The organism is Caulobacter sp. 05L422 (genome assembly GCF_056397765.1).
This window is the reverse complement of record NZ_JBFTOB010000022.1, coordinates 57,672-113,233: the sequence shown is the minus strand read 5'-3', so window position 1 is coordinate 113,233 and position 55,562 is coordinate 57,672. Positions and strand designations below refer to the sequence as shown.

48 protein-coding genes and 2 tRNA genes (1 of these 50 only partly in view) are annotated in these 55,562 nt (G+C 69.1%); 21 read left to right on the top strand and 29 right to left on the bottom strand.

Going from position 1 to position 55,562, the window contains the following annotated elements:
- The 3 genes from AC1DMQ_RS20095 to AC1DMQ_RS20085 all read right to left on the bottom strand — a co-directional run.
- Positions 1–260: GTP-binding protein (locus AC1DMQ_RS20095; RefSeq protein WP_477035326.1), on the bottom strand; the 260-nt coding region annotated here is incomplete at its 3' end.
- Positions 261–313: 53 nt separating this feature from the next.
- Positions 314–387 (bottom strand) — tRNA-Gly (locus tag AC1DMQ_RS20090).
- A 76-nt stretch (positions 388–463) separates the two neighbouring features.
- Positions 464–549 (bottom strand) — tRNA-Tyr (locus AC1DMQ_RS20085).
- 171 nt (positions 550–720) lie between these two features.
- Between AC1DMQ_RS20085 and rlmB the strand changes: the two genes are divergently transcribed.
- The 4 genes from rlmB to AC1DMQ_RS20065 all read left to right on the top strand — a co-directional run bounded on the left by rlmB (position 721) and on the right by AC1DMQ_RS20065 (position 4,430).
- On the top strand, positions 721–1,557 hold the full coding sequence (gene rlmB, locus AC1DMQ_RS20080; protein WP_477035327.1) for a 23S rRNA (guanosine(2251)-2'-O)-methyltransferase RlmB: 837 nt from the start codon (positions 721–723) through the stop codon (positions 1,555–1,557).
- 87 nt (positions 1,558–1,644) lie between these two features.
- Positions 1,645–3,270: a stalk-specific protein StpX gene (stpX, locus tag AC1DMQ_RS20075; protein WP_477035325.1), complete on the top strand. Its 1,626-nt coding sequence runs from the start codon at positions 1,645–1,647 to the stop codon at positions 3,268–3,270.
- A gap of 42 nt (positions 3,271–3,312) precedes the next feature.
- The gene (locus tag AC1DMQ_RS20070; protein WP_477035324.1) at positions 3,313–4,053 is read left to right on the top strand and encodes a TerC family protein; all 741 of its coding nucleotides are present in this window, start codon (positions 3,313–3,315) and stop codon (positions 4,051–4,053) included.
- Positions 4,053–4,430, top strand: a complete 378-nt coding sequence (locus tag AC1DMQ_RS20065; RefSeq protein WP_477035323.1) for a DUF423 domain-containing protein — start codon at positions 4,053–4,055, stop codon at positions 4,428–4,430. The genes AC1DMQ_RS20070 and AC1DMQ_RS20065 overlap by 1 nt, the downstream gene beginning before the upstream one ends.
- A 12-nt stretch (positions 4,431–4,442) precedes the next feature.
- On the opposite strand, the gene AC1DMQ_RS20060 is transcribed toward AC1DMQ_RS20065, so the two are convergent.
- Positions 4,443–5,666 carry a multidrug effflux MFS transporter gene (locus tag AC1DMQ_RS20060; RefSeq protein WP_477035322.1) on the bottom strand — a complete coding sequence of 408 codons (1,224 nt, stop codon included), beginning with the start codon at positions 5,664–5,666 and terminating at the stop codon, positions 4,443–4,445.
- 118 nt (positions 5,667–5,784) lie between these two features.
- Here AC1DMQ_RS20060 and AC1DMQ_RS20055 point away from each other — a divergent pair, with 118 nt between their 5' ends.
- Positions 5,785–6,771, top strand: a complete 987-nt coding sequence (locus AC1DMQ_RS20055) for an alpha/beta fold hydrolase (RefSeq protein WP_477035321.1) — start codon at positions 5,785–5,787, stop codon at positions 6,769–6,771.
- 12 nt (positions 6,772–6,783) lie between these two features.
- Here AC1DMQ_RS20055 and AC1DMQ_RS20050 read toward each other — a convergent pair whose 3' ends face one another.
- Positions 6,784–7,038: a low temperature requirement protein A gene (locus tag AC1DMQ_RS20050; protein WP_477035320.1), complete on the bottom strand. Its 255-nt coding sequence runs from the start codon at positions 7,036–7,038 to the stop codon at positions 6,784–6,786.
- A gap of 44 nt (positions 7,039–7,082) precedes the next feature.
- Positions 7,083–8,156 carry an HPP family protein gene (locus AC1DMQ_RS20045; protein ID WP_477035319.1) on the bottom strand — a complete coding sequence of 358 codons (1,074 nt, stop codon included), beginning with the start codon at positions 8,154–8,156 and terminating at the stop codon, positions 7,083–7,085.
- A gap of 107 nt (positions 8,157–8,263) precedes the next feature.
- Between AC1DMQ_RS20045 and pip the strand changes: the two genes are divergently transcribed.
- Positions 8,264–9,253: a prolyl aminopeptidase gene (pip, locus tag AC1DMQ_RS20040; RefSeq protein WP_477035318.1), complete on the top strand. Its 990-nt coding sequence runs from the start codon at positions 8,264–8,266 to the stop codon at positions 9,251–9,253.
- Here the strand turns inward: pip and AC1DMQ_RS20035 are convergent.
- Positions 9,250–10,416, bottom strand: coding sequence for a low temperature requirement protein A (locus AC1DMQ_RS20035; RefSeq protein ID WP_477035317.1), 1,167 nt, complete (start codon positions 10,414–10,416; stop codon positions 9,250–9,252). The genes pip and AC1DMQ_RS20035 overlap by 4 nt on opposite strands.
- Before the next feature lie 142 nt (positions 10,417–10,558).
- Here AC1DMQ_RS20035 and AC1DMQ_RS20030 point away from each other — a divergent pair, with 142 nt between their 5' ends.
- The 6 genes from AC1DMQ_RS20030 to AC1DMQ_RS20005 all read left to right on the top strand — a co-directional run bounded on the left by AC1DMQ_RS20030 (position 10,559) and on the right by AC1DMQ_RS20005 (position 16,333).
- On the top strand, positions 10,559–11,047 hold the full coding sequence (locus AC1DMQ_RS20030; protein ID WP_477035316.1) for a hypothetical protein: 489 nt from the start codon (positions 10,559–10,561) through the stop codon (positions 11,045–11,047).
- A gap of 95 nt (positions 11,048–11,142) precedes the next feature.
- The gene (locus AC1DMQ_RS20025) at positions 11,143–12,549 is read left to right on the top strand and encodes an O-antigen ligase family protein (RefSeq protein ID WP_477035315.1); all 1,407 of its coding nucleotides are present in this window, start codon (positions 11,143–11,145) and stop codon (positions 12,547–12,549) included.
- A 17-nt stretch (positions 12,550–12,566) separates the two neighbouring features.
- A complete protein-coding gene (locus AC1DMQ_RS20020; protein ID WP_477035314.1) occupies positions 12,567–13,433 on the top strand; it encodes a 50S ribosomal protein L11 methyltransferase in 867 nt (288 codons plus the stop codon).
- A gap of 131 nt (positions 13,434–13,564) precedes the next feature.
- Entirely contained in the window at positions 13,565–13,906 is a 342-nt protein-coding gene (locus tag AC1DMQ_RS20015; RefSeq protein ID WP_477035313.1) for an endonuclease domain-containing protein, read from the top strand.
- A gap of 129 nt (positions 13,907–14,035) precedes the next feature.
- Positions 14,036–14,479, top strand: a complete 444-nt coding sequence (locus tag AC1DMQ_RS20010) for a hypothetical protein (RefSeq protein ID WP_477035312.1) — start codon at positions 14,036–14,038, stop codon at positions 14,477–14,479.
- A gap of 42 nt (positions 14,480–14,521) precedes the next feature.
- Positions 14,522–16,333: an aminopeptidase P family protein gene (locus AC1DMQ_RS20005; RefSeq protein ID WP_477035311.1), complete on the top strand. Its 1,812-nt coding sequence runs from the start codon at positions 14,522–14,524 to the stop codon at positions 16,331–16,333.
- A gap of 154 nt (positions 16,334–16,487) precedes the next feature.
- Here AC1DMQ_RS20005 and hrpB read toward each other — a convergent pair whose 3' ends face one another.
- Positions 16,488–18,929: an ATP-dependent helicase HrpB gene (hrpB, locus tag AC1DMQ_RS20000; protein WP_477035310.1), complete on the bottom strand. Its 2,442-nt coding sequence runs from the start codon at positions 18,927–18,929 to the stop codon at positions 16,488–16,490.
- 247 nt (positions 18,930–19,176) lie between these two features.
- Between hrpB and AC1DMQ_RS19995 the strand changes: the two genes are divergently transcribed.
- A complete protein-coding gene (locus tag AC1DMQ_RS19995) occupies positions 19,177–20,760 on the top strand; it encodes an amino acid permease (RefSeq protein ID WP_477035309.1) in 1,584 nt (527 codons plus the stop codon).
- Positions 20,761–20,845: 85 nt separating this feature from the next.
- Entirely contained in the window at positions 20,846–21,559 is a 714-nt protein-coding gene (locus AC1DMQ_RS19990; protein ID WP_477035308.1) for an MBL fold metallo-hydrolase, read from the top strand.
- A gap of 5 nt (positions 21,560–21,564) precedes the next feature.
- Here AC1DMQ_RS19990 and AC1DMQ_RS19985 read toward each other — a convergent pair whose 3' ends face one another.
- Entirely contained in the window at positions 21,565–21,996 is a 432-nt protein-coding gene (locus AC1DMQ_RS19985; protein WP_477035307.1) for an EF-hand domain-containing protein, read from the bottom strand.
- A gap of 104 nt (positions 21,997–22,100) precedes the next feature.
- On the opposite strand from AC1DMQ_RS19985, the gene AC1DMQ_RS19980 reads away from it, so the two are divergent.
- The 3 genes from AC1DMQ_RS19980 to AC1DMQ_RS19970 all read left to right on the top strand — a co-directional run bounded on the left by AC1DMQ_RS19980 (position 22,101) and on the right by AC1DMQ_RS19970 (position 25,300).
- A complete protein-coding gene (locus tag AC1DMQ_RS19980) occupies positions 22,101–22,898 on the top strand; it encodes a response regulator (protein ID WP_477035306.1) in 798 nt (265 codons plus the stop codon).
- Positions 22,895–24,394: an ATP-binding protein gene (locus AC1DMQ_RS19975; protein WP_477035305.1), complete on the top strand. Its 1,500-nt coding sequence runs from the start codon at positions 22,895–22,897 to the stop codon at positions 24,392–24,394. Before AC1DMQ_RS19980 ends, AC1DMQ_RS19975 begins: the two co-directional genes overlap by 4 nt.
- A 96-nt stretch (positions 24,395–24,490) precedes the next feature.
- Positions 24,491–25,300 (top strand): hypothetical protein, encoded by an 810-nt coding sequence (locus tag AC1DMQ_RS19970; protein ID WP_477035304.1) that lies wholly within the window; start codon positions 24,491–24,493, stop codon positions 25,298–25,300.
- Here the strand turns inward: AC1DMQ_RS19970 and AC1DMQ_RS19965 are convergent.
- Positions 25,278–25,877 carry a DUF1345 domain-containing protein gene (locus tag AC1DMQ_RS19965; protein WP_477035303.1) on the bottom strand — a complete coding sequence of 200 codons (600 nt, stop codon included), beginning with the start codon at positions 25,875–25,877 and terminating at the stop codon, positions 25,278–25,280. The two genes, AC1DMQ_RS19970 and AC1DMQ_RS19965, sit on opposite strands and share 23 nt — an antisense overlap.
- 187 nt (positions 25,878–26,064) lie before the next feature.
- Here AC1DMQ_RS19965 and AC1DMQ_RS19960 point away from each other — a divergent pair, with 187 nt between their 5' ends.
- Together AC1DMQ_RS19960 and AC1DMQ_RS19955 are read left to right on the top strand one after the other, a co-directional pair.
- A complete protein-coding gene (locus AC1DMQ_RS19960; protein ID WP_477035302.1) occupies positions 26,065–26,232 on the top strand; it encodes a hypothetical protein in 168 nt (55 codons plus the stop codon).
- 9 nt (positions 26,233–26,241) lie between these two features.
- Complete coding sequence (locus AC1DMQ_RS19955) at positions 26,242–26,451, top strand: KGG domain-containing protein (RefSeq protein ID WP_018062559.1); 210 nt, start codon at positions 26,242–26,244, stop codon at positions 26,449–26,451.
- A 76-nt stretch (positions 26,452–26,527) separates the two neighbouring features.
- Here the strand turns inward: AC1DMQ_RS19955 and egtB are convergent, their stop codons facing one another.
- The 12 genes from egtB to AC1DMQ_RS19895 form a co-directional block, all read right to left on the bottom strand.
- Positions 26,528–28,699, bottom strand: coding sequence for an ergothioneine biosynthesis protein EgtB (gene egtB / locus AC1DMQ_RS19950; protein ID WP_477035301.1), 2,172 nt, complete (start codon positions 28,697–28,699; stop codon positions 26,528–26,530).
- Positions 28,700–28,847: 148 nt separating this feature from the next.
- Positions 28,848–29,306 carry a response regulator transcription factor gene (locus AC1DMQ_RS19945; protein ID WP_477035300.1) on the bottom strand — a complete coding sequence of 153 codons (459 nt, stop codon included), beginning with the start codon at positions 29,304–29,306 and terminating at the stop codon, positions 28,848–28,850.
- Between the two features lies 1 nt (position 29,307).
- Entirely contained in the window at positions 29,308–33,663 is a 4,356-nt protein-coding gene (locus AC1DMQ_RS19940; protein ID WP_477035299.1) for a PAS domain S-box protein, read from the bottom strand.
- A gap of 121 nt (positions 33,664–33,784) precedes the next feature.
- Positions 33,785–34,489, bottom strand: coding sequence for a glutathione S-transferase N-terminal domain-containing protein (locus AC1DMQ_RS19935; protein WP_477035298.1), 705 nt, complete (start codon positions 34,487–34,489; stop codon positions 33,785–33,787).
- Between the two features lie 105 nt (positions 34,490–34,594).
- Entirely contained in the window at positions 34,595–36,634 is a 2,040-nt protein-coding gene (locus AC1DMQ_RS19930) for a response regulator (protein WP_477035297.1), read from the bottom strand.
- Positions 36,631–42,468, bottom strand: a complete 5,838-nt coding sequence (locus AC1DMQ_RS19925) for a hybrid sensor histidine kinase/response regulator (protein ID WP_477035296.1) — start codon at positions 42,466–42,468, stop codon at positions 36,631–36,633. Before AC1DMQ_RS19925 ends, AC1DMQ_RS19930 begins: the two co-directional genes overlap by 4 nt.
- Positions 42,469–42,664: 196 nt before the next feature.
- Positions 42,665–43,132: a hypothetical protein gene (locus AC1DMQ_RS19920; protein ID WP_477035295.1), complete on the bottom strand. Its 468-nt coding sequence runs from the start codon at positions 43,130–43,132 to the stop codon at positions 42,665–42,667.
- A 4-nt stretch (positions 43,133–43,136) separates the two neighbouring features.
- Complete coding sequence (locus AC1DMQ_RS19915) at positions 43,137–43,916, bottom strand: ABC transporter ATP-binding protein (RefSeq protein WP_477035294.1); 780 nt, start codon at positions 43,914–43,916, stop codon at positions 43,137–43,139.
- A complete protein-coding gene (locus AC1DMQ_RS19910) occupies positions 43,913–44,719 on the bottom strand; it encodes an MlaE family ABC transporter permease (RefSeq protein WP_477035293.1) in 807 nt (268 codons plus the stop codon). The genes AC1DMQ_RS19915 and AC1DMQ_RS19910 overlap by 4 nt, the downstream gene beginning before the upstream one ends.
- Position 44,720: 1 nt before the next feature.
- Positions 44,721–45,245 (bottom strand): outer membrane lipid asymmetry maintenance protein MlaD, encoded by a 525-nt coding sequence (mlaD, locus tag AC1DMQ_RS19905; protein ID WP_477035292.1) that lies wholly within the window; start codon positions 45,243–45,245, stop codon positions 44,721–44,723.
- Positions 45,246–45,260: 15 nt separating this feature from the next.
- On the bottom strand, positions 45,261–45,920 hold the full coding sequence (locus AC1DMQ_RS19900) for an MlaC/ttg2D family ABC transporter substrate-binding protein (protein WP_477035291.1): 660 nt from the start codon (positions 45,918–45,920) through the stop codon (positions 45,261–45,263).
- Positions 45,917–46,675 (bottom strand): MlaA family lipoprotein, encoded by a 759-nt coding sequence (locus tag AC1DMQ_RS19895; RefSeq protein ID WP_477035290.1) that lies wholly within the window; start codon positions 46,673–46,675, stop codon positions 45,917–45,919. The genes AC1DMQ_RS19900 and AC1DMQ_RS19895 overlap by 4 nt, the downstream gene beginning before the upstream one ends.
- Before the next feature lie 449 nt (positions 46,676–47,124).
- On the opposite strand from AC1DMQ_RS19895, the gene AC1DMQ_RS19890 reads away from it, so the two are divergent.
- Positions 47,125–47,811, top strand: coding sequence for a transglutaminase-like cysteine peptidase (locus tag AC1DMQ_RS19890; protein WP_477035289.1), 687 nt, complete (start codon positions 47,125–47,127; stop codon positions 47,809–47,811).
- 101 nt (positions 47,812–47,912) lie between these two features.
- Positions 47,913–48,605, top strand: a complete 693-nt coding sequence (locus AC1DMQ_RS19885; RefSeq protein WP_477035288.1) for a hypothetical protein — start codon at positions 47,913–47,915, stop codon at positions 48,603–48,605.
- 10 nt (positions 48,606–48,615) lie between these two features.
- Here AC1DMQ_RS19885 and AC1DMQ_RS19880 read toward each other — a convergent pair whose 3' ends face one another.
- The 7 genes from AC1DMQ_RS19880 to AC1DMQ_RS19850 all read right to left on the bottom strand — a co-directional run.
- On the bottom strand, positions 48,616–49,218 hold the full coding sequence (locus AC1DMQ_RS19880) for a hypothetical protein (RefSeq protein ID WP_477035287.1): 603 nt from the start codon (positions 49,216–49,218) through the stop codon (positions 48,616–48,618).
- A gap of 126 nt (positions 49,219–49,344) precedes the next feature.
- Positions 49,345–50,409 (bottom strand): PASTA domain-containing protein, encoded by a 1,065-nt coding sequence (locus tag AC1DMQ_RS19875; RefSeq protein WP_477035286.1) that lies wholly within the window; start codon positions 50,407–50,409, stop codon positions 49,345–49,347.
- Positions 50,410–50,469: 60 nt separating this feature from the next.
- Positions 50,470–51,849 (bottom strand): PASTA domain-containing protein, encoded by a 1,380-nt coding sequence (locus tag AC1DMQ_RS19870; protein WP_477035285.1) that lies wholly within the window; start codon positions 51,847–51,849, stop codon positions 50,470–50,472.
- Between the two features lie 24 nt (positions 51,850–51,873).
- The gene (locus AC1DMQ_RS19865; RefSeq protein WP_477035284.1) at positions 51,874–52,416 is read right to left on the bottom strand and encodes a hypothetical protein; all 543 of its coding nucleotides are present in this window, start codon (positions 52,414–52,416) and stop codon (positions 51,874–51,876) included.
- Positions 52,416–54,950: a baseplate J/gp47 family protein gene (locus AC1DMQ_RS19860; RefSeq protein ID WP_477035283.1), complete on the bottom strand. Its 2,535-nt coding sequence runs from the start codon at positions 54,948–54,950 to the stop codon at positions 52,416–52,418. Before AC1DMQ_RS19860 ends, AC1DMQ_RS19865 begins: the two co-directional genes overlap by 1 nt.
- The gene (locus AC1DMQ_RS19855; RefSeq protein WP_477035282.1) at positions 54,950–55,387 is read right to left on the bottom strand and encodes a GPW/gp25 family protein; all 438 of its coding nucleotides are present in this window, start codon (positions 55,385–55,387) and stop codon (positions 54,950–54,952) included. The genes AC1DMQ_RS19860 and AC1DMQ_RS19855 overlap by 1 nt, the downstream gene beginning before the upstream one ends.
- A 2-nt stretch (positions 55,388–55,389) precedes the next feature.
- Positions 55,390–55,562, bottom strand: the 3' portion of a protein-coding gene (locus AC1DMQ_RS19850; RefSeq protein ID WP_029916329.1) for a hypothetical protein. Its footprint extends 172 nt past the window's final position; 173 of the gene's 345 nt are visible here — the last part of the coding sequence; its start codon lies off the right edge, out of view; the stop codon is at positions 55,390–55,392.

Here is a 55,562-nt window from a genome sequence, read left to right as displayed (position 1 = left end):
TCGGCGTGGCCGGGGCAGTCGACGTGGGCGTAGTGACGGTTGGCCGTCTCATATTCCACGTGCGCGGTGTTGATCGTGATGCCGCGGGCCTTTTCTTCCGGCGCGGCGTCGATGTCGGCGTAGTTCTTCGCGGTCGCACCACCCGACTTGGCCAGGATGATGGTGATCGCGGCCGTCAACGTCGTCTTGCCATGGTCAACGTGACCAATCGTGCCGATGTTGCAGTGCGGCTTGTTACGTTCGAACTTTTCCTTGGCCATCGTCTCTACCTTCGCGCCGGCGGGCTTGTTTCTGGGAAATATGTGTTGGGAGCTGGAGCGGGTAGCGGGAATCGAACCCGCATCCTCAGCTTGGAAGGCTGCTGCACTACCATTGTGCTATACCCGCCAAGCTAGCGGGGTCGCGATCGGCTCCCGGTCTGGCTTCTTTGGGGTCCAGGCTTCTTGGGAGCTCTCGTCGCGCGTGGTGGGGGAAGCAGGACTCGAACCTGCGAAGGCGTACGCCAGGGGATTTACAGTCCCCCCCCTTTGCCACTCGGGACATTCCCCCAGCGCGCGACAGAGTTCCTTCAAAGCGGCCTTTCCATCCTCGTGACCGGCGGCGGACCGCCCGTCACGAAAAAGGAACAAAAGCTTCCTCGAGACCTGTGAGACGATGCTAAAGCAGCGCCGCCCTGGCTCTTGGAAACCCTCAGGGCCCCAAATCGGAGCGCGTCTTATAGTGTCCTCTCATTCCGAACGCAACGACCGGAAAAAGCCTTCTTCGCCCGGACGTGATTTTCGTTCCAAGCCTCGGGAAAACAACAAGTTTTCCAAGGGTCAGGGCGACGCCAAGGACTGGATCTGGGGGACTCACGCCGTCGAGGCCGCGCTTTCCAACCCCGCCAGACCCGTTCCGAAACGTCTTCTGGCCACCCCGGATCGCGCCAAACGACTCGCGCCGAATCTGAGCCGCGCCCCCTTCCTGCAGATCATGGAGGGCGCCGACATCGCCCGTCAGCTGCCGGCCGGCGCCGTGCACCAGGGCATCGCCCTGAAGATCGACGAGCCCGAGATGCTGACCGTCCACGACCTGGGGACGCCGGCCGAGGGCCTGCTGGTGATGCTGGACCAGATCACCGATCCGCAGAACATCGGCGCGATCTTCCGCTCGGCGGCCGCCTTCGGGGCCAAGGGGATGATCCTGCAGGACCGCCACGCCCCGGCCCTGACCGGCGTGCTGGCCAAGACCGCCGTCGGCGCCGTCGACAAGATCCCCCACGCGCGCGTGGTCAATCTGTCCCGCGCCCTGGAGGAGCTGGCCGATCTGGGCTGGCGGGCCGTCGGCCTCGCGGGCGAAGCCGAGGAGACCCTCGACCAGGTGCTGGACGGCCGCCCGACGGTGCTGGTGCTGGGATCGGAAGGCGAAGGCGTGCGCCGGCTGGTCGCCGAGCACTGTGACGTCTTGGGTAAAATTGCCATGCCTGGGGGCTTTGAGAGCCTGAATGTGTCCGCCGCGGCGGCGGTGGCGCTCTATGAAGCGTCGAAATTTCGCCCCAGGGATGAAATCGGTTCGTGAATCTCTCTTAACCGTTTTGATTTCGTCGCGATCACGTGGTTCTCTCAAGCGCGAGACCGCATAGCGCAGCTTGCGGAGAGTTCAGACATGGGATCGGGGGACCCGATGTTGCATAATAAAGTCCGTATGACGGCTCTGGCCGGTTGCGCGGTAAGCGTTCTGGTAATCGCCGGCTGTGGCGCGCGTGAGCCCGTCGAAGCGCCGCCCGCGTCGAACGCGGCCGGCTACGGCGCGGCTCAGACGCCCGACCTGATGGGCGCGCCGCCCGCCGCTGAGACCACGCCGGCCGACGGCCTGCTGGGCGGCCCGGCGACCGCCGCGACGCCCGCCGCCGCGCCGACGCCTGTCTACAGCTCCAATCCGAACCTTAAGACCTGGCGCCGCGCTGACGGCACCCTGGTCACCGCCATGGCGCCGATCGCCAATCCCAAGGCGACCCGCTATGCGCCGCGCGCGGTTTCCGCGCCGGCCCGTCGGATCCACGCCGCGCCCGCTCCGGTCGCCAAGCCGGCCGCGAAGCCGGTCGTCGCGTCCGCCCCGGCCCCGCTGAAGCCGGTCGTGGCCGCCAAGCCCGCCGTCGCTCCGGCCAAGGCCCCGGTCGTCGCGCCGGTCGCGGCCGCCGCCGCCAAGCCCGTTCCGGCCAAGCCGCTGACCAAGCTCGAGAAGCTGCAGGCCGCCGTCGCGCCGGAAGCGACCAAGGGCGCGACCCTGGCCACGGCCGAAAGCCTGACCCAGGGCAAGGAGGGCCAGGTCACCCTGTCCCTGCCCGCCACGCTCGGCGACCTGATCAAGAAGGAAGCCGCCAAGCTGGGCCTGACCAAGTCGGCCAAGAAGACCAGCGCCTATGCCGACCTGCAGGGCCAGGGCTACGAAATCACCCCGAACGGTCGCCAGACCGCCGAGGTCAAGGCCGGCGAGCCCGCCACCTTCGCCTGGCAGGTCAAGCCGACCCCCGCCGCCAAGGGTCCGTTGAAGACGGACTTCGGCGTCGAGCTGAACGGAACCAAGCCGGCCCAGGGCTTCACGCTGGGCTCGATCGCCAAGCAGGTCGCTCCGATCCAGGACGCGGTGAAGGAAAAGACCAAGGGCTTCAAGTTCGCCATGCCGAACCTGGGCCGCTACGAGACCGTCGACCTGCCGGGCGTCGGCAAGGTGGCCGGCAAGTCGCTGCTGGGCGGCGCCCTGGTGCTGCTGGCCCTGCTGATCCTGGTGGCGATCGCCCGCAACGCCTCGGCCTCCAAGGCCCGGGAAGAGCGTCGCCGCAAGTTCCGCACCCTGACCGACTACGGCCGCAACGAGATGGAGTTCGACGCGCCGAAGTCCGCCGAGGTCAACTACGTCAACCCGATGGTCGCGGCCGCCGGGGGCGCCCTGGCCGGCGCGGCGGTGGCCACCGCGGTCAATCATCATGACGACCATGGCCACACCGACCACGGCCATGGCCATGACGAGCACAGCCCGTTCGAGGCGCCGCCCCATGATCACGGCCACGACGATCACGGCCATGGCCACGACGATCACCACGTCGCCCCGGTCGCCGGCGCCGAGGCCCTGCCGGTCAGCGGCCACGACCACGCCGCCGCTCCTCATGGCGACCATGGCCACGACGACGGTCACGGCCATGACGACCATGGTCACGCCGAGGCCGGTCATCATGACGGTCACGAGCACGACGGCCACACCGATCACAAGGAACTTGAGCACACCCACTAGGGGGCGCTTGCCAGACCCGCCCGCCTGACGCATTGAGGCCTCATGTTTGACGCGCTCCTCGCCCAGGTGGGCGGACTGAACGGTCCGTTCGCGGCCTTTCTCTCCGTTCTGATGATCGATCTCGTCCTCGCGGGCGACAACGCGGTGGCCGTGGGCCTGGCGGCCGGCGGCCTGCCGGCCCAGGACCGCAAGAAGGTCATCCTCTATGGCCTCGGCGCGGCCGTGGTCCTGCGGATCAGCTTCGCCCTGATCACCACCTGGCTGCTGGGCGTGATCGGCCTGCTGCTGGCCGGCGGCCTGCTGCTGCTGTGGGTCTGCTGGAAGATGTGGCGCGAGCTGCGCGAGCAGATCACCCACGAACAGGCCGACGCCCAGGCCTGCCTGGACGACGACCCGGCCACCGAGCCCCGCGCCAGGCCGGCCAAGACCTTCAAGCAGGCCTTCCTGCAGGTGCTGATCGCCGACGTCTCGATGTCGCTGGACAACGTGCTGGCCGTGGCCGGCGCGGCCCGCGAGCATCCGGCCATCCTGGTGTTCGGCCTGCTGCTGTCGATCATCCTGATGGGCGTGGCCGCCACCGCCATCGCCAACCTGCTGCACAAGCATCGCTGGATCGGCTTCATCGGCCTGGCCATCGTGCTGTACGTCTCCGTGCACATGATCTGGGAAGGCCATCGCAGCGTTGTCATCGATCTGCACAACACGCAGGCCTACAACGCCGCCATGCCGTCGTTCCTGGACATCACGCCGGACGAGCTGGCCGCCCACAACAAGCACAAGTGATGCGCGGCTCGGCCCTCGTCGTCCGCCTGGCCGCCCTCAGCGGCTTCCTGGCCGCGGCGTTCGGCGCCTTTGCCGCGCACGGCGCCAAGGACGCCCGCGCGGCCGAGCTGCTGCACACCGGATCGCTGTACCAGATGACGCACGCCCTGGCGGTGTTCGGCTGGCTGGCCATCCGCAAGGCGGGCGGCAAGACGGGCGTGACGACCCCTGCCCTGTTCCTGGTCGGGACCGTGCTGTTCTCGGGCTCGCTGTACGCCCTGGCGTTCGGCGCGCCGCGGATCCTGGGCATGGTCACGCCGTTTGGCGGCGTGTGCTTCCTGGCCGGCTGGCTGCTGCTGGCCTGGCGGGCCGGAACGATCGCGGATCGCGAAGCCTAGGCCGGCCTGGGCCTAGGCCGCCTTGCCGCGCCGGTCCTTGGGGACCGCCAGCAGGAAGATCGCCAGGCTCGACCCCACCAGGCAGGCGAACATCACCGCCGCCACCGGCCTGGCCGTGCCGTCGTGCAGCAGGCCGCCCACCCACGAGGCCAGCGCTCCCGCCCCAAACGACGCCCCGCCCATCAGGGCCGAGGTCGAGCCCGCCCGGCTGGGGTCGACGCTCAACGCCCCGGCCATGGTGTTGCCGGCCATAAGGCCATAGCTGGACAGCGCCGCGAACAGCAGCGGCAGGACCGTGAACTGACCGCCCAGGCCGCTATAGGCGGCGGCGACCAGCAGGAAGGCGGCGACGATCGAGGCGATGCTGGCCCGCACCAGCACCTGGTCGGGCGTGGCCCGGCGCAGCAGCAGGCGGTTGACCTGGCTAGCCCCGATGATGCCCACGGCGTTGAAGGCGAAGATGATGTTGAACACCAACGGCGCGTGGCCATAGGTCCCCATCATCAGGTCCGGCGCGGTCGAGATGTAGGTGAACAGGGTCGCGCCGTTCAGGGCCCCGGCCACGCCGTAGCCGACCAGCCGCTTCTGGCGCAGCAGCGCGGAATAAGCCCGGAACGGGTTTTCGGAACGAGCCTGGATCGCCGTGGCCTCCGAGCGGGACTCCACCAGGCTCAGCGCGATCCACAGGCCGATCAGCAGGCCGAAGACCGCCAGCGTCCAGAACACGCCGCGCCAGCCGGCGAAGAACTGCACGACGCCGCCGAACTGCGGGGCCAGCACCGGCGCCAGGCCCATGATCAGGGTCATCAGCGACAGCACCCGCGCCGTGTCGGCGTGGTTGAACTTGTCGCGCACCACCGCCCGGGCAATCACCGCCCCCGCGCAACCGCCCAGGGCCTGGACGAAGCGGGCGGCGATCAGCACCTCGATCGACGTCGCCATGGCGCAGACCACCGAGGCCGCGACATAGATGCCGATGCCCAGCAACAGCGGCAGACGGCGTCCGAACCGGTCCGAGGCCGGACCGTACAGGAACTGGCCGATCGCCATGCCCGCGAAGAACGCCGCCAGCGTGGCCTGAACGTCGTCGGCCCCCGCGTGCAGGCTCCGGCCGATGTCCGGCATGCTGGACAGGTACATGTCGATCGACATCGGCGCGAAGGCGGTCAGGGCGCCCAACATCAGGACGAGCCGCCAGGGCGTGGCGGCGGGCGTGGGCTGTGCGTTGTCGGTCATGGTCGCGCTTTTACGCTTGTTTTCCGCAGGGGTAAGTCCTTGACCGTGCGAATCGCGGCCTTGCCGGGCGCGACGCCCGCCTGCAATCTAATCACCAATCATATAAGCAGGAAACGCCATGACCCAGCTTGCGCCGCCGATGCCCGAGCCCGCGTTCGCCCAGATCAACGGGATCCGCATGGCCTATTACGAGGCCGGGCCGCGCGTCGGCACGCCGATCGTGCTGTGCCACGGCTTTCCCGAGTTCTCCTATTCCTGGCGCTGGCAGATCGCGGCCCTGGCGGCAGCGGGGCGCTGGGTGATCGTTCCGGACCAGCGCGGCTACGGCCTGACCGACCGTCCCGAGGCGGTCGAGGACTACGACATGGCCCACCTGACCGGCGACCTGGTCGGGCTGCTGGATCACCTGGGCGTCGAGAAGGCGGTGTTCTGCGGCCACGACTGGGGTGGGCTGGTCGTCTGGCAGATGCCGTTGATGCATCCGGGCCGGACCGCCGGCGTGGTGGGCGTCAACACGCCGTTCCTGCCGCGCCTGCCGGTCGATCCGATCACCGCTTTCCGCAACGCGTTCGGCGACGACATGTACATCGTCCACTTCCAGAAGCCCGGCGTGGCCGACGCCCAGTTGGCCGCCGATGTGGAAAAGACCATGCGCTACTTCATGCGCAAGCCGACCGGCGTTCAGGCCGCCTTCACCAGCGGCGAGACCGGGGGACGCTCCCTGGCGCTGCAGGACGGCCTGGCGCGCTTCAACGTCGCCGACACCTCCGCCCAGCTTCTGGAGCCGGAGGAACTGAAGACCTTCGTCGAGACGTTCCAGCGCACCGGCTTCACCGGCGGGATCAACTGGTACCGCAACTTCACCCGCAACTGGGAGCGGGCCGAGCACCTGCCCGTCCGGATCGACGGCATCCCCTGCTTGATGATCATGGCCGAGCACGACGTGGTGCTGCCGCCTTCGCTGGCCGACCGCATGGGCGACCAGATTTCGGACCTGGAGAAGGTGCTGGTCGAGGGCAGCGGCCACTGGACCCAGCAGGAAGCGCCCGAGCGGGTGAACGCGCTCCTGATCGACTGGCTGGAGCGGCGGTTCCCGAACCCGTAGAGGGGAACGCTCCTAGCCCTGTTGCTCGGCCAAGATTTCCGCGCGACGTCGCATCGCCGCCGCCATCTGCAGCATGGCCAGGGCCGAGACCTCGTCGCGCTCGGCGGCGCGCACGGTGTAGAGCTGGGCCATCACCTGCAGCGAGATGACCTTGTCCAGGCCCTCGGGGCCCATCATCTCGGCGATCGCGCGGTCCAGCTCGGCCAGCTGACGCGGGGTCAGCATGTCCAGCAGTTCTTCGTCGCTGAGGTCTTCGGGGTTGTTCATGACTCGGGAGAATACGGAAAAGCGGCTGGGGTTGCGATGGCGGCCTAGCGCTGGCCGGCCATCGCCTCGACGACGTGGGCGCGATAGAGCACCGCCAGCAGGTCGGTCTGGGTGACGATGCCCTTGAGGGTGCGGTCGGCGTCGACCACCACCGCCTCGTGCACCGCCCCGCTCGACAGCAGGGGCAGCAGGGCCTGGATCGGCGTGGTCTCGCGCACGCGGTGGACGAACGGATCGATCACCGTCTCGACCTTGCGCCGGCGGTTGGCCTGCAGTTCGGCGCGCCGCACCAGGCCCAGCACCTTGCGGTCGGCGTCGACCACCGGCGCGGTGCGCAGGTCGTGCTCCTGCATGTAGAGCAGCGCGCTTTCGCAGGTCTGCTGCGGGTCCACGGCGATCACGTCGACCGACATGATGTCGCCGCACAGGATCTGGGCGTGCAGCCGCTGGTGGGCCTGCAGCTCGACCTGGCGGAACAGGGCGTCCAGGTCGTCGCGGCTGACGTCCAGCAGCTCGCCGTACTGGGCCAGGGCGGCGTCCAGGTCGCCGGCGGTGAAGCCGGCCCGCGCTCCGGGCGGGGCGTCGCTGGTCTTGTGCGGGCTGTCGGCGACGACCGGCGCGCGGTGCGGATACGAGCGCCCGGTGACGCGGTGAAAGGCCATGCCGGCCAGGGCCAGCAGCAGCGAGTCCAGGCCCACGGGCGTCAGCGCGAACATCCAGCCGGCCTTGGTCAGCTCCGGCCCGGCCAGGGCGCAGATCAGGGCCACGGCGCCGCCGGGCGGGTGCAGGCACCCGGCCAGGGACATCACCGCGATGGCCAGGCCCACGGCCAGGGGACCGACGAACGGCGCGCCATGGAACAGCTGCGCGCAGGCGATGCCGACCAGGGCCGACAGGACGTTGCCGAACACCACCGAATGGGGCTGGGCCAGGGGGCTGGCGGGCACGGCGAAGACCAGCACGGCCGAGGCGCCGATCGGCGCGATCAGCAGCGGCGAGGTCAAGGGCGCGCCGCCGACGATCAGCCTGGCCAGCACCCCGGCGACCAGCAGCCCCAGCAAGGCGCCCAGGCCGCCGCGGCCGATGTCGAGCCATCGCGCCGGCGTGGGCCGGGTCAAAGTCGGGAGGAGTCGCGCGATCATTCCCGTCCGATACGCGACCAATGGGGGGAAATGAACCCCTCCCGCCGTTCCCTCGCCCCCCGAAACGGGTTTAGGGTTGCGTCATGGACCGCAATGCTTCCGCCACCCCCATGTCCGCCATCGGTCGTCGCGGCCTGTTTCGCGACATCGAGCCCTTCTCGTTCGGCTGGCTGAGCACCGACGGTCCGCACGAGATCTACTACGAGGAATGCGGCGCGCCGCGCGGCAAGCCGGCGGTGATACTGCACGGCGGCCCGGGCGGGGCGGTCAATCCGACCATGCGGCGGTTCTTCGATCCCAATAAATGGCGCATGGCGCTGTTCGACCAGCGCGGCTGCGGCCGCTCGCGCCCCAACGCCAGCCTCGACGACAACACCACCTGGAGCCTGATCGCCGACATCGAGCGGCTGCGCGAGCACCTGGGCATCGAGAAATGGACCGTGTTCGGCGGCTCGTGGGGCTCGACCCTGGCCCTGGCCTACGCCATCGCCCACCCCGACCGCGTCGAGGGCCTGGTGCTGCGCGGCATCTTCCTGCTGACCCAGAAGGAGCTGCGCTGGTTCTACCAGGACGGCGCCTCGATGCTGTTCCCGGACGCCTGGGAGCGGTTCCTGGCCCCGATCCCGGTCGAGGAGCGCGGCGACCTGATGGCCGCCTATCACAAGCGCCTGACCCATCCCGACCGCCGAATCCAGGCCGAGGCGGCCGGGGCGTGGAGCCAGTGGGAAGGCGATACCATCTCGCTGCGCGGCCCGGAGGCTCGTCCCCCGAAGTTCAACGAGGAAGACTTCGCCATCGCCTTCGCGCGGATCGAGTGCCACTTCTTCACCAACGGCGGGTTCTTCGATGAGGACGGCTGGATCCTGAAGAACATCGACAAGATCCGGCACATCCCGGCCTGGATCGTCCAGGGCCGCTTCGACGTGGTCACGCCGCTCGACAGCGCCTGGTCGCTGCATCGGGCCTGGCCCGAAGCCAAGTTCGAGATTGTCTGGGACGCGGGACACGCCTCGACCGAGCCGGGCGTCATCGACGGCCTGGTGCGGGCGACGAACGCGGCGCTGAGCGTCTAGGCCTTCGCCTCGGCGCGACGCGCCAGTCCTTCCCGGACGGACAGACCCAGCAGAACCAGCGTCGTGGCGATCGACAGGACCAGCGGGCTGACCATCAGGCTGACTGGGGCCAGGGCCGCCAGCGCCAGTAGGGCCACGATCTGCGCCGGCGCCCACGTCCGGAACACCGCCCGCTTGAACAGCAGGCCGCCCAGCAGGAACAGGAACGGTCCGCCGATCAGGGCGGCGGCGGTCTTCGGATCGGTATGGCCGGTCGGATGGTGGATGGTCCACTCGTCGGCGACGGCCGTGACGATGATCCCGGCGATCGGCAACAGGTGGATATAGGTATAGGCCGCGCGGGCCACGCGGCCGGGATCCTTGGCGTGGCTGATCGCCTCGCTGGCCGCCTCGGCCGTATCCGAGAAATAGATCCACCACATGGCCAGGCTGCCGGCGAACGAGGCCAGGAAGGCGGCGATCACGCCCGGCGTCCAGGCCAGGCCCGCCGTGGTCGCGCCCATGACCAGGATCGACTCGCCCAGGGCGATGATCGTGAACAGGGCGCAGCGCTCGGCCAGGTGTCCGCCCTCGACGTCCCACTCCTCGGCGCGGGCCCGACCCATGCCGGGGGTCCAGAACCCCAGGGCCGGCGAGATGTACTCCAGGGCGATCGCCCCGCCCCACAGCGCCAGCCGCGCGCCGCCCTCGGCCAGGCCGCCGGCGATCCACAACACGCCCGAGGCCGCGAACCACGCGGAAATCCGGATGAAGTTGCGGCTCTGGAAGGCGTGGCCCCGCATCGCCCAGGCGGTGAACACGCTGCGCCCCAGCTGGATCGCCACGAAGGCCAGGGCGAAGATCAGGCCACGCTCGCCGAACGCCTTGGGGATCGACATGGTCAGGACCATGCCCACCACCATCACCACGAACAGCATGATCCGCACCGGCTTGCGCTCGGGATCCAGCCAGTTGGTGACCCAGGCCGTGAAGATCCACGCCCACCAGACGGCCATCAGCAGCAGGCCGGTCTCGACCACGCCCAGCAGGGTCGGATGCTCCATCAGGCCATGCGACAGCTGGGTGACCGCGAACACGAACACCAGGTCGAAGAACAGCTCGACATAGGTGACGCGCGCGTGGCCGCCCGAGGCCCGGTCGCGGAGCATGTGGCGGCTTGGCATGTCGGTTTCCCCTGGTGGCGAGTCGCCAGCCTAAGGCGTGGCAGCCGAAAGTGGAGGCCGGTTTCGGCGCCGGACACGCGTCGATGAAGGCAATCGCACGATCGGGATCGAACGTTTTGCCGTCCAGCGCACTTCTGTTGGTATGGACGCCGCTGACCTCCTCCCCCATCGCACCGCCCTGATCGGCGCCGCCGTCGCCCTGGCGATCGGCCTGACCGGCGGGCTGCTCCTGAAGACCGGTTCGCAAACCGCGCCCGAGGCCGAAACCGCCTTCGCGCCCGAGACGCCATACGCCCAGGCCCAGCCGATCGCCTGGCCCACCGGCAAGGTTCCCGACTACGTGATCGGCACCGACTTCCTGCGCGCCCAGCAGCCCGACCAGCCGCCCGTGGTCGTGGCCTCGTACGAAGTGCCCGAATACGTGCCCACGTCCTGGACCGAACCCACGCAGCAGGCCCAGCCCGCCCGGGTGATCCAGACGGCCGAACGAAGCTGGCCGTCGACCGGCGGCGACATCCTCAACACCCGCCTGCCGGAAGACGCGCCTGCTGCGCCAGAACCGCCCCAGGCGATCGACGCCCCGGACGCGCCCCGCGCTCCGGAGTCCGTCACTCTGGCCGCCGCCTACTAGACCGCCAAAGCCAGGCCGCACGGCCCCCGCCTTGCAGCCGACCGTCCCGACGGCCGGCGCGTGTTCCATTTCGCGCCACAGGCGAGGATCGGAACTTGGACGCACAGCAGCAAGACGGCGAACGGCCCGATATCTGGCGCAAGCTGGAAGCCCTGGCCTGCGGCTTCGTGCTGTTCATGCTGTCCAACGCCTTCATCGGCCCGCTGCTTGACCCACTGCAGGCCGGCGGCGAGAACATTCCCGTGCTTCGGCTGATGTGGCTGCCCGTGTACGCGCTGATCCTGGGCCTGGCCGCCTGGCGCGCGCCGCGCGTGATGCGGTTCTGGTTTCCCGCCGTCATGCTGGGCCTGCTGATCTTCTGGGTGTTCGCCTCGGCCTCGTGGTCGCTGGACCCGGGCACCACCAATCGCCGGGCCCTGGCGGCGGCCTTCACCACCCTGTTCGGCCTCTATTTCGCGGCCAGTTTCGACGGACGGCGGATGGCCGAGATCATCGCCACCACCTTCCTGTTCCTGGCCATCGGCGGCGGGCTGGCGGCGGTGGCCTACCCCTCGATGGGCGTCCACCACGACGTAAACGCCGGCGACTGGCGCGGCCTCTGGTACGAGAAGAACCAGATGGGCGCGATGATGGTCTATGGCGCCCTGGCCGCCATGGCCGCGATCCTGGCCGGCTCGCCCCGGCGAAAGCAGATGATTGTCACGATCCTGCTGTGCGCGGCGCTGATCGTGATGACCAAGTCCAAGACCTCGCTGGTCGTGCTGCTGATGGGCCTCCTCGGCTCGATGCTGCTGACGGCCATGCGGCGCGGACCAGCGACGGCCGTGATCGTGGTCTGGCTGGGCGTCACCGTGATCGGCGTCGCGGTGATGGTGATGTGGCTGGCGCCCGAGTTGGTGTTCAAGGCGCTAGGCAAGGACCCGACCCTGACCGGCCGAACCGACATCTGGGCCGCCCTGCTGCGCCAGTCGGCCAAGGCGCCGCTGACCGGCTACGGCTACGCGGTGTTCTGGACCCTGGAATCCCATCCCGCCCAATGGATCCGCAAGGAGACCGGCTGGCTGGTGCCCACCGCCCACAACGGCTGGCTCGACATCCTGGCCCAGTTGGGCTGGATCGGCGTGGGGCTGTGCGCCCTGGTGCTGGGCGGTTCGCTGCTGGTCGCCCTGTTCCGCTTCCGCAAGGTGCAGGACGGCTATTGGGCGACCCTGTTCCTGGCCATCTTCCTGATGACCACCTTCTCCGAGAGCTTCATCCTGGAACGTAACGGCATCGCCTGGGCCCTGGCCTGCGCGGCGGTGACGCGGCTGCTGGGACCGGTCTGGGCGCTGGGCGCTCAGCGTGAGAAGGCCGTCCGCCGTCCGCTGTTCGCGCCCGCGCCCCTGACCTGGAGCCTGGCCCCGCCAGAGCCCGCACCTGAGATCTGGACGCCGGCCCCGGCCCGCCGTCCGGCCTTCCAGCCCACATTTGGCAAGCGCGCGGTCTCGCCTTTCGCTGCTTAGGCGGCTACTGGAGCGGCATGACCGACTACACGCCCCAGCAGATCGTCGCCCGCGGCGCGCGCGCCGACGCCGAAGCCGCCGCCGACGCCATCGACAACCACCCCGGCCTCGAGGGCGCGACCTACTCGATCCTCGAAGAGGACGAGGACAAGGGCATCTGGCGCATCGACGCCTTCCCGACCAATGACGACGAAGACGCCGGCCTGCTGGAAGTCCTGGCCGGCTATCCGCTGAAGGTGGTGCGCGAGCAGCTGGCCGACGCCGACTGGCTGGCCATGGCGCTGTCGGGCCTGCCGCCGGTGCGCGCCGGGCGGTTCTTCGTCTACGGCATGCACGACCGCGGCCGCCTGCCGGCCAGCACCGTCAACCTGCGCATCGAGGCCGGCGCGGCCTTCGGCACGGGCCACCACGGCACGACCGTCGGCTGCCTGATGGCCTACGACAAGCTGATCAAGGCCAGGAAGTTCAACAAGGTTCTGGACGTCGGCGCGGGCACGGGCCTGCTGGCCATCGCCGCGGCCCGCACCGGGTCGAAGATCGCCGTCGGCACCGACATCGACAAGCCCAGCGTGCGGATTTCCAAGGAGAACGCCAAGGTCAACCGCGCCAACGCCCGGTTCGTCCACGCCTCGGGCCTCTCCAACCGCCTGGTGACCGACAACGCCCCCTACGACCTGGTGTTCGCCAACATCCTGGCTCGGCCGCTGGTCAGCCTGGCCCAGGACATCAAGAACGCCCTGGTCCCCGGCGGCACGGTTATCCTGTCGGGCCTGCTGCGCACCCAGGAGCGCATGGTGAAAGCCGCCTACGTCTCGCGCGGCTTCAAGGTGGTCAACCGCATCCACCGCGACGCCTGGGCGGCGCTGGTTCTGCAGCGGCCGTAGGCTTGAACTCACCCTCTCCCTTGGGAGAGGGAGGGGGCCCGCCGCGAAGCGGTGGGAGGGAGAGGGATTACGCCGTCTGAAATGACGGTTACTTTCGTTGCGCCCTGCTGCTGTCCAGCCAAGCTACCCCCATGGACCGCACAGCCAACGCCCGTCGCCTAAGAAGCAACCAGACCCTGGCAGAGGCCAAACTCTGGACCATCGTCCGGGCGGGCCGCTTGCAAGGCTTCAAGTTCAAACGGCAAGTTCCGATCGATCGCTACTTCGTCGATTTCCTCTGTAGCGAAAGACGGCTGGTCATCGAACTCGACGGCAAGGCCCATGAGGAGCGAGAACTCTACGACGCCGAGCGCACCGAGGTGCTGGAGGCCTGCGGCTTTCACGTGATGCGGTTTCCGAACGAGCACGTCCTGACCGATCCAGGCGGCGTCGCGGAGGCTATCCTCTCCGCGCTCAAGACGGCGAGGCCATAAACCCTCTCCCTCCCACGCCTCCGGCGCGGGTCCCTCCCTCTCCCAAGGGAGAGGGTTCAAGGATACGGAACACCCTGACCACGACCCACGTTTCTCCTGCCGGGACACTCTCGCTCCAGGAGCAACGTCATGACCTATGTCGATCCCCAAGGCCCGCCGCCCGAGCGGGTGGTGCATGTTCGTCGCGAGGGCGGCGCCACCGGCTGGTTCGTGGCCGGGGCCGTAGCCATCGTCGCCGTGGTGGCCATCGCCTTCATGCTGACAGTCGGGGCGCGCACGCCCAGCCAGGACCAGATCGCCCAGGCCCAGGAGCAAGGTCGCGCCGTCGGCGTGGTCGAAGGCGCCCAGACCGGGGCCGCCCAGGCCACGATCGTCGCCCAGCAGGCAGCCCGCGACGCCAGCGCCGCCGCCGACAGCGCCCGCCGCTCGACCGAGGCGACCGCTTCCAACGCCGCCCAGGCCGCCCAGGACGCCGCCGACCGCGCCGCCCTGTCGCGCGACGACACCATCGCGCCGTCGGCCGATCCGAACATCAACCCGCCGCCGGCCCAACAGCCCCAGCCGGTGAACTAAGCCCCTCTTCCCACTAGAGCGGGGTAGGATTACATCGAGGGCATGCGCCAGACCTTCGATGAATCCACCGATCCGGGCTTCGGCCCTCGCCACGTTCCCCTGATCCGCGCCGCGATGGCGCGGCAGGGCCTGGACGGCTTCCTCGTGCCGCACGAGGACGAGCACCAGAACGAATACCTGCCCGCCGCCAACGATCGCCTGGCCTGGGCCAGCGGCTTCACCGGCTCGGCCGGGGCCGGCGTGATCCTCAAGGATCGCGCCGCCGTGTTCGTCGACGGGCGCTACACCCTGCAGGTGCGCGACCAGGTCGACCAGGGCGTGTTCGAGATCCGCGACCTCGTCGAGGGCGGCGTGCCCGCCTATCTCGAGACCGCCTCCAAGGGCGCGGTGATCGGCTACGACGCCCGCCTGCACAGCCCCCAGGCGCTGGACGGCTTGAAGGCCGCCGCCGCCAAGGCCGGCGCGGCGCTGAAGCCCGTCGCGGTCAATCCGATCGACGAGGCCTGGGGCGCCCAGCGTCCAGCCCAGCCCGCCGCGCCGGTCGTGCCGCAGCCGGTGAAGTACGCCGGCGAGGAGTCGGCCTCCAAGCGCGCCCGCGTCGGCTCGGCCGTCGCGGCCTTCGGCGCCGACGCCGCCGTGATCACCGCCCCGGCCTCGATCGCCTGGCTGTTCAACATCCGCGGCGGCGACGTGATCCGCTCGCCCCTGCCGCTGTCCCAGGCCGTGCTGCGCGCCGACGGCACGGCGCGCCTGTTCCTGGACCCCGCCAAGGTCACCGACGACCTGCCGGCGTGGCTGGGCAACCAGGTGTCGCTGGAAGGCCCCGAGGCCCTCGATAGCGCCCTGGCCGAACTGACCGGCCTGAAGGTCGTCGTCGATCCGGCCCAGTCCTCGGCCTGGTATTTCGACACCCTGGTCGCCGCCGGCGCCGAGGTGGTCCGCGCCATGGACCCCTGCACCCTGCCCCGCGCCTGCAAGAACGCCGTCGAGATCGCCGGCACGATCGAGGCCCACAAGCGCGACGGCGCGGCCCTGACCCGGTTCCTGCACTGGCTGGCGACCGAGGGCCAGGTCAATCCACCGGACGAGAAGGAGGCGGTGGCCAAGCTGGAGGCCTTCCGCGAGGCGACCGGCGTGCTGAAGGACCTCAGCTTCGACACCATCGGCGCGGCCAACGGCCACGGCGCCCTGCCCCACTACCGCCCGACCGAGCGCAGCAACGAACGCGCCGCCATGGGCTCGCTGCTGCTGGTCGACAGCGGCGGCCAGTACCTGGACGGCACCACCGACGTCACCCGCACGGTCGCCATCGGCGAGCCGACGGCCGAGATGGTCACCCGCAACACCCTGGTCCTGAAGGGCCACCTGGCCATCGCCCGCCTGCGCTTCCCGGCCGGCACCACCGGCTCGGCCATCGACGCCTTCGCCCGCGCCGCGCTGTGGAGCCATGGCCTGGACTACGACCACGGCACCGGCCACGGCGTCGGCGTCTATCTGGGCGTGCACGAGGGTCCGCAGAGGATCTCCAAGGCGCCGAACACCATCGCCCTGCAGCCCGGCATGATCGTCTCCAACGAGCCGGGCTACTACAAGGACGGCGAATACGGCATCCGCATCGAGAACCTCGAAGTGGTGATGCCCGCCGAGGCGGTCGGCACGGGCGACCGGCCGATGCACCGCTTCCACGCGCTGACGCTGGCGCCGATCGATCGGCGGCTGGTGGACAAGGGCCTGCTGTCCGCAGAGGAGATCGCCCAGTTCGACGCGTATCACGTGCGCGTGGTGAAGGAGATCGGGCCGCTGGTCGAGCCGGAGATCCGGGCCTGGCTGGAAGAGGTCTGCGCGCCGCTTTAGGGCGTGAGATCACACTCACTTGCCCCCACCTGGCGACTGCGTCGCCTGTCCGCCCCCATAGGAGGCGGAGGTTCAGAACGCGCGTCCTCCGCCCCCTATGGGGGCGGACAGACCGCGAAGCGGTCAGGTGGGGGCAAGTGGGTGAGCCGCTGACCTAGGTTCCCCTAGGCTTAGCCCTAGTCGTCGGCGCGGCCCCCGCCGGATCCTCCGGCCAGACATGCCTCGGATACCGCCCCTTCATCTCCGTCTTCACCTCCCGCCAGGACCCGTTCCAGAACCCCGGCAAGTCCCGCGTGATCTGGATCGGCTTGTGCCCCGGCGACAGCAGCGCCAGCACCAGCGGCACGCCGCCCACCGTCGGATGCGTCGTCAGGCCGAACAGCTCCTGCACCCGGACATCCACGCGCGGCCCGCCGTCGGCGGCGTAGTCGATGGCGAAGCTGGATCCGGTCGGCGCCGTGAACCGCGCCGGGGCCTCGGCGTCGAGGCGGCGGTGCAGCTCCCACGGCACGAGCGTGCGGATCGCGTCGGTCAGGGCGCCGTCGGGGAGCTGGCTCAAGGCCGAGCGGCCGACCAGCAGAGGCTCGAGCCAGTCCGGCAGACGTTCCAGCAGAGCCGCGTCCGACAGGTCGGGCCAAGTCTCGGCGTCGCGGTCGCGCAGGAAGGCCGCGCGGCGGCGCAGGGCCTGGGCGCCCTCGCCCAGCGGCACGGCCGACAGACCCTCGCGCCGGACCTGGTCCAGCAGCGCCCCGGCCACCAGCGCCGGATCGACCTTGTCCAGCAGCCGCTCCTCGACCACCAGCTTGCCCAGACGCAGCAGGCGGCGAGCGCGGACCTTGCCCTTGGCGTCGGGCTCCAGCCGGTCCTCGGCGACCAGACGATCGGCGAAGGCCTCGCGCAGGGCCAGCTCATCCAGCGGCGCGGCCAGCAGGATGCGGTCGCGGGCCTCGCCGCCGCCCAGCTCGCCCACCGCCAGCCAGGTCTCGCGGGCCAGGGCGTCGGTCGGCTCCAGATAAACCCCGCGCCCGCCGGCCAGTTGGTATTCGCCCGGCTTGCCCCGCGCCCGCGCCACCCGCTCCGGATAGGCCTCGGCCAGCAGCAGGGCGTCGTCGAGCGGCGTCGCGCCGGAAGCCCGGCCGGCGGAACGGGCCCATCGCTCCGACAAGGTCCGGGCGTCGCGGGCCCTGGGCGAGCGGTCGCGGTCGAAGCTCTCCAGCCGGTGGCGCAGATCGACGTCGCGGCCGCCCAGGCCCTGCTCGCTGAGCACGGCGGCGATCTTCGCGCCCCGCTCGGCTTGTCCCGAGGCGGCGGCGCGCACCACCATGTGGGCCAGGCGCGGGGCCAGGGGCATGTCGGCCAGGGCCCGGCCGTGAGGGGTCAGGCCGCCCTGCCCGTCCAGGGCCTGGAGGCGGTTGAGCAGGGTCCGGGCCTCGGTGAAGGCGGCGGACGGCGGCTTGTCGAGGAAGGCCAGGTCGGCGGCGTCGCGCGCGCCCCAGCGGGCCAGGTTGAGGGCCAGGTTCGACAGGTCGGCTTCCAGGATCTCCGGCCGGGCGAAGGCCGGCAGGGCCCGGGTCTCGGGCTCGTCCCACAGGCGGTAGCAGACGCCCGGCTCGGTGCGTCCGGCCCGACCCCGGCGCTGGTCGGCGGCGGCGCGCGACACGCGGACGGTCTCCAGCCGGGTCAGGCCGCTGGACGGATCGAAGCGCGGCACGCGAGCCAGGCCGCAGTCGATCACCACGCGCACGCCCTCGATGGTCAGGCTGGTCTCGGCGATCGAGGTGGCCAGCACCACCTTGCGACGCCCCGGCGCGGCCGGGGCCACGGCGCGATCCTGCTCGGCGGGCTCCAGCGCGCCGTACAGCGGCGCGACATCGACCTCGGGCCGGCGCAGGCGCTCGCGCAGCAGGGTCTCGGTGCGGCGGATCTCTCCCTGCCCCGGCAGGAAGACCAGCAGGCTGCCGCTCTCCTCGGCCAAGGCCCGCTCGACGGCGCGGACCACGCGCTCTTCAAGCCGCTGACGCTCGTCGCGCCCCAGGTAGCGGGTGTCGACCGGGAACATCCGTCCCTGGCTCTCGACGATCGGCGCATCGCCCAGCAGGGCCGAGATCCGCGCCCCGTCCAGGGTGGCCGACATGACCAGGATTTTCAGGTCCTCGCGCACCAGCCCTTGCGCGTCGCGGGCCAGGGCCAGGCCCAGGTCGGCGTCGAGGCTGCGCTCGTGGAACTCGTCGAAGATCACCGCCGCCACGCCGTCCAGGCCCGGATCGTCCAGAATCATCCGGGTGAACACGCCCTCGGTCACCACCTCGACGCGGGTCCTGGCCGAGACCTTCGACTGCAGCCGCACGCGGAAGCCCACCGTCTCGCCGACGCTCTCGCCCAGGCTCTGGGCCATGCGCGAGGCCGCGGCCCGGGCCGCCAAGCGACGCGGCTCCAGCATGACGATCTTGCCGCCGGCGACCCACGACTCGCCCAGCAGGGCCAGGGGCACGACCGTGGTCTTGCCCGCGCCGGGCGGCGCGACCAGCACGGCGGCCTCGCGCGCGCTCAAGGCGGCTTTCAGGGCCGGCAGGGCCTCATGGATGGGAAGGGTCACCCGGCGGGTTTAACGGCGAGCGGCCAAATCGCCAAGCCGACCGCCTAACCCAGAGGCAGCAACGGCTACGAAGCGTGCTGCGTCGCAACATCCGCCCGGCACGCCATGGCCCGTATTGCGCACAGGGGGGCGAACAATTACGCACACCCTCCGCTTTACCTTGACCGCGTCCCGTTAACCGGGCCACGGTCCGCAAAATTTATCTACGCGGCCCCCCGGGGGTGGGCCGCGGGTCTCTGGAGGAAATATGTGGCGCGTTAAGTCACTGGATGCGATTCTAGCAACGGCCAAGAAGAAGTCGCTGCATCGCTCGCTCGGTCCCATTCAACTCACCCTGCTGGGCGTCGGCGCCATCATCGGCACCGGCATCTTCGTCCTGACCGCCGCCGCCGCCCAGAAGGCCGGCCCGGGCATGATGTGGAGCTTCGTGATCGCCGGCGCCGTCTGCGCCATCGCCGCGCTCTGCTATTCGGAACTGGCCTCGATGCTGCCGGTGTCGGGCTCGGCCTACACCTACACCTACGCCGTGATGGGCGAACTGCTGGCCTGGATGGTCGGCTGGGCGCTGATCCTGGAATACGCGGTCGCCGCCAGCGCCGTTTCGGTCGGATGGTCGGGCTATTTCCTCGGATTGATCGAGAACGCCCTTCACTTCCATTGGCCGGACCTCCTACGATCCGGTCCCGCCTGGTCGATGAACGGCTTCGTGCCGACCGCCGATTTCAGCAAGGGCATCGTCAACATCCCGGCCATCATGGTGGCCCTGGCCGTGACGGCGCTGCTGGTTCGCGGCACCACCGAAAGCGCTCGCGTCAACGCGGTGCTGGTGGTGATCAAGGTCACGGCCCTGACGGCCTTCGTGATCCTGACCATTCCCGTGATCAAGACCGGCAACTTCTCGCCCTTCACCCCCAACGGCTGGTTCGGTCCGACCGGGACGACGGGCATGGGCGTGGTCGGCGCCGCCGCCTCGATCTTCTTCGCCTATGTGGGCTTCGACGCGGTCTCGACCGCCGCCGAAGAGACCAAGAACCCGCAACGCAACGTGCCGATCGGCCTAATCGGCAGCCTGGCGCTCTGCACCGTGTTCTACCTGCTGGTCGCGGCCGGCGCGATCGGCGCCATCGGCGCCCAGCCGGTGCTGGCTCTGGACGGTTCGGTCGTCCAGCCCGGTTCGGCCGCCTTCCAGGCCGCCTGCGCCACCGCCGCCAACGCCGACCGCCTGGTCTGCTCGAACGAAGCCCTCGCCCACGTGCTGCGCGAGATCAACTGGCCGGTCGTCGGCAACCTGCTGGGCCTGGCCGCCAACCTGGCCCTGCCCTCGGTCATCCTGATGATGATCTACGGCCAGACCCGGATCTTCTTCGTCATGGCCCGCGACGGCCTGCTGCCGCAAAGCCTGGCCAACATCCACCCGAAGTGGAAGACGCCGTACATCGTGACGATCTTCACGGGCGTCTGCGTCGCGATCGCCGCGGCGTTCTTCCCGGTGGGCCAACTGGCCGACATCTCCAACTCCGGCACCCTGTTCGCCTTCTTCATGGTGGCGATCGCGGTGATGGTGCTGCGGGTGAAGGATCCGAACCGTCCGCGTCCGTTCAAGACGCCGGCGGTCTGGGTCATCGCGCCCCTGGCCATGGTCGGCTGCGCGGGCCTCTACTTCAACCTGCCGCTCGAGGCGATGGCGGTCCTGCCGATCTGGGGCGCCCTGGGCCTGGTGGTCTACTTCGCCTACGGCTATCGCAAGAGCCACGTCGGCCGCGGCCTCACCGACGAGGTCCACGAACTGGACCCCGACGCGCCGCCCACCGGTCTGCCCGGCGCGGAATAGTCTTGATCCTGAGCCGATAACGCTTAGGTCGGACGGGCGGAGGTCTTCAGGTCTCCGCCCGTTTTCGTTCTGGAGCCCGCCCCGCATGGCCGAGATGCCGATCCGCGCCGTCATCGCGCCGGTCACGCCGCTGCAGCAGAACTGCACGATCGTCTGGTGCGCCAAGACCAAGAAGGCCGCCGTGATCGATCCGGGCGGCGAGGTGCCGCGCCTGATGAAGGCGCTGAGCGACCAGGGCCTGACCCTGGAGAAGATCTGGATCACCCACGGCCACATGGACCACGCGGGCGGGGCGGCCGAGCTCAAGCGCCTGACCGGCGTTCCGATCGAGGGACCGCACAAGGACGACCAGTTCTGGATCGATCAGATCCAGTCGACCGGCGAGCGCTACGGCGTGCCCGAGGCGCGGATCTTCGTCACCGACCGCTGGCTGGACGACGGCGACGTGGTCACCCTGGGCGAGACCGAGTTCGAGGTGCTGCACTGCCCCGGCCATACGCCGGGCCACGTGATCTTCTTCCACCGCCAGGCGCGTTTCGCCCAGGTGGGGGACGTGCTGTTCAAGGGCTCGATCGGCCGCACCGACTTCCCGCGCGGCAACCACCAGGACCTGCTGGACGCCATCACCGGCAAGCTGTGGCCGCTGGGCGACGACGTCCAGTTCGTGCCGGGCCACGGCCCGATGTCGACCTTCGGGGCCGAGCGTCGGTCCAACCCGTTCGTCAGCGACCTGGCGATCGAAGCAATGAACGTCGAAGGCAAGGACTACGAAGCGCCGGTCAACCGCTCGCCGGGCTAGGCGGGCTAGTTCGCGGGAGTACGCCGAGCCGGCTGTTCAGCCGCGCTGAGCGAGCCGTCCTTGTCGGCGTCCAGCTTGGCGAAGCGAGCCTTGCTGGCGGCCAAGGCTTCGGCCTCGGTGACCTTGCCGTCGTGGTCGGCGTCCATCGCCGCGAACATGCCGCCCCCAGCGCCGGGCCCCGAACCCGCGTCGGGCCGCGCGGCGCGGCGCTCTTCCATCCGCTTCTCGATCGCGGCCAGCTCGGCGGCGTCGATCACCCCATCCTGGTTGGGGTCCATGCGCTGGAACCGCGCCTTGGCGGCGGCCTCGAATTCCTGGGCGCTGATCACCCCGTCACCATTGGCGTCCTGATTGCCGCGCGGCCCCTGGGCGTGGGCGAGACCGGCGACGGAGGCGAGGGAAAGGACGGCGAAGGCCGTCGGCAGAAGACGGGACATGCTTGTCTCCAAACAACAATTGCGGGGATTGGTCGCATGCGCGGGTTGCTTCCCTGTTGCAGCCGTGAAATCTGCTGGAGACGGGGGCGTGGAAAGAGCAAGTCATGGAAAGTTCGCAAGATCCCGCGACGGCCTCCGCCGCCGCCTCCACGTCCGGCCAGAACACCTCCGGTCAGAACACCGATCCCGCACGCGGCGCCCGCATCCTGATCGTCGACGACGATCCGGGCATCCGCGACGTCGTGGCCGACTTCCTGGGCCGCCACGGCTACAGCATCGACACCGCCTCCGACTCCCGGACCATGGAGCAGGCCCTGGCCCGCGGGCCGGTCGACCTGGTGGTGCTGGACATCATGCTGCCCGGCGAGGACGGCCTGGCCATCTGCCGCCGCCTGTCGGCCGCCGACGGCCCCGCCATCATCATGCTCTCGGCCATGGGCGAGGAGACCGACCGCATCGTCGGGCTCGAGCTCGGCGCCGACGACTATCTGCCCAAGCCGTGCAATCCGCGCGAGCTGCTGGCCCGCATCCGCGCCGTGCTGCGCCGCCGGCAGGAGCCGCGCACGGTCGACGACGGCATGGGCGCGGCCTGCGAGTTCGCCGGCTGGCGCCTGGACCTGGTCCGCCGCGAGCTGCGTTCGCCGCAGTCGGTGGTGGTCAACCTGTCGAGCGGCGAGTTCTCGCTGCTGCGCGCCTTCGTCGAGCGTCCGCAGCGCGTGCTGACCCGCGACCAATTGCTGGACCTGGCCCGAGGCCGTGAAAGCGACGCCTACGACCGGGCCATCGACGTCCAGATCAGCCGCCTGCGCCGCAAGCTCGACGACGGCGGCGGCGGCGAACTGATCCGCACCATCCGCAGCGAAGGCTACATGTTCACGTCCAAGGTGACCCGCACCCCATGAGCGAACGCGTGCGGGTGAAGGGCCCGAGCAGCGCCCCGCTGTTCGTCCAGGCCCTGGGCCTGGTCATCGTCACCCTGGTGGCGGCGCAGCTGATCGCCATCGCCGTGGTCTTCAACCTGCCGCCGCCGCCGCCCGAAATCTACCGGCTGAGCGAGATCGCCCGCACCGTGAAGGGCGGCGCGACGGTTCAGCCGCGCGACGGACGCGTCCTCCTGCTCCGCCGCCACGCCGGCCCGATCCGGGGCCTGGTCGACAACCGCCGTCGCGCCGAGTTCAAGAGCGCCCTCGCCCGCGAGATCGGCGTCGATCCGGCCCGGATCGAGATGGACATCGACACCGGCCCCCGCTTCTTCGTTCGCGCCCAGAAACGCACGCTCGTCCAGCGCGGAACGCCGCGGAACGGCCCGGACGACCTCGAACGCCACGGCGGCCCGAAGGACAACAAGGGACCGGGCGACCGTCGCGGCGGTCCCGACGGCATGGGCGGCCCCGGCGGTCCGCCGGACGGTCCGGGCGGCCCGCCCCGCGCCCAGCGACTGGATCCCCCGCGCGACGAGCCGTTCATCGTCGGCGACTTCAAGGTGGCCATCCACCAGGACGACGGCCGCTGGACGGTGATCGAGCCCAAGCCGGCCATCCGTTTCGACAGCTGGCAGCAACGGATCCTGCTGATCCTGGCCCTGTCGGTGCTGTGCGTCTCGCCCCTGGCCTGGCTGTTCGCCCGCCGGCTATCGGGTCCGATCAGCGCCTTCGCCGGCGCGGCCGAGCGCCTGGGCCGCGACCCGCGCGCCGCGCCCCTGGCCCTGCACGGCTCGTCCGAGGTGATCGCCGCGGCCAACGCGTTCAACATGATGCAGGAGCGCCTGCGCCGCTATGTCGAGGACCGCACGGCGATGATCGGCGCGGTGGCCCACGACCTGCGCACGCCCCTCACCCGCTTGCGCTTCCGGATCGAGGCTGTGCCGGACGATGTCCGCGCCAAGCTGGCGTCCGACATCGACCAGATGGAGGCGATGATCGCCGCCACCATGGCCTTCGTGCGCGACACCACGCGCCCGGCCGAGCGCACCAAGCTGGAACTGGCCTCGCTGCTGGAAAGCATCATCGACGAGGCCGCCGAGACCGGCGGCCAGGCCTCGGTGGAACTGGGCGAGAAGATCATCATCGACGGCGACCCCGTCGCGCTGCGCCGCCTGCTGACCAACCTGGTCGAGAATGGCCTGAAGTACGGCGGCGCCGTGCAGGGTCGGGTTCGCGCCGAGGGCCGTCTGGCGGTGATCGAGATCGACGACGTCGGTCCCGGCATTCCTCCCGCCGAGCTGGACAGGGTGTTCGAGCCGTTCTTCCGCAGCGAACCCTCGCGCAACCGCGAGACCGGCGGGATCGGGTTGGGCCTGGCCGTCGTCCGCTCGGTGGCCCGCGCCCACGGCGGCGACGTCACCCTGCACAACCGTCCCGAAGGCGGGCTGCGCGCCCGGGTCGAACTGCCGTTCTAGGTCCCGGATACGCAACGGATAAGGAACCCGCCCATTTGTTGCGGGCCCGCAAAAGCTGCGCCATACGCACGACATGCCGGCGGGCTTGATCAAGGGATGCAAATTCCCGCCCTCCCCAGCCTGGCCAGCCTGCGCGCCACCTGCATCCTGATGTTCGCCGCCCTGTGCCTGGGCGCCTGCGCGTCCGGCCCGCCGCAAGACGGCCCGCGCGGCGACTGGGGTAAGGCGCCGCGCGACCGACCGCCGGGCGAGGGCGAGGAAGGCGGTCCGCCGCGCCAGCCGCGCCGCAGCCTGTTCATCAGCCCGGCGGGCGAGCCGTTCCGCGCCGAACCCGGCGCGCCCTACCCCATCGCCGCCTGGTTCGCCGGCGCCGACGCCGACCATGACGGCGCCCTGACACGCGACGAGTTCGTCGCCGACGCCTTGCGGTTCTTCGACAGGATCGACGGCGACCACAGCGGGGTGATCGACGGTTTCGAGGTCTCGGCCTACGAGACCCAGGTCGCGCCCGAGATCCTGCAGGGTTTCCAGGGCGGCGGTGAAGGCCCCGGCATGCGCGGCCAGGGCGGCCCGCGCGGACAAGGCGGTCACGGCGGCGGCGGACGACGCGGCGGCGGCGGAGGTCCTCCCGGCGGCGGCGGCAAGCGCGGCGGCGGAAGCCCGATGGGCGGCATGCTGCAAGGCGCCACGCCCTACAGCCTGCTGCCCGAACCCGAGCCCGTGATGGCGTCCGACGGCGACTTCGACCGCCGCATCACCCGCGCCGAGGCGGCCAAGGCGGCCAAGGCCCGCTTCGCCCTGCTCGACACCGACGGCGACGGCAAGCTGCGGCTGGCCGACCTGCCGCAGACCCCGCTCCAGGCCCGCCTGGAAGGTCCGCGCCCTAGCTCACCAGCCCGGCGATGATATTGATCCCCAGGGCCAGGACGGCGGTGTTGTAGAAATAGGCGCAGACCGCCTGGGCGGTGACGAGGTTGCGCAGCTTGGCCGTCAGCACGTTGTTGTCCGAAACCTGGAACGTCGCCCCGATGCTGAAGGCCAGGTAGACGAAGTCCAGATAGGTGCTGGCCGGCTCGCCGGGGAACAGGAAGCCGGGCTTGTCCGTTCCGTCGCCGAAGTGGCGATGGGCGTAGTGCAGCGTGAACACCGAGTGCAGAACCACCCAGGACAACACCAGGGTCACCCCCGCGCAGGCGGCGGTGATCGCCTGGATTTCCGGCCCCGCCGACTTCGCATGCAGCATGGCGGCCACCACCGCGGCCAGGCTCGACAGGATCGCGGCCAGTATGATCAGCAGAATCTGCGACGGCTTCTCGTCCTCGGCGGCGGCCCGCCGACGGACCTCGGCCTCGTCGGCCGTCAGAAAGAGATGCCACGTGGTCGTCACGTAGAGCAGCGCGCAAACGTCCCAGCCGATCAATATATGCGTGCTGACCGGAGCATTTAAATGACGCGCCGCGAGCCAGCCGAAAAGGCCCGCCAAGCCGGCCGCCCATAGCCGCCAATGGCGCGATATTGCTGCGCTTTCAGGTTTTTTCGGTGTGGCCTTGGTCATGCCGTTCGCCTTGCTCCCGTGAGGCTTAACACCAAACTCTGCAATTTTGTCTCGCCTGTTGGGTGAACCGAACGCGACTTCACCGGTTACTTCACTGGAACCATGGAAGGACGCCATGACGGACCCCGACGCTCCGCCGCCGATCGAGCCCACGCAACCCGACTACGACCCGGGCGCCACGCCCGACGAAGAGCCGATGCGCGAGCCGCCGGTGCAACCGGGCGACGACCGGCCCTATGACCGTTCAGCCACGCCGTTCCCCCCCGTGACCAGTCCCGATTAGGAGCAACCTATGGACCTCGACACCGAACGGCCCCGCGGCCGCCGAGGCTTCGCCGCCATGGACCCCGAACGTCGCCGCGAGATCGCGCGTAAAGGGGGCGCCAGTGTTCCCAGTGAAAAGCGCAGCTTCGCCAAGGATCGCGACCTCGCGGCCAATGCGGGCCGCAAGGGAGGCTCCTCGTCGCGTGGCGGCGGGCGTATGCCCGGGCGCGACGCCTGACATGAAGCGCGCCGCGGCCCCGGCCCTTTCGAGGGTCCGGGGGCCGCGGCCGCTCTGGACTTGACCGCCGCCCGCCTCAGCCGGCCAGGGCGAAGACGCCGAAGCTCGGGCTGTCGCTGATCCAGCGCGCCGCGACCTTCCAGCCCGCGCGGCGGGCCAGCTCCACGAACATCTCCGGGGTGTATTTGTAAGAGTTCTCGGTGTGGATCGTCTCACCGGCCTCGAAGCGGATTTCGCGGCCCGCCAGTCGCGCTGTCTGCTCGATGCGGCTGACCAGATGCATTTCCATGCGGCTTTCGTCGGCGTTCCAGATCGCCCGATGGTCAAAGGCTTCCAGGTTGAAGTCGCCGCCCAGCTCCTTGTTGATCCGCGCCAGCACGTTCTTGTTGAACGCCGCCGTCACGCCCTGGGCGTCGTCATAGGCGGGCACCAGGACGTCCGGGCTCTTGGCGATATCCACCCCGACCACGAACATGGCGCCATCGCCCAGCAGCTCATGGGCGCCGCGCAGGAACTCCTCGGCCTCGGCCGGCGCGAAGTTGCCGATCGTCGAGCCCGGGAAGAAGCCGGTCACCGGCCGTCCCCGCGCCGCCGCGGGCAGCCGGACCGCGCGGGTGAAGTCGTCCACCAGCGGCGCGACGATCAAGCCCGGATAGTCGCGGCGAAGCGCCTCGCTCGCCTCGTCCAGCGCCGACTGGCTGATGTCGATCGGGACGTAGACGGCCAGTTGCGGCATGGCGTCCAGCAGGAGCCGGGTCTTGGTGCTGGCGCCGCTGCCGAACTCGACCAGGGCCGCGCCCTCCATCACACGGGCGGCGATCTCGGGCGCGATCCGGCGCAGCAGCGCCGTTTCGGTGCGGGTGGGATAGTATTCCGGCAGCTCGCAGATCGCCTCGAACAGGCGCGAGCCCTCGGCGTCGTAGAAGTACTTGGCCGGCAGCGTCTTGCGCTCGGCCGTCAGGCCCGCCAGCGCATCGTCCAGGAACGTCGAGGTCGGTGTCGCCGTCTCGCGGTCCAGCACGCTCATGTCGTCGGCCAAGCGAACCCCCGTAAACGCCCAACGCTGGGCTGGATGGAAGAAATTGCGATACGACGGCCGCGCATGACCGGGCGGCGTCTCGGCCGCCCCGCCCCGCAGGACCATCTGGTTGATCATGAACTTGCCGTTGTACTCGCCAAGCGCGCCCGCGCCCGGCCTGAAGCCCGGATAGGCGACATAGGGGCTGGCGGTCCATTGCCAGGCCTCGTCGGACGTCTGGCGCAGCCCCCGCCCTTCCGGAGCCGTGACGGCGGCCTCCCACTCGGCCTCGGTCGGCAAGCGGCGGCCGGACCAGGCGGCGAAGGCGGCGGCCTCGTAGTAGCTGACGTGACCCACAGGCGCGTGGGGATCGATCGGACGCCGGCCCGAAAGGGTCATGACCGACCAGGCGCCGTCGTCCTCTTGCCGCCAGTAGAGCGGCGCTTCCCAGGCCTGTTCGTTTACGGCGGCCCAGCCGTCCGAAAGCCAGAGGTCGGCCCGGCGATAGCCGCCGTCCTCGATGAAGGCCAGCCACTCGCCGTTGGTCACCAGCCGGTCGGCCAGGCGGTAGGGCTCCAGATAGACCTTGTGGCGCGGCCGCTCGTTGTCGAAGGCGAAGGCGGGACCCTCGTCGCCGATCTCGGCCAGCCCGCCCTCGAAGGCGAGATAGCGGATCGCGGCGGCGACCGGGCGCTCCGGCGGCGCCGCATCGCGATAGGCCGGCTGCAGGGGCGACTGGGCGAACAAGTGCAGCAGGTCCATCAGGATCAGCTCCTGGTGCTGCTCCTCATGGGCCAGGCCCAGGTCCAGGCGCTCGATGACCTCGGCGGTCGGCGATGTGGTCAGCAGGCGGATCATGGCGGCGTCGACATGGGCGCGATAGGCCCCGACCTCGTCGGCCGACGGCCGGGTGATCAGGCCGCGCAAGGGCCGCGGCTGGCGAGGCCCCACGGCCTCGTAATAGGAATTGAACAGATAGGCGAAGGCCGGATCGAACACCCGATAGCCCGGCAGGAACGGCGTCAGCAGGAAGGTCTCGAAGAACCAGGCGGTATGGCCCCGGTGCCATTTGACCGGACTGGCGTCCGGCATCGACTGCGCGCCCTGGTCCTCGGGCGAGAGGGGCTTGGCCAGGGCTTCGGTGCGTCGCCGGACCGCCAGATAGCGATCCACAAGGGCGATGGCGCGGGCCTCTGTGGCCTCCCGTGCGGGGGTGTCGTCGGGACTCATGCGCTCTCCTGCGGCCCTGCGTCGGGAGCTTGCCGCCGCCCGATGAGCTCAACGAATAAGCAACTTGAGTGTTCCCCCCGCCGGGTTCAAGCGGCGCCGGGAATAAAAAGTGAACGCAGGTCGAAGAACCTCGACCGCCGCCGTCCGCTCAGAGCAGGAAGGGCTCCGGCCCGTCGTCGATCGGCAGGTGGACCACCGGCGGACTTTCGGCCTCGGGCGCCGCCTTGGCGGGCCTCGACGGCGCCTTGCGCAGCAGTCGGCCGACCCGCTGCAACAGCTGATCGTCCTTGAACGGCTTGGCCAGGAAGTCCCGGGCGCCCAGGGTGATGGCCTGCTGGACGTCGTCGGGCTGATTGCGGGCCGTCAGCACCATGGTCGGCGTGTTGAGCCCCTCCAGCCGCATCTTGCGCAGCAGGCCAAAGCCGTCGAGCCGAGGCATGTTGAGGTCCAGCACCAAGGCCGAGGGCCGCAGTTCGTGCAGGCGCGAGAGGCCCTCGAAGCCGTCGCGGGCGAAATAAGTGTCGTAGCCCGCGATATCGAGACGGGTGGTGATCAGGTCGAGGATGATCGGATCATCCTCGACGATCAGGATGCGCGTGCGCCCCACCTCACGCCTCCGCGAGGTCGAGGGGATCGACGTCGTCGGGAGCGCCGTTCCAGCGCGTGCACCGATCCACGACCTCGACCAGGTCCGCCGCCATGATGGGCTTGGACACCAGGCCGTCGAAGCCGTGGTCCGGGCCCAGGAGGCTGTGGTCCGCATCCGCCGTGAAGGCCAGGATCGGGACGTCCTGGTTGGGGCCGGGCGTATCGCGGATCTCGCAAAGGGCGTCGGTCCCGGAAACCCCGGGCATCCGCAGGTCCATCAGGATGCAGTCGAACGGCTCGACGGCAGCGGCCTCGATCGCGGCGCGGCCGCCGGCGGCCTCGGCCACCTCGGCGCCCATGTGCTCCAGCACGGTGCGGGCCAGTTCGCGATTGACGAAGTTGTCGTCGACCACCAGCACGCGAACCCCGTCCAGACGGTGGACGTCGGCCGCCGGCGCGGGCCCGAGCGCGGGAAGCTCGCCGGCCAGGCCGGCCGCCTGTTCGGCCAGGATATGGAAGGTGAACTCCGTCCCCTCGCCTGGGACGCTGGTCACCGCGATGCCGCCGCCCATGGCCTCGGTCAGACCCTTGCAGATCGCCAGGCCCAGGCCGGTCCCGCCGTGCTTGCGGGTCGAAGAGGCGTCGACCTGCGAGAAGCGCTGGAAGAGCTTGATCTGCTGCTCGACGCTCATGCCCTCGCCGGTGTCCTCGACCCGCATGCGCAGCGTCGCCGCGCCGGCGTCGTAGCTGACGAACAGCCGCACGGCCCCCTGCTCGGTGAACTTGACCGCGTTGCCCACCAGATTGAGCAGCACCTGGCGGACACGGTCCGGATCGATCATCACCCGCTCGGGCAGGTCGCCTTCGGCCTGGCACTCCAGCCACAGCCCCTTGGCGTCGGCCTGGGGCGCGAACAGCGCCAGGGCGTCCTGGGCCACCGCCAGCGGCGAGACCGCGCGCGGCGTGATCTCGACCTGACCCGCCTCGAGCTTGGAGAAATCGAGCACGTCGTTGACGATCGCCAGCAGCGCCTGACCGGCGCTCGACACCCGCTGCACGTACCGCTGGGACACCTCGTCCAGGTCGGGCCGCTGGGCCAGCAGCCCGGAGAAGCCGATGACCGCCGTGAGGGGGGTGCGGATCTCGTGGCTCATATTGGCCATGAACTCGCCCTTCACCGTCGCGGCCGCCTCGGCGGCGGCTCGGGCGGCGGCCAGCGCGCCTTCCTGAACGACCTGGTCGGTCACGTCGCGGATCACATCGAGGAATCCAGTCGGTGCATCGGTCGCCGGGTCGCGCAGCAGCGACGGGTTCGATTCCAGCCAGACATCCCGCTCGGCCGACTTGTGCGGCACCCGCCAGCGCACCCGCTCGGACGGCTTGCCCTTGGTCAGGTTGCGATAGATCCGGCGCACCCTCAGGCGATCCTCCGGATAGGCCAGATCCAGCGCGCTGTGGCCGACCACCTCGTCCGGCCCATAGCCCAGCAAAGCGTGGCACGACGCGGCGACGAACGTGACCCGTCCGCCCAGATCGGCGGTGATGATCATGTCGGTGGTGTTTTCCGCCATCAGCCGGTAGCGGGCCTCGCTGTCCTTCAGCGCGGCCTCGGCCTCGCGCCGGGCGGTCAGGTCCTCGATCTGCGAGATGAAATAGCGGGGCGAACCGTCGGGATTGTCGACCCGCGACACCGACAGCTGGATCCAGATGATCGCGCCGTCCTTGCGGATGTACCGCTTGTCCATCCGGTAGGTCGAGATCAGCCCGTTGTAGAGGTCGGTCACCAGGCTGAGGTCGGCATCCAGGTCGTCCGGGTGGGTGATGGCCTGGAAGTCCAGGGCCAGCAGTTCCTCGCGGCTGTAGCCGACCATCTCGCATAGCGTCGGATTGACCTTCAGGAACGACCCGTCGAGCCCGACCAGGCACTCGCCGATCGCGGCGTGCTCGAAAGCGTTCTCGAACAGCTCCAGCTGCGCCTTGCGCTCGCTGATGTCGTGCATCAGCGCGGTCAACTCCCAGCCCGCCGCGTCGCGCACCGCGCTGACCGCCAGCTCGATCGCGAACTCGACGCCGTCCTTGCGGCGGGCGATGGTCTCGACACGCTGGTCGATGTCGTCGCCGAAGCCGCCGCCCAGGAAGGCCGCCACGCCGGCGTGGCCCGCGGGCAGGATCATCGCCAGATCGGCGCCGACCGCCTCGGTCGTGCTCCAACCGAAGGTCAGCTCGGCATGACGGTTCCAGCCCGTGATCCGCCCCGCTTCGTCGGCGGTGACGATGGCCTGGTGGGCGCTGGCGATCACGTTGCGGGCCCTATCCTCGCTGGCCCGCAACGAGCGTTCCAGATCGCGCACGGCGGTGACGTCCCAGTTGACGCCCACCAGCCGGACCGGCGCGCCGTCCTCACCGCGCAGGATCGTCGCCTGGGCCCGAACGGACCGCACTTCCCCGTTGGAGCGCACGATCCTGAACTCGGTGTCGTAGGGCGTCTCGCCCGCTACGGCGGCCCGGTTTCGCGCGTGCTCGTCGGCGCGATCGGCGGGATGCAGGCAGGCTATGAACCGGTCGACGTCCATGGGTTCGCCGGGGGTTACGCCGTACAGGGCGTACATACGGTCGTCCCAAGTCACCGCGTTGGTTTCGACGTTCCACTCCCAGACGCCGATCTGGCCGGCCTCGGTGGCCAGCAGCACGCGCTCGGACATCGCGCGATAGCGAGCTTCGTCTTCGGCGCGCGAGATTTCGGCCGTGACTTTCGCCGTGATGTCGATGACGGCGCCGAACAGCGCGATCACCTGCCCGGCCGCATCGCGTTCGCAATAGCCGTGGCCTTCGAGGTAGCGCAGTCGGCCGTCAGGCAGCACGATGCGGGTCACGGCCAGCTTCCAGCCGATCCCCTCCTCGCGCGCTCGTTTGAGCCGGACCTGTTGGGCCGGACGGTCTTCGGGATGCACCGCCGCGAGGAACTGGTCCAGTCGGAGCTCGGAATCGGGGTCCAGGCCATAAATCGTCGCGACGTGCGGCGACCAGTTGGCCTCGCCGGTCGCCAGGTCGACCCGCCAGTACCCGATGCCCACCACTTCCTCGGCCAGGGCGCTCAGGCGCGCCATGCGCTCGGCGCGTTCCTGGAGTTCTCGGCGCTCGGTGACGTCCCGGAACACATTGACGATCTCGGTGGCCCGGCCCTCGGCGTCGCGAACGATGTGGGGATTGCCTTCGAGCCATATCCAGCGACCGTCGCCCGCCCGATAGCGGTGCTCGCGGTTGATAGAAGGGTCGGGCGGCTCGCCGGCGTAGAGCTGAGCGGAATTGACCAGGAAGCGGTCGAGGTCCTCGGGATGGACCAGACGATCGGCGGTCGTGCCGATTAGCTCTTCGGGTTCATAACCCCACGCTCGGCAAGCGGGCGACACGTACAGCAGAGCCCCGTCCAGGGCGCAACGGACGATGACGTCGGAGGTGTTTTCGGCCAGAAGCCTGTAGCGCGCCTCGCTGGCGGTCAGGTTTTCGAGATTGCGGACCTGGTCGGTGACGTCCTGGAACAGGCCGATCAGCGCGACGACCTCGCCGTGCTCGTCCAGTTCGCAGCCTGCCTTGGACTGGACGATCCGAGTTTCCCCGTCAGGGCGGATCATCCGGGCCTGGAAGCTGAACGCCCCCTTTGTGGCGATCGCCTGCAGCAGCTGGGCGGCGACCATGTCGCGGTCGTCGGGATGGTAGACCTGCAGGCCGTCATCGAGGTTGGGATCGTAGGTTCGGCGATCAACGCCATAGATGTCGTAGACCAGGTCCGACCAGAAGAGTTCGCGGCCGACGAGGTCGTAACGCCAATGGGCGACGCCCGACATGGTCTCGGCCAGCGCCAGCAGGCGAGCCTGTTCGCCGCCCACGCGGCTGAGGCGCATCCGCTCCAGTTCGTCGACGACGATGCGCGCCAGGGTTCGCAGGCGGTTCAGGTCACGATCGGTGGGCCGCGGGCGGGGCTGGGTGTCAATGACGCAGAGCGTGCCGAGATTGTAGCCTTCCGGCGAGGTCAGCACGGCGCCGACGTAGAAACGGATTCCCAGTTCGCCGACGACCAGCGGATTGGCGACGAAGCGCGGGTCGAGCGTCGCGTCCTCGACGATCATCACCGCGTCGGGGCCCATCTCGATGGCATGGCTGCAGAAGGCGTATTCCCGCGCCGTCGAGCAGGGCTCCAGACCCTGGCGGGACTTGAACCACTGCCGCGTCTCGTCGATCAGCGAAACCAGGGCGATGGGCGCGTCGAACAGGTCGCAGGCCAGCTGGGTGACGCGGTCGAAAGCGACATCAGGCGACGTATCGAGGACGCCGTAGCTCTGGAGCGCCCGGAGTCGCCTCGCTTCGTTGTGGTTCATCTGGACCTCCGACGCGGCAACATGGCCCGAAAGGTCCGCAAAAGCCGTTAAGGCTGACCGCGACAATCGAGCGCGGGCAACCACCACGCCGGCCGAAACCGGCGCGGTGACCAGGCGCGCTTTAGGGGCGCTTGGGGATCTCCAGGCCGCGCTGGACGGCCGGACGCGCCAGGCCGCGCTCCAGCCAGGCGGGCACGTGCTTGAGGCTGCCGTAGTCGACCAGTTCGCCGGCCTCGTAGAAGCCGTTGATGTTCCGCACCCAGCCCAGGGTGGCGATGTCGGCGATCGTGTACTCGTCGCCCATGATCCAGTCGCGGTCGGCCAGGCGCGTCTCCAGCACGCCCAGCAGGCGCTTGGACTCGGCGACGTAGCGATCGCGCGGACGCTTGTCCTCGTATTCGCGGCCGGCGAACTTGTGGAAGAAGCCGACCTGGCCGAACATCGGGCCGATCGCGGCCATCTGGAAGAACACCCAGGCCAGGGTCTCATAGCGGCGGGCGGGGTCCTTGGGCAGGAACTTGCCGGTCTTTTCCGCCAGATAGACCAGGATCGCGCCGGACTCGAACAGGCCCAGGGGCTTACCGCCCGGACCATCCGGGTCGATGATGGCGGGGATCTTGCCGTTGGGGTTCAGCGACAGGAATTCCGGTCCCCAGGTCTCGTTCTTGCCGATGTCGATGGTGTGCGGCTCATACGGCAGGCCGGTCTCCTCCAGCATGATCGACACCTTGACCCCGTTCGGCGTGGGCAGGCTGTAGAGCTGCAGCCGGTCGGGATGCTGGGCGGGCCAGCGCTGGGTGATCGGGAAGGCTGAGAGATCGGTCATGATCGGCTCCGAAAGCAAAAAGGCCGTCCATACCGACGCGGCCGAGCTTGTCAGATGGTCCCGACGGGCGCGGCGACAAGTGACCGCGCGCCAAAAGCTTGGCCCCTATCCCTGTCGCACCTTGGCCGGTTCGGTCGCCGGAGCCTCGGCGTCCAGCACCGCGCGGATCTTGGCCGCCAGGGCCGGACCCAGATAGGGCTTGTCGATCATCGGGAATTCGTTGGCCCAGGACGCCGCCTCGTCGCCCACATAGCCGGAGGTCAGCAGCACCTTCAGACCAGGGCGCTCCTTGAGCGCGGCGTGGGCCAGTTCGACGCCGTTGACGCCGCCGGGCATGACCACATCGGAAAACAGCAGGTCGAACGCCTTGCGGCTCTTCAGGCGCTTCATCGCGGCCGCGGCGCTGTCGGCCGTGGTCACCTGATAACCCAGGCCCTCCAGCGTCTCGACCGCCATGGCCAGGACGGCGGGGTCGTCCTCGACCACCAGCACGCGTTCCGTCCCACGAATGGCTTCGGGGGTCTCGTCGCTGACCCCGCGCTGGCTTAGCGCCGCCTGGCTGAGCGGCAGATAGATCTCGAACACCGCGCCCTTCCCCGGCGCGCTGCTCACCGAGACCTCGCCGCCGGACTGACGCACGAAGCCATAGACTTGCGACAGACCCAGCCCCGACCCCTTGCCGATCTCCTTGGTCGTGAAGAACGGCTCGAAGATGCGCGAGGCCACGTCGGCGTCCATGCCCTGGCCGGTGTCGCGCACGACCACCAGGACCTTGGGCTCGTCCCCGCCGACCGTCTTGGTCACGACCGACAGCACGCCGCCGCCCTCCATCGCGTCGCGGGCGTTGACCGCCAGGTTCAGCAGGGCGCTCTCGAACTGGGCGGCGTCGAGGTGGGCCGGCAGCGGCTCGGTCGCCAGGCTGAGATCGATGCTCACCGCCTCGCCGACCGCCTGGCGCAGCAGCGGCGCGAAGTCCGAGATCAGCACGTTGAGATCGACGGTCAGCGGGTTCAGGCGCTGGCGACGCGAGAACGCCAGCAACTGGCGGGTCAGGGCCCCGCCTTTCTCGGCCGCTAGGCGCACGGCCTCGATCTGCCGGGACAGCTCGTGCTGCTCGCCGGTCCGGCGCTTGATCAGCTCGATATTGCCCAGGACCACGGTCAGCAGGTTGTTGAAGTCGTGGGCGACGCCGCCGGTCAGCTGGCCCACCGCCTCCATCTTGCGGGCGTGGCTCAGTTGCTCCTCCAGCCCGCGGCGTTCGGTGTTGTCCAGCAGCGTGCCGAGCACCACCTGCCGCCCGCTCTCCTCGTCCATGGCCAGCACGCCCTGGTCGATCAGCGAACGGTAGGTCCCGTCGGCGCATTGCCACCGGTATTCGCAGCTGTAGACGCCGGACTTTCGGGCCTCGGCCTGGGCGCGCACGACGATGTCGACGTCGTCGGGGTGAACGCGGCTGATGCCGAACTCGGCCGTGGCCAGGAAATCCTCGGCCGAGAAGCCTGTCAGCTCCATGACGTTGCCGCCGACGAACAGCGGCTCGTAGGGGGAGTCCGCCGTGCGCGAATGGAAGACCACCGGCAGCGCGCGAAGGATCGCCTCCTGGCGCTCCTGGGTGCGGCGCAGGGCCCGTTCGGCGGCCAACTTCTCGGCGTGGATCCGGGCGTTCTCCTCGATCAGCAGACGCCGGCTCTCCGACTGCTGCTCCAGCTCGAGGGTCTTGATGTGCAGGTCGACCAGCACCTGCACCTTGGACCGCAGGATGAACGGGTCGACCGGCTTGAACACCACGTCGACGGCCCCGGCCGAATAGGCCTTGAAGATATGGGCCTCGTCGCGAAACACCGCCGTCAGGAACACGATGGGCACGTCGCGATTGCGGCGGCGCTGGCGGATCAGTTCGGCCGTCTCGTAGCCGTCCATGCCCGGCATGTGCAGATCGAGCAGGATCACCGCGAAGTCGTCGGTCAGCAGGTGACGCAGGGCCTCCTCGCCCGACCGGGCGACCACCAGTTCCTGATCGAGGGTCTCCAACGCCTGGATCGCGGCGAAGGCGTTGCGCTCATCGTCGTCGACGATGAGGATCTTCGTCCTGGGTCTGTCCTCGGGCGGTGGGACCGCCTGATGCTTTACCGCGGGTACCGTCATTGCGCGGCGGCGGTGCTGTGGATGGTGATGACATTGTCGCCGGCCAGGCGCTGGGCGTCGGTGCGCTGCACCGAAACCCGCAGGACCGAGATCAGCTGGTCGATATCCACGGGCTTGGACACATAGTCCGAAGCGCCGGCCTGGATGCACTTCTGGCGGTCGCCCTTCATCGCCTTGGCGGTGACGGCGATCACCGGCAGGTCGGAGAACCGCGATCGGGCCCGGATTTCGCGCATGGTCTCGTACCCGTCCATGTCGGGCATCATGATGTCGACCAGCACCATATCCACCGCAGGCAGGCTGTCGAGCAACTCCAATCCTTCTCGGCCGCTTTCGGCGTAGCGAAGTTCGATCCCGTACTCCTCCAGGGCGCTTGCCAGCGAGAAGATGTTGCGGATGTCGTCGTCGATCACCACCGCGGTCAGGCCCGTCAGGACGGCGTCCGCGTGGCGGCTGTGGGCGATCATCGCCTTGGCCGGCGTGGACAGGCGCTCCAACGGCGCGTGCAGCGACATGGTGACGTGGTCGATCAGTTGCTCGGGCGTGCGAGCCAGACGCGCCAGGCCGGAGAACACCGCCAGACGCAGCCGGCGATCATCCTCGGGGTCCAGATCGTCGGGCGCATAGAGCACCGCCACGCCCGAAACGGCGCCGCGCTGCTTGAGGATGTCGATGAACGGACCGACAGGGCCTGGACCGACGTCGATCACCAGGCAGCCGCCCTCGCCCGTGAAGGCCTCGTCCGGCAGGTCCGACAAGGCCGGCACGACCTCCACGGCGCCGATGGTGTCGCGCAGCGTATCGGCGGCCTGGCCCGGCCCGCCGACCAGGATCGGGGCGCGACCGGTCTCGGCGACCAGTTTCTTGACCTTCTCCAGCGTCGAGGCGACCGCTTCGCGCTCCACCGGCTTGCTGGTGAAGCCGAAGGCGCCCATCGACAGGCCCAGGCCGCCATGGTCGTCGGCAGAGATCACCTGCACCGGGATGTGGCGGGTGTCGGGCGTGCGCTTGAGCAGGTCCAGCAAGGCCAAACCGTCCATGTCGGGCAGGCCGATGTCCAGCATGATGGCGTCGGGCGTGAAGCGCCGGGCCAGGGACGGCACGGCCGAGCCTTCACCGGTGACCACCCCCTTGAAGCCGCCGTCGCGCACCAGCGACAGCAGGATCGAGGCGAAGCGGGTGTCGTCCTCGACGATCAGCACCACGGCGTCGCCGGGTTCGATCTGCTCGCGGTCGTCGGCCACGGTCTCGGCGGGTTCGACCGACCCGGTCTCCATCGTCGACAGGCGGAAGGTCTGGACCGGCGAGGTGGCGGGACGCAGCGGCTGCGACGACTGGGGCTGGGCGGCCGGGCTGAAGTTCAGCGGCAGGTACAGGGTGAAGATGCTGCCCTGGCCCGGCGTCGAGACGACCCGCAGCTCGCCGCCCAGCAGGCGGGTGATCTCGCGGCTGATCGACAGGCCCAGGCCCGTGCCGCCGTACTTGCGGCTGGTGGTGCCGTCGGCCTGCTGGAAGGCCTCGAAGATGATCCGCTGCTTGTCCTCGGGGATGCCGATGCCGGTGTCCTCGACCGAGAAGGCCAGCACCTGGCCGGCCTTGTTGAGGTGGTCGTTGCCGCTGGCCCAACCGTCCTCGGCGCGGGCGATGGTCAGGCGCACCGAACCGGTCTGGGTGAACTTGAAGGCATTGGACAGCAGGTTCTTGATCACCTGCTGCAGGCGCTTGTCGTCGGTGTACATCGAGCGCGGCAGGGCCGGGTCGATGCTGACGAAGAAGTCCAGCTTCTTGTCCTGGGCCAGCTGCGAGAACGTGCGGTCGGTCTGATCGCGCAGCGAGGCGAACGACATCTCGCCGATGTCGAGGGTGACCGTGCCGCTCTCGATCTTCGACAGGTCCAGGATGTCGTTGATCAGGCCCAGCAGGTCGGCGCCGGCGCTGTGGATGTTGCGGGCGAACTCCACCTGCTTGGCGCTCAGATTGCCCTGCGAGTTCTCGCTGAGCATCTTGGACAGGATCAGCAGGCTGTTGAGCGGCGTGCGCAGCTCGTGGCTCATGTTGGCCAGGAATTCGGACTTGTACTTGGACGTCAGGGCCAGCTGTTCGGCCTTTTCCTCCAGCGCCGCCTTGGCCTGCTCGACCTCGGTGTTCTTGGCTTCCACCTGCTTGTTCTGGGCCGACAGCAGGACCGCCTTGTCCTCCAGCTCGGCGTTGGTCTGCTGCAGTTCGTCCTGCTTGGAGCGCAGCAGCTCTTCGGATTGGCGCAAGCTGGCGGCCTGCAGTTCCAGGCGGTCGTTGGTCTTCTTCAGTTCCTCCTGCTGAGCCTGGAGCTCGGAGGTCAGCAGCTGGGACTGTTCGAGCAGGCCTTCGGTCCGCATGTTGGCGGCGATGGTCGACAGCACGATGCCGATGGATTCCATCAGCTGGTCGAGGAAGGCCTGCTGGGTCTCATTGAAGGCCCCGAAGGTGGCCAGCTCGATCACCGCCTTCAGCTCGCCCTCGAACAGGGCGGGCAGGACGATGATGTTCTGCGGCGCGGCCTCGCCCAGGCCCGAGCTGATCTTGATGTACTCGGACGGGACGTTGGTCAGCAGGATGCGCTGGCGCTCGGCCGCGCATTGCCCGATCAGGCCTTCACGCTGGCGCAGGCGAGCCGGCGGCCGGTCGCCGGGGTTCGACGCGTAGCTGGCGGCCAGGTTCAGCACCGGCTCGCCGTTCACGTCGTGGTCGGAGACGTAGAACACCCCGTGCTGGGCGTTGATCAGCGGGGCCAGTTCCGACAGCACCAGGTTCGACACGGTCGACAGGTCGCGCTCGCCCTGCAGCATGCGGCTGAACCGGGCCAGGTTGGTCTTCAGCCAGTCCTGCTCGGTGTTCTTCAACGTCTGATCCTTCAGATTGCGGATCATCTCGTTGATGTTGTCCTTCAGGGCGGCGACTTCCCCCGACGCTTCCACGGTGATCGACCGGGTCAGGTCGCCCTTGGTCACGGCGGTGGACACCTCGGCGATGGCGCGGACCTGGGTGGTCAGGTTGGCGGCCAGTTCGTTGACGTTGTCGGTCAGGTCGCGCCACAGGCCGGCGGCGCCCGGCACCCGCGCCTGGCCGCCCAGCTTGCCTTCCGAACCCACTTCGCGGGCCACGTTGGTCACCTGGTCGGCGAAGGTGGCCAGGGTCTCGATCATGCCGTTGATGGTGTCGGCCAGCGAGGCGATTTCGCCCTTGGCGTCCAGGGTCAGCTTGCGCTTCAGGTTGCCCTGGGCGACCGCGGTCACGACGTCGGCGATGTTGCGAACCTGGCCGGTCAGGTTGGCGGCCATCATGTTCACGTTGTCGGTGAGGTCCTTCCACGTACCGGCGACGCCGGGCACCTGGGCCTGGCCGCCCAGCTTGCCCTCGGTGCCGACTTCGCGGGCCACGCGGGTCACTTCCGAGGCGAAGCCGTTCAGTTGGTCCACCATGACGTTGATGGTCGACTTCAGCTCCAGGATCTCGCCCTTCACGTCGACGGTGATCTTCTTGGAGAGGTCGCCCTTGGCGACGGCGGTGGTGACGTCGGCGATGTTGCGGACCTGGCCGGTCAGGTTGGCGGCCATGAAGTTGACGTTGTCGGTGAGGTCCTTCCAGGTGCCGGCCACGCCCTTCACCTGGGCCTGACCGCCGAGCTTGCCTTCGGTGCCGACTTCCCGCGCCACGCGGGTCACTTCCGAGCTGAACGAATTCAGCTGGTCCACCATGACGTTGATGGTGTTCTTCAGCTCCAGGATTTCGCCGCGCACGTCGACGGTGATCTTCTTGGACAGGTCGCCCATGGCGACGGCGGTGGTCACCTCGGCGATGTTACGAACCTGGCCCGTCAGGTTGCCAGCCATCAGGTTGACGTTGTCGGTCAGCTCCTTCCAGGTGCCGGCCACGCCCTTCACCTGGGCCTGACCGCCCAGCTTGCCTTCGGTGCCGACTTCGCGGGCCACGCGGGTCACTTCCGAGGCGAAGCCGTTCAGCTGGTCCACCATGACGTTGATGGTGTTCTTCAGCTCCAGGATCTCGCCGCGCACGTCGACGGTGATCTTCTTGGAAAGGTCCCCGTTGGCGACGGCGGTGGTCACCTCGGCGATGTTTCGCACCTGGCCGGTCAGGTTGCCGGCCATGAAGTTGACGTTGTCGGTCAGGTCCTTCCAGGTGCCGGCCACGCCCTTCACCTGCGCCTGGCCGCCGAGCTTGCCTTCGGTGCCGACTTCCCGCGCCACCCGGGTCACTTCCGACGAGAACGAGTTCAGTTGGTCCACCATGGTGTTGATGGTGTTCTTCAGCTCCAGGATTTCGCCGCGCACGTCGACGGTGATCTTCTTGGACAAGTCGCCCATGGCGACGGCGGTGGTCACCTCGGCGATGTTCCGCACCTGGCCCGTCAGGTTGCCGGCCATCAGGTTGACGTTGTCGGTCAGCTCCTTCCAGGTGCCGCCGACGCCGGTGACGTTGGCCTGGCCGCCCAGCTTGCCTTCCGTACCCACTTCGCGGGCCACGCGGGTCACTTCCGAGGCGAAGGCGTTCAGCTGGTCCACCATGACGTTGATGGTGTTCTTCAGCTCCAACACCTCGCCCTTCACGTCGACGGTGATCTTCTTGGACAAGTCGCCCATGGCGACGGCGGTGGTCACCTCGGCGATGTTCCGCACCTGGCCCGTCAGGTTGCCGGCCATCAGGTTGACGTTGTCGGTGAGGTCCTTCCAGGTGCCGGCCACGCCTTCCACGCGGGCCTGGCCGCCCAGCTTGCCTTCCGTACCCACTTCGCGCGCCACCCGGGTCACTTCCGAGGCGAAGCTGTTGAGCTGGTCCACCATGGTGTTGATGGTGTTCTTCAGCTCCAGCACCTCGCCCTTCACGTCCACGGTGATCTTGCGCGAAAGGTCGCCGCGGGCCACGGCGGTGGTCACCTCGGCGATGTTGCGGACCTGGCCGGTCAGGTTGCCGGCCATCAGGTTGACGTTGTCGGTCAGTTCCTTCCAGGTGCCGGCCACGCCCTTCACGTTGGCTTGGCCGCCCAGCTTGCCTTCCGTACCCACTTCGCGGGCCACGCGGGTGACTTCCGACGCGAAGCTGTTGAGCTGGTCCACCATGGTGTTGATGGTGTTCTTCAGCTCCAGCACCTCGCCCTTCACGTCCACGGTGATCTTGCGGCTCAAGTCGCCGTTCGCGACGGCGGTGGTCACCTCGGCGATGTTGCGGACCTGGCCGGTCAGGTTGGCGGCCATCAGGTTGACGTTGTCGGTGAGGTCCTTCCAGGTGCCGGCCACGCCCTTCACCTGGGCCTGGCCGCCCAGCTTGCCTTCCGTACCCACTTCGCGGGCGACGCGGGTCACTTCCGAGGCGAACGAGCCCAGCTGGCCCACCATGGTGTTCACGACCTTGCCGATGCGCAGGAACTCGCCGCGCAGGGGTCGCTCCTCGTTCTCCAGGTCCATGGTCTGGCTAAGGTCGCCCTTGGCGGTGGCGCCGATCACGCGGGCCATTTCGGCGGTCGGGTGGACCATGTCGGTGATCAGGTTGTTGACCGCCTCGACGCTGGCCGCCCACGAGCCGGTGGCGCCTGGCAAACGAGCACGATGGTTGATCTTGCCCTGTTTGCCGACAACGTCGCCGAGGCGCTCGAACTCTTTGCTGATTTGATCGTTCAGATTGACGGCGTCGTTGAAGGCCTCGGCCAGTTCACCGTCCAGGCCGGACAGGTCGGTCGGCAGCCGCACCGAGAAGTCGCCGCGTCGGAAGGCGCGCAAGGCGGCCAGAAGCTGGTGGTTGTCGAGCCCGCGCTGTTGCGTCTTGGACTGTGCCGCCGGCATAGGAGTACTCCACGTCGAAATCAGTTCGATCTTACGTGGGCGGCGCTAACTGGGAAGACGGTCCGAGCGCTTGAAGCGGTTTACGCTCTCAACAACCTAGACCGGTCCCCATGACCCCCCGAACGGGTCCAACGCGGGGGAAAATCTTTGGTTCCGCTTTTACGGTGAAGCTCTTTTCGAGCGATGGTCGCGCTACCTAGCGCGCCATCTTCGCCCGGACGGAAGCCTCGACTTTTTCGACCCCGTGCAAGGCGTCGCCGGAGGCCTCCAGCTGGCTCTTGAAGGCGTGCAGGTCGCGGGTGTCGATCCGGCGGACCTTCTTGTCGCGCGCCCATTCCAACCCGATCGTCTGGCCCAGCCGGCAGGCCTTGGGCAGCAGGACGGCCTGCTCGGCCGGACCGCCGCGCACCAGCAACTTGCCGACGATGTCGTTCCAGTTGGGCGAGCCGGCAAAGCACATCGGCAAGTGGTCGCACTCGCCGGTCCAGAACCGCCTGTACCAGCGCTGGTGCAGCGAGGTGTCGAAGCGCAGGGCGGCCGGATCGAGCTGGGCGCGGCAGTCGGCGCGGACATAGTCCTGCGCCCAAGCCTGGGTTGGGGCCGCGCCGGCCAAGCCCACGCTCAGCACCAGCGCCGCGAACGCCGTCCCCCCGCCGCGCTGCATCGCCCTAGACCATGCTCGCCATCGGACCGTCCGCGCGCCCGTCGACGAACTGGCGCACATAGGGATTGTCCGTCCGGTCCAGCTCGGCCGGCGCGCCGCGCCAGATGATCTTGCCGGCGTGGAGCATGGCGATCTCGTCGCCGATCGTGCGGGCCGAGGCCAGGTCGTGGGTGATCGACACCGCCGTGCAGCCCAGCCCCCTCACCTGCTCGACGATCAGCTCGTTGATCGCCGACGAGGTGATCGGGTCCAGGCCCGTGGTCGGCTCATCGAAGAAGATGATCTCGGGATTGGCCACCACCGCCCGGGCCAGGCCGACCCGCTTCTGCATGCCGCCCGACAGTTCTGACGGATAGGAGTCGGCGACGTGGACGGCCAGGTGGACGCGGCCCAGGGCCTCGATCGCCCGGGCCTTGGCCTCCTTGCGGGGCACGCCGTCGGCGTTGATCAGGCGGAAGGCGACGTTCTCCCAGACGCTCAGGCTGTCGAACAGCGCCGCGCCCTGGAACAGGACTCCGATCCGTTCGAACAGCCTGCGCCGGGATGCGCCGCCCCCCCACTTGAGACTTGGGCCGATCAGGTCCTCGCCGTCGACCAGCACCTTGCCGGCGTCGGGACGCACCAGGCCCATGGCGACCTTGATGGTCACCGACTTGCCCTGGCCGGACCCGCCGATGATCACCAGCGACCGGCCCGCCGCGACGCTGAGGTCCAGCCCGTCCAGGACCGGACCGTCGAAGCGCTTGCGGACGCCCTTCCATTCGAGTTTTGGCGTGTCGGTCATGCGTTGGTGAACAGCGTTGTGAGGAAGTAGTCGGAAGCGAAGATCAGGATCGCCGAGGACACCACCGCGTGGGTGGTCGCCCGGCCCACGCCGCGCGCGCCACCCTTGGCGTGGTAGCCGTGATAGCAGCCCATGAGGGCCACGATGAAGCCGAACACGGCCGCCTTGATCAGACCCGAGCCGACGTCCCAGACCTGCAGGAAGTTGGCGGTGTTGCGGATGTAGACGGCGGAATTGAAGTCGAGGATCCGCACGGCCACCAGCCAGCCGCCGGCGACGCCGATGATGTCTGCGATCAGGGTCAGCAGCGGCAGCACCAGGGTCGCGGCCAGCAGGCGCGGCGCGACCAGGTAGCGGAACGGATCGGTCGACAGGGTTCGCATGGCGTCGATCTGCTCGGTGGCGCGCATCGCTCCGATCTCAGCGGCGATGGCGGCCGACACCCGGCCCGCCAGCATCAGGGCCGCCAACACGGGGCCGAGCTCGCGCGTGATGCCCAGGGCGACGATCTGCGGCATCACCTGCTCGGCGTTGAACCGCCCGCCGCCGGTGTAGATGTTCAGCCCCAGGGCCGCGCCGGTGAAGATCGCGGTCAGGCCCACGACCGGCAGCGAGAAGAAGCCGATGGCCAGCAGTTGGCGCAGCAGCTGGATCGGGAACCACGGCGGGCTGAACACGGCCATCACGCCGCGCAGGGCGAAGACCCCGACCCCGCCGACCATCTGCAGCGCGCCCAGGGTCGAGCGCCCGATGGTGCGCAACGGCTTGAAGATCGCGGGGATCGCCGCGCGGGCCGCGGCCATCTCAGTAAGTGTCCGGAGCCGTGGCGGCGGGGTTCGCCGCGGGCGCTTCACCGGCTGCCGGCGCGGCGGCGGCCGCTCCGCCTTGGGGCCGCATCACCGAACCGATCAGGCCGAACAGGTCGACCGCGCCCTGGGTGTTGTCAATCTCGCCGCCCGGCTTGATGTCGTCGACCGCGCCGCCGGGGGCGATCGCCACGTGGACGCCGCCCAGCAGGCTGTCGCTGGTGATCTTGGCGGTGGAGTCGGAGGGCAGCTTGACGTCCGGATCAAGGCTGAGCTTGGTCACCGCCAGGTAGCTCTTGGGATCCAACGTGATCTGCGAGACCGTGCCGACCTTGACGCCGGCCACGCTGACGGGCGCGCCCGGCGCCAGCGAGCCGACCTGGCCGAACTTCGCCGTGACCTCATAGCCGCCCGGCTTGCGGCCGACGCCGCCGACCGTCAGCGAATAGACCAGGAACCCCGCCGCCAGGACGAGAACGAGGAGACCCATCAGGGTCTCGGCCCATTGTTCGCGCAACCCCATAGTCTCCGGTCCCCGTTAGCGCGACGCGGGACGCTGGGCGTCCCGCTGCAATTGGCTGATCAGCACGTCGATATTGCCGCCGGCGTTGTCGATGGTCGAAACGAAGTCCTGCTGCTGGGTGATCGCCAGCCACACGCCCTTGAACTGGACGTCGACGACCTTCCAGGCGGTCCCGCCGCCCATCACCCGCCACGACACCTGCACCGGCTGGCCCAGCTGGCCGCCCGCAATCGTGGTGTTGACGATCACGTCGCCCGGCTTGCGGACGGTCGAGCCCGTCACCTTCAGGACCTCGCCGTGATAGTCGCTGATGCGATTCTGGTAGACGCTTTCGGCGTAGACGCGGAACGCCGCCGCGAACCGTTGGCGCTGATCCGGCGTGATGGTGCGGGCGTACTTGCCCAGCACGAAATTGGTGATCCGCGGCACGTCGGCCAGTTCGTCGATGCCCTGGTGGAAGGTCGCCTTCTTCTGGGCGACGCTCTGGTTCTTGTCGGCAAGGACCGAGATCACCCTCTGGGCGCGGGTCTGCACGAATTGCTCGGCCTGCGGCTCGCGCGGACCCTGGGCCAAGGCCGGGGCGGCTTGCGCCAGAACGCCGAGGCCCACCAGGGCGACCAGGGCGAAGCGGCGGGTGGGATGGGCGTCGGTCATGGGCGTTTCCGGGGAAATCATTGTGGTTCAGTGGGCGCGGGCGCGGGCGTGGAGGAAGCCGGGTCCGTCGCAACCGTGGGAATTTCGGATGGCGGTGCGGCGGCGGGATCGGTCGACGGCGCGACCTCGTCGAAGTCGGGAAGCTCCTGCACCGCGCCCGTCGCCTCGCGGATCAGGGCCTCGCGGTGCTGGCCGTAGGCCGAGCGGGCGGTGGCGTAGGGATCGACCGCCTGGTCCAGCGCCCGGAACGCCAGGTCGGCGTTGGCGCGGGTGTCGATCGTCTGGGTCACCAGGCGCGTGATGCCGAAGGGGCTGGTCCAGCCCTGGCCGGCCAGGCCGATCGGATCGGTGAAGAAGTCGAACACCCGGCCGACCCCGTCGCGGAAGTTCAGCGGGCCCAGGACCGGCACGTAGAGATAGGGACCGGGCTTGACGCCGTAGCGGCCGAACGTCTGGCCGAAGTCGGCGTCGTGGGACCGGATGCCCATGCCGGCGGCGACGTCGAACAGTCCCAGCACGCCGACGGTGGAATTGATCGCGAAACGCGCCGTGGTCCTGCCGGCCCGCTTGGGCTTGCCCTGCAGGACGTCGTTCACGAACGTGCTGGGTTCGCCCAGATTGTAGACGAAGGCGCTGACCCGGTGGCGGACCGGCGTCGGCGCCACGGCCATGTAGCCGTGGGCGACGGGTCGGAACACCGCGCGGTCCAGTCCCATGCTGAAGGCGTAGCTGCCCCGATTGAAGCCCTCGAGCGGATCGTAGGCGGTCTGCGCCAAATCGGAGGCCGCATCAGGCGCCGCGACCAGCGGAATTGGTGTTTCGAGGTCGCTCCGGGCGTACGCGGACGACCCGATCGCCGAGAATCCCCCGGCGACGAGCAACGCCAAAACCGTCGTCGCGGTGGATACAGTCACGCTTAAGCCCTGCTTTTTCTTCGGAATCTTCATGGCCGACGCGCCGATCATTCCAGCCTCTTGCCGGATGCCGGCAGGAGGCATGTAGGCGCCAGTCAAAGCTAGGCAAGGGTTGGAGGGCCACTGAACGTCATCCGTCCACGGAAGCCGGGCGGGTGTTGCATTCGCCAAGCTTCGAGATGTCCGTTCATCGGGCGCCGCCCGGCGGTCAGGTCTTTTCCCGGAGACGACGGCTGGAACGCCCGATTGTCCAAGGCTCGTCGGGGGCGGCTAGCTGATCGCAACGGGCGGCGTCAGGAGGCTTCTTGTCGATGAAACTCACCGGGCTCGCGATGGCGATCGGCTTGGCGCTGATCCTCCAGGGCTCCCCCGCCCTGGCGGCGTCGAACCTGATCTTCACCAAGACCGACTATCCGGACTTCATCCTGAGGCGCGCCCAGCCGTTGCGTCAGTCCGAAATCCTCACGGCCGAGCTGCTCGCGCGCAGCGACATCCCGCAGGTGAAGGCCTATCGCGACTTCCTCGACAAGAAGGCGCGCCGGCTGTCGCGGGTCGATCAACTGGCGGCGGTCAACGCCTACGTGAACGACCACGTCAAGCAGACCGAGGATTTCGAGCTCTATCTTCGCGACGACATCTGGGCCACGCCGGTCAACACCCTGGTCATCGGCGGCGACTGCGAGGACATCGCCCTGACCAAGCGCTGGGGCCTGACGCGCCTCGGCTTTTCCGAAACCGACGTCTATCTGATCGTCGGGGTGACGCTGACGACCACCCCGCCCAGCGGCCACGCCGTTCTCGGCGTCAGGCTCGCCGAAGGCGATGTCCGGATTCTCGACAGCCTGCAGAACAAGCTCATGAGCCCCCAGGAAGCGCCTTTCGAACCGGCGTACGGCCTGAACACCTTCGGTTTCTGGCGCGTCGACACGCCGGGTCACTCGGGCGGCGACTACAACCAGCGGGCGCTGGAGCGCGCCCTGGCCCGCCAACGGCGCTGAAACGCGGCGCCGCCCAGACACAACCATAACGACGCACGATGTTTACCTTGTCGCGATAGTGGAGATTGGGCACACTTCGCGTTTCAACACGGGGCTCTCCCATGGACCGTTTGCGTGCGCCGTTCTTCTGGCTGGCCGGCTTCGTCCTGCTGGTGGCCCTGCTGGTGGAATGCGCCTCGGCCTTCGTTATCAACGCCGTGCACCAGGTGGGCTTCGAGGCCTCGACGCCGGGCCTGGGCATTCGCTACCTGCCGGTGCTGGACGGCCTGCTGCTCTACACCGTCCTGTTGATGGGCCTGGGCATCCTGCTGTCGCGCAGCGTGATCGGACGCATACAGGGGATCGTCACCCTGGTGATCGCCTTCTTCGGCCTGCTGGGCGCGATCGTCATGGCCCTGGCGGCCCTGGGCCTGCTGATCCTGATGATCACCCTGCTGGTGGCCGTGCCGTTCGGCACGATCGCCTATTTCGTCGCGTTCGCCGATTTTCCGACGGGCGCCGCCACCGCGACCCTGGGCCTGATCCTGATCCTCAAGATCGCCTTCGCCATCCTGCTGATCCTCGCCCACGAGCGGTTCCTGCAGAACAAGGGCATCGTCATCCTGACCGCGGTCTCGATCGGCTTGACCCTGCTGCAGGCGTTCCTGATCGACTTCCCGCCTGGCTTCCTGGCCGCCATCACCGACGCCGTCGGCGCGCTGATCATCGCCATTGTCGGGGCCGTCTGGCTGCTGGTCCTGCTGATCGGATCGCTGCTGGCGATGATCTCGGCGCTCCGGACGGTGCGGGTCTAGGCCACGCCGATCAGCGGACCGAAACCTCGACGGCTTCCTCCCGCATCGGCTTGACCACGATCGCGCCGCCGTCGCGATAGATGACGGCCGAGACGTCGTCGTCCTTCTCACGGCAAACGAACGTGCCGTCGCCGGCCGCCCGCGCATTGCGCCAGGGTTCCTTGCAGTCCTCAACGTCGTCCTCGTTCAGGACGGTCTTCTCGTGGCACAGGCACACAGGCTGGGGACAGGTCTCCCCCTCCCTGCCCTCGTCATTGCTCTCCTCGCAGCTGTAGGTCACGACGGCCCCCAGCCCCGTGATCAGCCGCAGACGGGCGATGCGCATGTTCTTGTCGGCCGGCGGGATCGGCAGGGCGCCGGTTTGCTCGGTGACCGTGACGGCCTTCTTGAACAGCTTCGGCGCGAACGGACGCGTCAGCTTGCCCATGACCTCGGCCATCGGCGGAGGGTCCCAGTTCGCCAGCGCGTCCTCGTCGATCTTGCCGTCGCTGCCGGTGGGCGGCCCGTGGGCCGAGGGGGGCGCGGGCGGGGTGGTGGCGCGATAGACCGCCACGCCGATCGCCACGACGAAGCCGATGACGATCAGGATCAGGATGATGATGACGACCTTCATCGACGCTGCTCAGCCACGGCCGCCGATCCCGGCGATCCGGGGACGGCGTCGAGAGCGAAAATCCGACCCATCGCGTTTGCACTCCTTGCGGGACCCGCCGACCGGCGAGCCCCCGGGGTTTGACGTCTAGCCCGCTGGCGAGATGATCTTCGTCCTTGGGATGATCCTCGGCGGCCGGCAGGCGCGATAGCGCGACGGACCCGCCGCGTTCTCCTGGGCCACGACGGTGCGCCGTTCGCCGCTCACGCAGACGTGGTCGTTGGCGAAGCCGTCGCGCCAGACGTAGCCCATCAGGCAGGTGTCCGGGCCGTAGGGGCCGCCGTTCGGATTGCGGCGGGCCGAGGCCTGGGCATTCTCCAGACGGGCCAGGTACCGGGATTCCGGCGTGACGCAGACCCGATCGTCCGGACCCGCGGCGCGCCAGACGAAGCCCTCGATGCAGGCCCCGACCACCGGATCGCAACCCGCCTCGGCCGGTTCCTCGATCGGCGGCTCCTCCTTGGGCTCCTCGGGCAAGACCACCGGCATGGGCGCGGCGACCGTGAGGACGACGGTCTCGGTCTTCTTGGTCTTGGCCCCGGCCAGCGGCCTCTGGTCCAGAACGGTCTCCGGCGGCTTCTCGCCGGTTTCCTTGTCGATCCGCTTGTTGGACTTGTAGCCGGCCTTTTCGAGCGCCTTGGCGGCCTCGGCATAGGGCTGGCCCACAACGTCGGGGACCTTGGAGCCGCCGCCGATCACGACGACCGCGATGATCACCCCGATCACCAGCACCAGCACCCCGGCGGCCACCGCCAGGATCCACCAGGGGAACGGCTTCTTGACCGGCGGCGTCACGGCGCCGGCGGCGGGGATGGTGACCGTCGCCGCCGCGCTGTCGGTGCTGTCGTTGTCGGGATCGTTGAGATTGATCGCCCGCAGCTTGATCCGGTGCTGGCCCGGCGGCGTCGCGGCCGGGATCTTGGCGACCACGGTCACGGTCTGGTTTTCACCCGCCGCGACCGGCCGTTCCGGCTCCCCTTGGACCTGATACCATTCGGGCTTGCCGCCACCCTGGACCTGAACGCTGAACCGCGCGGTCAGGCCCTCCCCCGTCTTGTTGGTGACGCCGAAGACGGCGTTTCCGGTATGGAACGCGCCCTCCTTCTTCAGAGCGATGGTGGTTGGTCCGTCCGGAATCTCGAAGCTGGGCATGTCCTGGTCCTTGCGTTGGACAAGGCGTCGCGAGCCCCGCGCTCGCGACGCGGTACGCCGTTACTTGGGCAGGGTTCTCAGGGTCGTCGTCGGCGCGACCGTCTTCACGGTTCGCATCTGGTTGCTGTAGAGCAGGACGTTCCTGTCTACGATCGCCCGACACAGCGCGACGTTCGCCGTCGCGCTGGCGATCGTGATGTTCACCCTCGTGCCCAGGGCGACCTTGGTCTTGGGCTCGATGCCTTGGGCGACGATCATGTTGGGCGTCCCGCTGCAGCTTGAGCCGATGGAGCCAACGTCAACCCCGGCGTTCTTCAGCGCCTGGATGCCCGCGATCCCGCCGACCTGCGGGCTGAGCAGGTTGGGCACGACCACGCCGGGATCGACGGTCAGCGTCACGACGCTGCCCTTGGGAGCCTTGGTGTCGCCGACCGGATACTGGACCAAGACGGCGTCCGGCTGCTGGCCGGAGGCCTTGCCGACCGTCGAGGCGACCTTGAACCCGCGATCCTCGAGAAGCGCCTGCGCGGCCACCAGCGGCTTGCCCGCGACGGCCGGCACGGACACGGTCTCGCCGACGGCCACGGTCAGCTTGACCTCGGCCACCTTCGGATCGGCCTGCGCGTCTGCCGCCGGCTCTTGCTTGAACACCAGGCCGAGGGGCTGGTCGCTGGAGACCTCCTCGATCGCCGGTCCAACCTTGAAGCCGCTCTTTTCCAGCGTGGCGACGGCCGTCGGATAGTCCTGTCCGATCACGCTCGGCACCGCGACCGTCGGCACGCCGGCGACCGTCAGCTGGACCACGATCCCCTCGGGCTTGACCTTCTTGCCGCCTTCGGGGTCCTGCTTGAACACCTTGCCCAAAGGCTTGTCGGGGGCCGGCTCCTTGACCTCCGGCCCGGCCTCGTAGCCCGCCTTCTTCAGCGCGGCGACGGCGGCCGGATAGTCCAGCCCGATGACCTTCGGAACCTTCGGGCCACCGCCCATCACGACGACGGCGATGATCACGCCGATCACCAGCACCAGCACCCCGCCGGCGACCGCGATGATCCACCAGGGGAACGGCTTCTTCTTGACCGGCGGCTTGACGATGGCGGGGATCTTGACCGTCGACACGGCGCTTTCGGTGCTGTCGTTGTCGGGATCATTGACGTTGGTCGCTCGCAGCTTGATGCGATGCTCCCCCGCCGGCGCGTTGGCGGGGATCTTCGCCACCACGGTGACCGTCTGGGTCTCGCCGGACGCGACGGGCCGCTCGGGCTCGCCCTGGATCGAATACCATTCGGCCTTGCCGTTGCCCTGGACCTGCACGCTGAACCGAGCGGTCAACCCCTCTCCGGTCTTGTTGGTGACGCCGAATACGGCGTTCCCCTTGTGGAATCCGGCCTCCGTCTTCAGGGCAACGGTCGTGGGGCCGTCCGGAATCTCGAAACTCGGCATGGGCGTTCGTCCTCGTGCTCGCGATCAGGCTGCGGAAAATTCGATTTCGTAGGTCGTGTAGGCGGGACGCTCTTCGTCGACGATGCGACGCACTAAGTCGGCCAGGGGCTGCGCGGCCGCCGGGGCGACGACGCGCAGGTGGAAGCTTCGGGCGACGCCCTTGGGCCCCGGCGGGTTCTCTTCGACCGTGTAGCCGGACACGCCGGTCGCCACGGTCAGGATGCGTTCGAGGGTCCGGCGGGTGCCGCGCCAGCGCGCCAGCTCCGCCGCCTCCAGGCACAGGAGCCGCAGACGGCCCAGCCCCGCGGCGTAGCGCGGCGCGCCCTCGCCCGGACGCCCGCCGGTCCAGTCCAGATAGCGGTCCAGGTCCAGCCAGCGCGCCAGCATCAGGGCGAAGTTCGGCGGCGCGCGCACCGGATCGATGTGCGAGTCCAGCGTCGCCAGCGCCCTCTCGGCCGGCGCCTGCAGCATCTCCATCACCTCCAGCGTCGCGGCCAGCGGCTTCTTCGGCACGATGGCCGACTGGTAGGTTTCCGGCAGCAGGCGGGCGATGCGGGCCTGATCCATCATCCGGCCCCCGTGTCGTCGTCGATCACCACCGAAAGGTGATGCTGATCGGCGCAATAGAGCCAGTTGGGCGGCAGCGGGATGCGGTCGGTGAACACCGTGGCCGAGGCCGTGGCGAAATGCTGGGCTCCGTCGAGGCTGCGGTAGACGCCCACGGGACCGCCGGCGAACACCAGCGGCTGCCCGCCGGGCACGGGCGCGGCCGCCACGCAGGACACCACGTGTAGCAGCCGCTCGGTGTCGCGGACCCGCAGGCCGGCGTCGAGCGGCGTGGCTCGCCAGGCCGGCGCGGCGACGGTGGTGTCCAGCGCCAGCACCCCGCTGCGGTTCGATCCCGCGAACACCCACTGGTCGGCGAAGGCCAGGCCCTCGCAGGACCCGCCCTGCCAGCCGACATTGAACGGCTTGAAACCCTCGGGATCGTCGGCCCCGCCCGAACGCAGCTCCACCCGGAAGGCCCCGGAGCCTTGCTGCCCGGCCTCGGCCGCGGCCGCCGCCCACAGGAAGTCCCGGGCGTTGAAGCGTTGCACCGTGAGGCTGCGGATGTCCTGGCCCGACAGGCCGATCGGATGGAAGCTGTCGGACACTCCGCCCAGGGCCGACAGATAGACCCCGCCCTTGACCCGCGCGGCCACCGCCACCTGGACCACGCCGGCCGACGACACCGACGTAGCCACGGTGTAGAAGCCCTTGGTGTCGCGGGCCTTGTCGACCACCACAGGAGACGGCCCCGCGTCGCCGAACGGCTTGAGCTGGCGAAGGCCTTCCCCCGTGGCGATCAGCAACATCGGCGAGCCTTCCCGGTCGATCCAGGCGGCGTCGGACACCTCGCTGTTGAACACGGCCGCCTCGGTCTTCCAGGTTTCGCCGCAGTCGCGCGACACATGGATGGCGCCGCCGGCCTTGCGGACGACGCCCAGGGCCATCAGGCCCGGCCGGTCGGCGTGGCGGCGCACGAAGAGCGGACGATCGCCGTCGGCCTTGAACACCACCGCCCAGGTGTTGCCGTCGTCCAGGCTGCGGTGCAGGCCCTGGTTTGTTGCGGCGAACCAGGTGCGCGCCTGGTGCGGATCGCGCAGCAGGTCCGACACGTCGCGGTCCGGCGCCTCGCCGATGGTCAGGCGAAGCTGGTCGGCATAGCGCACGCTGGGGTCGGCCAGCATGGCCTCATAGACGTCGGACGCGCGCAGGACCTGGCCGAACGGTTCATCGCGCAGGGGCGAGAACAGCTTGTTGAGCCGGGTGCGAAGCCGGGCCTCGACCGCCGGCGCGTCCTCTTCGCGGCTGACCACCACGCGGGCCGCCACCGACACCGGGCGCACCTTGGCCCAATCCACCGACGTCTGGACCCCGAGCGGCCGGCGCTGGTCGACGGCGCTCTGGACGCGGGTCCTGACCGCCTCGGTGCGTTGTTCGATCACCGCCTGGGCCGTGACCGCGCCGTCGGGCAGCTTGCTGAGGTCGACGTCCGGCACCAGCAGGATCTCGACCACCCCGGGCGCCGCGTGGGCCCAGACCTGGGACTGGGCGTAGGCCTTGGCCCGCGCCACCGCGCGGTCCGCGATCGCCAGGCGCTCGAAATCCCGCGCCGTGACCGCGCAGCGCATCGAGGTCAGTTCCAGCGGGCCGCGACGCATCGCGGCCTGGATGCTCTCGGCCTCGGCCCCGCCGGCGGCGCGCACGAGGTTGGTCACCGTCAGATCGGGGATCGGCGTCTTGAAGATGGTCAGGGCGCCGATCGCCACATTGCCGGCCCGGCCGCCGCCGCCGCGATACCAGGCCCGGATGTCTCGCCCCAGGGCCGGAACCGCCGACAGCCCCGTCGATCCCTCGCCGGCCACGGCGGGGGCGAACTGGATGCGGCCCATGGCGCGGTCGACGCGATAGACGCAGTCGGTCGGGGCGGCGTCGGCGAAGCTGACCACCTCGCGCCAGATCCGGTAGCTCTTCTCGCCCAGGGTGCGCGACACCGCGCCGTCGGCCAGTTCGGCGCTGTCGGCCTCGACGCCGACGATAAGGTCCAGGCCGTCGCCGGACGGGGCGATGATCGGCGGACGCTTCACCTGCACGCTCTGGCCCGGGGCGCCGGTCCCGGTTCCGATCGCCTCGGCTTCGGTGATGTCGCAATGAAGCGCCGGGGCCTCGACGCTCTTCTGGTCGGCCGCCAGGATCGCGGCCTGGGTGACCACGAAGGTCACCGAGCCGTCGCTGGTGGCGATGCGCGTCCCGGCGGGGATGGTGATCCGCGCATTGCCGGCGGTGCGGGTGAAGGTCAGGGTCACCGCAGCCGCGGCGGGCGGATGGACCTGGGCGCCGACCAGGTTCAGCAGGCTGACATACAGCTTCTCCGGCACGCGATTGAGCCGGTACAGCATGGTGTCGGTCAGATAGGCGAAGGTCTCCAGCAGGGTGATGCCGGGATCGCTGGGATTGCGATCGGTCCATTCCGGGCACGAGCGGTCGATGACCTTGACGGCGTCGGCCATCAGTTCGGCGAAGGTCCGGTCGTCCAGCTTGGGCGTGGGCAACGGCATCAGGCGGCCTCCCCACGCAGGTCGAGGCCGAATTGAAGCTGGCCCGGCTGGTTGCTGCTGCGCACCCTGTAGTCCAGCGAAACGACCAACTGACTGGGCGCGGCGGGATCGACGCCGGCGTCCAGCCGCACGATCTCGATCCTCGGCTCCCAGCGCTTGAGCGACTGGCGCACGTAGTGGATGGCGAGGCCCGCGGTTGTGGCGTCGTTGGGCGCGAACATCAGCCGGTGCAGCGGGCAGCCATAGCCGGGCCGCATGACCCGCTCGCCCGGGATGGTGGTCAGCAGCAGGATGATCGCCTGGCGCACGGCGTCGGCGCCGCTGACGTCGGCCAGCCGTCCGGCCGGCGACAGGATCAGCCCCGCCGGCCGCCGCAGCTCGGACGTCGCCCCGCCCAGCTCCGCGCCCTCGAACCGGATGCCCCGAACGCTCTTCATGCTCAACTCCCGGCCGCCACGAGGCGTTGGCCGGGATCGACCACGCGATAATTGACAGTGCCCGGCGGCGATCCGTCGGTAAGCCCCGTGACCGTGTCCAGGCACACCGCCCGGCCGCCGATGGTCACGAAGGTCGAGTAGCCCTGCTTGACGGCCAGGGTCGTCAGGCAGGGTC

Coding starts and splice junctions, on each gene's coding strand:
- stpX (WP_477035325.1), top strand. CDS start 1,645: ATGGGATCGGGGGACCCGATGTTGCATAATAAAGTCCGTATGACGGCT.
- AC1DMQ_RS20070 (WP_477035324.1), top strand. CDS start 3,313: ATGTTTGACGCGCTCCTCGCCCAGGTGGGCGGACTGAACGGTCCGTTC.
- AC1DMQ_RS20065 (WP_477035323.1), top strand. CDS start 4,053: ATGCGCGGCTCGGCCCTCGTCGTCCGCCTGGCCGCCCTCAGCGGCTTC.
- AC1DMQ_RS20060 (WP_477035322.1), bottom strand. CDS start 5,666: ATGACCGACAACGCACAGCCCACGCCCGCCGCCACGCCCTGGCGGCTC.
- AC1DMQ_RS20055 (WP_477035321.1), top strand. CDS start 5,785: ATGACCCAGCTTGCGCCGCCGATGCCCGAGCCCGCGTTCGCCCAGATC.
- AC1DMQ_RS20050 (WP_477035320.1), bottom strand. CDS start 7,038: ATGAACAACCCCGAAGACCTCAGCGACGAAGAACTGCTGGACATGCTG.
- pip (WP_477035318.1), top strand. CDS start 8,264: ATGGACCGCAATGCTTCCGCCACCCCCATGTCCGCCATCGGTCGTCGC.
- AC1DMQ_RS20035 (WP_477035317.1), bottom strand. CDS start 10,416: ATGCCAAGCCGCCACATGCTCCGCGACCGGGCCTCGGGCGGCCACGCG.
- AC1DMQ_RS20030 (WP_477035316.1), top strand. CDS start 10,559: ATGGACGCCGCTGACCTCCTCCCCCATCGCACCGCCCTGATCGGCGCC.
- AC1DMQ_RS20020 (WP_477035314.1), top strand. CDS start 12,567: ATGACCGACTACACGCCCCAGCAGATCGTCGCCCGCGGCGCGCGCGCC.
- AC1DMQ_RS20015 (WP_477035313.1), top strand. CDS start 13,565: ATGGACCGCACAGCCAACGCCCGTCGCCTAAGAAGCAACCAGACCCTG.
- AC1DMQ_RS20010 (WP_477035312.1), top strand. CDS start 14,036: ATGACCTATGTCGATCCCCAAGGCCCGCCGCCCGAGCGGGTGGTGCAT.
- AC1DMQ_RS20005 (WP_477035311.1), top strand. CDS start 14,522: ATGCGCCAGACCTTCGATGAATCCACCGATCCGGGCTTCGGCCCTCGC.
- AC1DMQ_RS19995 (WP_477035309.1), top strand. CDS start 19,177: ATGTGGCGCGTTAAGTCACTGGATGCGATTCTAGCAACGGCCAAGAAG.
- AC1DMQ_RS19990 (WP_477035308.1), top strand. CDS start 20,846: ATGGCCGAGATGCCGATCCGCGCCGTCATCGCGCCGGTCACGCCGCTG.
- AC1DMQ_RS19985 (WP_477035307.1), bottom strand. CDS start 21,996: ATGTCCCGTCTTCTGCCGACGGCCTTCGCCGTCCTTTCCCTCGCCTCC.
- AC1DMQ_RS19980 (WP_477035306.1), top strand. CDS start 22,101: ATGGAAAGTTCGCAAGATCCCGCGACGGCCTCCGCCGCCGCCTCCACG.
- AC1DMQ_RS19975 (WP_477035305.1), top strand. CDS start 22,895: ATGAGCGAACGCGTGCGGGTGAAGGGCCCGAGCAGCGCCCCGCTGTTC.
- AC1DMQ_RS19970 (WP_477035304.1), top strand. CDS start 24,491: ATGCAAATTCCCGCCCTCCCCAGCCTGGCCAGCCTGCGCGCCACCTGC.
- AC1DMQ_RS19960 (WP_477035302.1), top strand. CDS start 26,065: ATGACGGACCCCGACGCTCCGCCGCCGATCGAGCCCACGCAACCCGAC.
- AC1DMQ_RS19955 (WP_018062559.1), top strand. CDS start 26,242: ATGGACCTCGACACCGAACGGCCCCGCGGCCGCCGAGGCTTCGCCGCC.
- egtB (WP_477035301.1), bottom strand. CDS start 28,699: ATGAGTCCCGACGACACCCCCGCACGGGAGGCCACAGAGGCCCGCGCC.
- AC1DMQ_RS19940 (WP_477035299.1), bottom strand. CDS start 33,663: ATGAACCACAACGAAGCGAGGCGACTCCGGGCGCTCCAGAGCTACGGC.
- AC1DMQ_RS19935 (WP_477035298.1), bottom strand. CDS start 34,489: ATGACCGATCTCTCAGCCTTCCCGATCACCCAGCGCTGGCCCGCCCAG.
- AC1DMQ_RS19930 (WP_477035297.1), bottom strand. CDS start 36,634: ATGACGGTACCCGCGGTAAAGCATCAGGCGGTCCCACCGCCCGAGGAC.
- AC1DMQ_RS19925 (WP_477035296.1), bottom strand. CDS start 42,468: ATGCCGGCGGCACAGTCCAAGACGCAACAGCGCGGGCTCGACAACCAC.
- AC1DMQ_RS19920 (WP_477035295.1), bottom strand. CDS start 43,132: ATGCAGCGCGGCGGGGGGACGGCGTTCGCGGCGCTGGTGCTGAGCGTG.
- AC1DMQ_RS19915 (WP_477035294.1), bottom strand. CDS start 43,916: ATGACCGACACGCCAAAACTCGAATGGAAGGGCGTCCGCAAGCGCTTC.
- AC1DMQ_RS19910 (WP_477035293.1), bottom strand. CDS start 44,719: ATGGCCGCGGCCCGCGCGGCGATCCCCGCGATCTTCAAGCCGTTGCGC.
- mlaD (WP_477035292.1), bottom strand. CDS start 45,245: ATGGGGTTGCGCGAACAATGGGCCGAGACCCTGATGGGTCTCCTCGTT.
- AC1DMQ_RS19900 (WP_477035291.1), bottom strand. CDS start 45,920: ATGATTTCCCCGGAAACGCCCATGACCGACGCCCATCCCACCCGCCGC.
- AC1DMQ_RS19890 (WP_477035289.1), top strand. CDS start 47,125: ATGAAACTCACCGGGCTCGCGATGGCGATCGGCTTGGCGCTGATCCTC.
- AC1DMQ_RS19885 (WP_477035288.1), top strand. CDS start 47,913: ATGGACCGTTTGCGTGCGCCGTTCTTCTGGCTGGCCGGCTTCGTCCTG.
- AC1DMQ_RS19880 (WP_477035287.1), bottom strand. CDS start 49,218: ATGAAGGTCGTCATCATCATCCTGATCCTGATCGTCATCGGCTTCGTC.
- AC1DMQ_RS19875 (WP_477035286.1), bottom strand. CDS start 50,409: ATGCCCAGCTTCGAGATTCCGGACGGACCAACCACCATCGCTCTGAAG.
- AC1DMQ_RS19870 (WP_477035285.1), bottom strand. CDS start 51,849: ATGCCGAGTTTCGAGATTCCGGACGGCCCCACGACCGTTGCCCTGAAG.
- AC1DMQ_RS19865 (WP_477035284.1), bottom strand. CDS start 52,416: ATGGATCAGGCCCGCATCGCCCGCCTGCTGCCGGAAACCTACCAGTCG.
- AC1DMQ_RS19860 (WP_477035283.1), bottom strand. CDS start 54,950: ATGCCGTTGCCCACGCCCAAGCTGGACGACCGGACCTTCGCCGAACTG.
- AC1DMQ_RS19855 (WP_477035282.1), bottom strand. CDS start 55,387: ATGAAGAGCGTTCGGGGCATCCGGTTCGAGGGCGCGGAGCTGGGCGGG.